A 54,955-nucleotide genomic window follows, 5' to 3' on the forward strand; every position below is an offset into this window, starting at 1 on the left:
TGCTGCTCGACACGCTCAAGGCGACGAAGCTGCCGGCCGGCGACTTCCATGCGTGGGTGGGATGCGAATCGGCGATTGCGAAGGCGTTGCGTGCGCATCTGGTGGGCGAGCGCGGCGCCAACCCGAAGTGGGTTCGCGCGTCAGGCTATTGGCGGCGCGGCGCAGTGGCGACGCACGACACGCACGACGAGTAACCCGAATTGCTCCTTCCCCCTCTGGGGGAAGGTTGGGATGGGGGCAGGCGGCCTACGAAAAAGCCGCTATCACTTGATACGCCGCTTGCCCCCACCCCTGCCCTCCCCCAAAGGGGGAGGGAGAAAGAAACTCAGATCCAGCCGGCCCGCCTGAACCGGTAGTAAAGGTAGCTGCAGGTGCCGCCCATCAACGCCAGCGCCGCCGCATAGCCATAGCGCAATTTCAGCTCGGGCATGTGCTCGAAGTTCATGCCCCAGATGCCGGCGAACGCGGTACACACCGCAAAGATGCTGGCCCAGGCGGCAAGCCGCTTGGTCACTTCGCTCTCTTCGATGGTCACCATCGAAAGGTTCACCGAAATGGCGGTGCCAATGGTGTCGCGCATGGCGTCGATGGAACCGTTGATGCGCACCAGGTGGTCGGCCACGTCGCGGAAATACTCCTGCGACGTGACGCAGATCTGCGGCACCCGGCCACCGTGCAGCTTGCCGGCCGCCTCTGTCAGCGGCGCCACCGCGCGCTTGATGATGAGGCTGCGCCGCTTCAGGTCGTACAGCTGCTTGATCTTGTCGCGCGCTGCGCCGCCTTGCGTGAAGATCTGCTGCTCGATGGATTCGAGCTCCACCTCGAGCGCATCGATCACCGGAAAGTAGCGGTCGACCACCGCGTCCATCAATGCGTAGAGCACAAAGCCCGCGCCGTTGCGCAGCAGCTCCGGCTCGCGCTCGCACCGCTCGCGCACGCCTAGAAAGCCCTGCTTGCTGCGGTTGCGCACCGAGAGCACGTAATTCTTGCCCACGAACACGTCGACCTCGCCCACGTTCACCGAATGTTCGCCCTCCGGCGCAGGTTCGACCATGTGCATCACCACGAAGAGCGAGTCGCCGTACTCTTCCACCTTGGGCCGCTGATGGCCATGGTGGGCGTCTTCCACTGCCAGCGGATGCAGGTTGAACTCCTCCTGCATCTGGGCCAGCTCTTGCGGCGAGGCGTCGCTCAGCGCAACCCAGACAAAGCAGCCCGGCCGGGTGATGTACTCGCTGATGTCCTCCACAGGAATATCGGCGAGCTTGGCGCCGTTTTCATAGGCAACGCAGTTGATCAGCATCGGTACTCGTCCATCGTCAAACTGAATGTGGAATCAGGTCCTCACCGCATCCTGGTTCGCAGCCGCGGCCAGGAGGCCGGTGGCTGCCAGCGAAGCCTCGATGGCCTCCGTCTCGCTCCTGAGCAGGGCGAGCCCCTTTTCGGCGAACGCTGTGTGGCTTGCAACGTCGGCCCACAGGCTCGCAGCGGCTTCGGCGCATGTCAATGATGTGAAGCGGATGCGGCCCTTCGCCAGCTCCACGAAGCGTTTCTCGCGCAATGGGTCGGCCCGGTCCCACGCGCCGCCGATGAGCACGCGCCGGCCACGCTTGACGCGCGGTTCGAGCTCGGCAAAGAAAGGCAGCTTGGCGGTTACCCAGCCCAGCATCCCGGAGTTCAACGCGGTGTCGAACGCGGTGGGGGCGGTGTGCGACTTCGCAAAGTCGCGCAAGGTGCCGAGTTCGTAGAGCACCGGCTCTTTCGATCCCTTTGCGCTGCTTTCGGCAGGCTTGATGATGGGCGGACCGTTGCCAGCTCGGCCATCGGGCCGTCTCGACTTGCGCAGGTCGGCAAGCTGGGCCGGCGACATGCAGAGATACAGCGCGGCGAGTTCTGCGGGCAGGGTGGCGGTGTCGGGCAGCGCGTCTGCGTCAGGGCCTTTGAATTCATCCGGGTGGACCATGGGCGCCTTGTTCTTCACGCGGGGTTCGCGCTGGCAGATTTTAGAACGGCGGGGTGGACGCTGATTCGCATCGGCAAGCCGGCCAGGTCGGCCATCGGCTGAGCCATCCGGCGTCCCCGATAATCGTCCGAGTGAAAACGACGACTGCGCAACCCTCCCCCTCGACCAGCGACTTCTCCGGGCATACGCCCATGATGGCGCAGTATCTGGGCCTCAAGGCGAACCATCCGGACACCCTGCTGTTCTACCGGATGGGCGACTTCTACGAGCTGTTCTGGGCCGACGCCGAAAAGGCCGCGCGCCTGCTCGACATCACGCTCACCCAGCGCGGCCAGTCGGCCGGACAGCCGGTGGTGATGTGCGGCGTGCCCTTTCACGCGGTCGACACCTACCTTGCGCGGCTCATCAAGCTCGGCGAATCGGTCGCCATCTGCGAGCAGGTGGGCGAGGTCGGCGCCAGCAAGGGGCCGGTGGAGCGCAAGGTGGTGCGGGTGGTCACGCCCGGCACGCTGACCGACTCGGAACTGCTCAACGACAAGAGCGAATCGCTGCTGCTCGCGGTGCACGCGGGCACGCGCAACTTCTGCGGGCTGGCCTGGCTCAACGTCACCGGCGCCGAGCTGCGGCTGGCCGAATGCCCGGCCGACGCGCTCGAATCCTGGATCGCGCGCATCGCGCCGAGCGAGCTGCTCTACAGCGCTGAAGTCACACCCGCCTTCGAGCAGCGCCTGAAGGCCGCGCGCGCGGCCACGCCCTTCACCCTCTCGATCCGACCGGCTTGGCAGTTCGACGGCGGGCTGGGGGAACGCAAGCTCAGCGAGCAGATGGGCAGCAACAGCCTTGCCGCCTGGAACGCCGAAACGCTTTCCAACGCGCATGCCGCGGCGGCCGCGCTGCTGGGCTACGCCGAGCACACGCAGGGTCGCGCCCTCTCGCACGTGCAGCGACTTTCGGTGGAGCGCGACGGCGACCTGATCGAGCTGCCGCCGACCACGCGGCGCAATCTGGAGCTGGTGCAGACGCTGCGCGGCGAAGACTCGCCCACGATGTTCTCGCTGCTGGACACCTGCATGACGGGCATGGGCAGCCGCCTCTTGAAGCGATGGCTGCTGTCGCCCCGGCGCGACCGCAGCGAGGCGCAGGCGCGGCTCGAAGCCATCGGCGCGCTGCAGTCCACGGTGCTGGGCGGCACGGCCGCGCCCTGGCGCTCGCTGCGCGAGCAGCTCAAGAACACGAGCGACGTGGAGCGCATTGCGGCGCGCATTGCATTGAGGCAAGTGCGTCCACGCGAACTGCTGGCACTGCGGCTCGCACTCGCGAAGGCGGAGCAACTGGCGCCGCTTCTGCCCCCGTCGGCCGCGCTGCTCGACCGGATTGCCGAACGCCTCGCGCCGCCTCCGGGCTGCGCCGACTTGCTGGTGAGCGCCATCAAGCCCGACCCGTCGGCGCTGGTGCGCGATGGCGGGGTGATCGCCACCGGCCACGATGCCGAGCTCGACGAGCTGCGCGCCATCAGCGAGAACTGCGACGACTTTCTGCTGAAGCTCGAAATCAGCGAACGCGAACGCACCGGCATCAGCAACCTGCGGGTGCAGTTCAACCGCGTGCATGGCTTCTACATCGAGGTGACGCAAAGCGCGCTCTCGAAGGTGCCCGACAACTACCGCCGCCGCCAGACGCTGAAGAATGCCGAGCGCTTCATCACGCCCGAGCTCAAGACTTTCGAAGACAAGGCACTGAGCGCGCAAGACCGCGCACTGGCGCGCGAGAAATGGCTTTACGAACAGCTGCTCGATGCGCTGCAACCTTCGGTGCCGGCGCTCACGCAACTGGCCGGTGCCATTGCCACGCTCGACACGCTGTGCGCGCTGGCCGAGCGCTCGCACACGCTGCACTGGCGCGCGCCGAGCTTTGTGTCGCACCCGTGCATCGAGATCCAGCAGGGCCGCCACCCGGTGGTGGAAGCGCGGCTGGCCGAAAAGTCGTCGGGCGGCTTCATTGCCAACGACACGCAGCTGGGCCCGCAGCAGCGCATGCAGATCATCACCGGCCCCAACATGGGCGGTAAGTCGACCTACATGCGGCAGGTTGCGATCATCGTGCTGCTGGCTTCCATCGGCTCGCACGTGCCGGCCGCGGCGTGCCGGCTCGGGCCGATCGATGCGATACACACACGCATTGGCGCGGCGGACGACCTGGCCAACGCGCAGTCGACCTTCATGCTCGAGATGACCGAGGCCGCGCAAATTTTGCACAGCGCCACCGCACAGTCGCTGGTGCTGATGGACGAAATCGGCCGCGGCACCAGCACCTTCGACGGGCTGGCGCTGGCCGCCGGCATCGCGGCCCAGCTGCACGACCGCAGCAAGGCCTTCACGCTCTTTGCCACCCACTACTTCGAGCTGACCGAGTTTCCGGCCACACACCACTGCGCAGTGAACATGCACGTGAGCGCCACCGAAGCGGGCCGCGACATCGTGTTTCTGCACGAGATGCAGCCAGGCCCGGCCAGCAAGAGCTACGGCATCCAGGTGGCGCGGCTCGCCGGCATGCCCGCCGCGGTGGTCAACCATGCGCGGCAGGCGCTGGAGGCACTTGAATCGCAGCATGCGCAAACTCGTGCACAGGTCGACCTGTTTGCACCGCCGCCCGCGGCCGAAACTCCCATGGCCAGCGCCGTAGAATCCGCGCTGGCTGCGCTCGACCCCGACACCATGAGCCCGCGCGAAGCCCTCGACGCGCTCTATGCCCTCCAAAAACTGAACACGCGTGAACGCAGTGCCGCCTGAGCGGGCCTGATTCATGCGAGACGAACTCATGACTTACTGCGTAGGCATCAAACTCAACGCCGGCCTGGTGTTTCTTTCCGACTCGCGCACCAACGCGGGCGTGGACCACATCAGCACCTTCCGCAAGATGATCGTCTACGAGCAGCCCGGCGACCGCGTCATGGTGCTGCTGTCGGCGGGCAACCTGAGCATCTCGCAGTCGGTGCGCGAAATCCTCCAGATCGAGGAACTGCGCGAAACCCGCGAAGACGGCACGCAGGGCGCCCCCATCACCATCTGGAATGCCAAGAGCATGTTCGACGCCGCGCGCGTGCTCGGCTCGGCCGTGCGCCACGTGTACGACCGCGACGCCGAGGCGCTCAAGCATGCGGGCCTCGACTTCAACGTGTCCTTCATCTTCGGCGGGCAGGTCAAGGGCGAAGGCATGCGCCTGTTCCTGGTCTACGCGGCTGGCAACTTCATCGAGGCCACCACCGAGACGCCCTATTTCCAGGTCGGTGAATCGAAATACGGCAAGCCCGTGCTCGACCGCGTGCTCACGCCCGAAACCCCACTCGACGAAGCCGCCAAGTGCGCGCTGGTGTCGATGGACTCGACCATGAAGTCGAACCTTTCGGTCGGCCTGCCGCTCGACCTGGTGGTGTACGAGGCCAACAAGTTCGAGACCGACCGCGTGATCTGCATCGACGCCGACAACCCCTACTACCGCATGATGCACAACAGCTGGGGCCAGAAGCTGCGCGAGGTGTTCGACAGCATCGAAGACCCAGTGTGGGACGACGCCGTCACCGAGCATCCGCTGAAGATGCCGGCAACCCGCCACAGCCCGCTGCGGAAAATTTCCACGCCCGACGAAAAGCTGATCTGAACCCCGTGCCTCCGGTCATTTTTTCGCACGGCAACAGTTTCCCTGCGAGCACCTACCGCGTCGTTCTCGACAGCCTGCGCAACCGCGGCTTCGAGGTCGATGCCATCGAGAAGTTCGGCCACGATCCGAAGTACCCAGTCACCGACAACTGGCCGTACCTGGTGCAGCAGCTGGCCGACTTTGCCCGGCAGCAGGCCGACCGCGCCGGCGGGCCGGTGTTCCTGGTGGGCCATTCGTTCGGCGGCTTCTTGAGCCTGATGTGCGCGGCCATGCATCCGGCGCTCGCCTGCGGCGTGGTGCTGCTCGACTCGCCCGTTCTCGGCGGCTGGCGTGCCAACACGCTGAACCTGGTCAAGCGCACCCCGCTGATGAAGACCGTGTCGCCCGGCGCCGTGAGCCGCCAGCGCAAGAACCGCTGGGCGCACCGCGAGGAAGTGTTCGAGCACTTTCGCCGCAAAAAGGCCTTTGCCAAGTGGGACGAGCAGGTGTTGCACGACTACATCGACCACGGCACTTTCGACAGCGAGGACACGCGTGAGCTGAGCTTCGACCGCAACGTGGAAACCGCGATCTACAACACCCTGCCCCACAACCTCAGCGGCCTGCTGCGCCGCAATCCGCTCCAGTGCAAGGTGGCCTTCATCGGCGGGCGCCAGTCGGCCGAGATGAAGCAGGTGGGCATGAAGATGACCCAGCAGGTCACCAAGGGGCGCATTGCCATGCTGGACGGCACGCACCTGTTCCCCATGGAAAAGCCGCTCGCAACCGCCGCGGCCATCGAGGCGTCGCTGCGCAACCTGGCTGGCTGAACGGTTTGCCGGCCGACCGCGGCCGAGCTTTAGGGGCAATGGATTCTCGCCTGGAATCCCCGTTAAGCCTTTTGGCACAGTGTCAAGACGGGGATAAACCAGATGATACAAATTGCTAACATCGGTAAGATTTACTGAAAATAAGTAAAAACGTCCCAGTTCCTTGGCCGTCGCTTCAGAATGCAGCACAAATGTCAACTTCCCTTTCGGAAGCCGTTGAAGCCATCTCGCTGAGCCCGCCCCTCGTGGTCGAAAACGATCGGGCGATGCAGGAACGTTTGCACTACGTTTTGTCGATGCTGGGCTGCGACGAGCCGCAGATCGCATGGACCGACGACGACGCGGCGGCCATGCATCTGCTCGAGAGCGAACGCTTCGGAGTCGCACTGGTGGACATTGGGCTGCCGGACGGCCGCGGCATCGAACTCATCGAATGGCTGCAAACCCACCACCCGCAAGTGCCCGCGGTGGCAATTTCTGCCTCGTCGCGCACCGAGATAGCCATTTTTTCGGCATTGCGCGCGGGGGCCGTAGCCTATCTGCTGAAGGAGCGTGACGATCTCGAACTCAGCATCGGGCTGCGCAGCATTGAACAGGGCGGCGCGCTGATCGATGCGGGCATTGCCCGGCGCATTCTCGCGTGGCATGCGGAGCACGCCAGCGATTTGCTCTCCATGCCAGAGGCGATGCTGACGCTGCGCGAGCGCAACATGCTGGAACTGGTGGTGCAGGGGCTCACGCATCGCGACATTGCCGAAACGCTCTCGACGCCTCGGCTCGCGGTGGAACGCCGGACCCGCAACATCTACAGAAAGCTGGCGCTCGGCTCGCGGGCCGGTTCGGCGCATCCCCTGAGCAACAGGGCCGTTCTGCTTTCTTGAAGCAGTTGGTTCGCGGCCGTGCTGCGTTGCACGCGCAATCTTTCTGACTACTCCGCCCAGACCACCGTGCCTGTCCACGCCGTGGCCAGCACCACGATGCCGAAGGCGATCCGGTACCAGGCAAACGGAATGAAGTCGTGCGTGCTGATGTACTTCAGCAGCCAGCGCACGCAGAGCCACGCGCTGACGAACGAGAACACCAGCCCCACGGAGAACATCGGGACGTCGGCCATCGAGAGCAGCGCGCGTTCCTTGTAGAGGCTATAGGCGCCAGCGCCGATCAGCGTCGGAATGGCAAGAAAGAACGAGAAGTCCGTGGCCGCCTGGCGCGACAGGCCGAGCAGCATGCCGCCGATGATGGTCGAGCCGCTGCGGCTGGTGCCCGGGATCATCGCGAAGCACTGCACCAGCCCAACCTTGAGGGCATCCCACATCGTCATGTCGTCGACGTGCTCGATGCGGATGGAACCCGGCGGACGCTTCTCGGCCCACAGAATGATGAAGCCCCCGATGATGAATGTGCTGGCCACCACCACGGGCGTGAACAGCTGCTCCTTGATCATCTTGCCGAATATCAGCCCGAGCAGCACGGCGGGAATAAAGCCGATGATCACGTTGAGCGCGAGACGCCTGGCCTTGGCCTGCCGCGGCAACGCCACCACGGTGGAATGGATCTTCTGCCAGTACACCAGGATCACCGCGAAGATCGCACCGGTCTGAATGGCGATGTCGAACACCTTGGCCTTGGCGTCGTCGAAGCCGAGCAACGAGCCCGCAAGAATCAGATGTCCGGTCGACGAGATGGGCAGAAACTCTGTCAGCCCCTCGACGATGCCCATGACGGCGGCCTTCACCAGCAAAACGATGTCCACGCTTACTCCTTTAAAGAGCGTCAATTATGGCGAGGCATCGAGTCAGGCCAGGTTCAGCTGTCCCCGGACAGTTGCGGGCCTTATCGAGGGACTTGACCGGCGCGCAGCCGCAGGGCTCGCACCGCACTGTCTACGGTGGTGAGCACGGGCAAGCCGCTCGCTTGCTCGCAGGCCGTGCGTGCGCGCGCCATGCTGAACTGCGCGAGCGCAATGCGCGTGCAGCCGCGATTGCGCAGAGCCACCGCCTGCGCGGCGATCAAGGCATCGTGGCGCTGCGTGTCGCCAGCGTTCAAGGCATCGAGCGCGCCTTCGGCCAACGCGGGTTCGAGCGCAACGCCGGACGGGAATTCAGGCGGCATCGACACCAGCGTGGCCGCGAAGGTCGCGATGAGACCGAGCTTGCCTTGCCCTTCGGATTGAGCTTGCACGGCCTCGGCGACCATGGCCTCGTTGGGCTTGAGCACCGGAATGCCCGCATGCCGCTGCGCCACCGCCTCGACGCACGGCCCGAAGGCCGAGCATGTGAAAAGAATGCCCTCTGCACCAGTGTCGACCGCGTACTGCGCAAGCCGCTGAAAGCGCGCGTGCATGGCGGCGTCGAGACCGCTCCCGCCGCGCGCCAGATCGGCCGACAGGCTGTCGTCCAGCAGGTTCATGCGCACAGCCTCGGGCCAGTCGCGCTCGAAGGCGGCGTTGATGGGCGCGACCGAATGCGAAAGCGCGTGGATCAGTGCGATGCGGGTCATGCGGGAACGGCGGTCAGATGCCCTTCGAAGACGGGCTGGCAAAGGCCTCTTTCGTCTCTGCGTTGAGCGGGTAGTTGATGTTGATGCCCTTGGGCGGAATCGGCGACATGAACCACTTGTTGTAGAGCTTCTCCATTTCGCCGGACTTCATCATGCCCGACACCACGCGGTCCACCAGCGCCTTGAAGGCCGGATCGTCCTTGCGGAACATGAGCGACTGGTTCTCGGTGCGCAGGCTCTCCCCGGTGATGACGAAGTCCTTCGGGTTGCGCGCATTCGCGATCTGCCCGGCCAGCAGGATGTCGTCCAGCACGAAGGCCTGCGCCCTGCCGCTTTCCACCAGCAGGAACGAGTCGCTGTGGTCCTTGCCGCCGAGGTTGTTCACCTCGAGATTGCGGCCTTTGTCGGCCTCGCGCAGCAGGCGGAACGAGGTGGTGCCGGTGGTGGTGACCACCGTCTTGCCCTGCAGGTCGGCAATGCTCTTGATGCCCGAGTCGGCCTTCACCAGCATGCGCACGTTGTAGCGAAAGATGTCGGGCGAAAACGCCACCTGCTTCTGGCGCTCGACCAGGTTGGTGGTGGAACCGCATTCGATGTCGACCGTCCCGTTCTGCACCAGCGGAATGCGGTTGGCCGAGGTCACGGCCTGGTACTTGATCTCGATGGCCGGCAGCTTGAGCTCGCTCTTCACCGCCTCGACGATACGGTTGCAGATCTCGATGCTATAGCCCACGGGCTTCAGGTTGCCATCGAGATATGAAAAGCCGAACGACGACTCACGGTAGCCGAAGGTGATGGTGCCGCTTGCCTTGATCTTGGCGAGCGTGTCGTTGTTGTCCTGCGCCTGTGCGGCCGCTTGCGGCAGCAGGATGGCAAAGGCGGCCGCGAGGGCGGCAGCACCGAAAGGAATCGGCAGACGAAGCTTGGGCATGGGAGCGCTCCTCGGAACGGCGGTTGAAGAAAACGGCGAAAGAAATTGGGCAGTGGTCAGCGCGCGGCGGCACTCGTCACCGCGTCGATCGAAGCAGCGAGGCGGGTGGCGATTTCCCGCAGGTCTTGCCGCGTCGCGATGAACGGTGGCGCGAGCAGCACGTGGTCCCCCTGCCGGCCATCGACCGTGCCGCCGAAGGGGTAGCACAGCAGGCCGCGCTCCATGGCGTCCTTCTTGATCGCGGCGTGGACATTCAAGGCAGGGTCGAACGGCCCCTTGCTCGCGCGCTCGGCCACCAGCTCGATGCCCCAGAAAAAGCCGCGGCCGCGGATGTCGCCCACGTGCGCATGGCCGCCGAGCGCATCGGCCAGCATGGCGCCGAAGGACGCGCCGTCTTCACGCACCTTGGCAACCAGGCCGTCGCGCCGGATCACCTGCTGCACCGCGAGCGCCGCCGCGCAGGCCATCGGATGGCCGAGGTAAGTATGGCCATGCTGGAAGAAGCCGCTGCCCTTTGACATGGCCTCGACGACCTTGCCCTGCGCCAGCACCGCGCCGATCGGCTGGTAGCCGCCGCCCAGGCCCTTGGCGATGGTCATCAGGTCGGGCACCACGCCCTCCAGTTCGCAGGCGTGCAGCGTGCCGGTGCGCCCCATGCCGCACATCACCTCGTCGAGGATCAGCAGCACGCCGTAGTTGTCGCACACCGCGCGCACGGCCTTGAAGTAGCCCGGCACGGGTGTGAGCACGCCGGCCGTGGCGCCGCCCACGGTTTCGGCCACGAAAGCGATGACGCGATCGGCGCCCTGCGCGAGGATGGCGGCTTCGAGTTCGGCCGCAAGGCGCAAACCGTATTGCTCGGCGCTTTCATCGGCCCGCTGCTCGCGATAGGGGTAGCACGGCGCCACATGCGTGGCCGGCACCAGGATGGGCGCGAACGGCTCGCGCCGCCATGCATTGCCGCCCACGGCCAGCGCACCGAGCGTGTTGCCGTGATAGCTCTGGCGGCGTGCGATGAAGTGCGTGCGCTGCGGCTGGCCGATCTCGACGAAATATTGCCGCGCCATCTTGAGCGCCGCCTCGACCGCCTCGGAGCCGCCGCTCACCAGGTACGCATGGCTCATGCCTTCGGGGGCGAAAGCGATCAGTTCGTCGGCCAGCTGCTCGGCTACTTCGCTCGTGAAGAAGCTGGTGTGCGCGTAAGCCAGCTTGTCGATCTGCGCATGCATGGCGGCCAGCACCTCGGGGTGCGCGTGGCCGAGTGACGAAACGGCTGCGCCGCCCGAGGCGTCGAGGTATTCGCGGCCCTCGGCGTCGCGGATGAACATGCCGCCGGAGCCTGTGGCAAGGGGGGGCGTGTGGCGAAGGTGGCGATGGAAGACGTGCGTCATGGCGGCTGGGCGGCGGTGGGTGGCGGATGCGTGTTTGGAACCAACGTTTCCGCCGGATTATTATTTGGAACATTTGTTCCGTCAACTGCTCCGTCGTTCCATGTCCGGTACATTCGTTCCAACGACCGCCAGAAGAGAGACACCGCCATGGGCGCCAGAGAACAGATCCGCCAGCGTTTCAACGAGTTGAGCCCGGCCCTGCAGCAGGTTGCGCGCTACGTGCTCGACCATCCCAACGAGGTGGTGACCGCATCGATGCGCAACGTGGGCACGCGCGCGCAGAGCACGCCGGCCACGCTGGTGCGTTTTGCGCAGCACCTGGGCTATGCGGGCTGGCCGCAACTCAAGGAAGCCTTTGCCGGCGACATGGGCCTGGGCAGCGAAACCTATGGCGGGCGGGCCAAGCAACTCATCGGCCGCGTGCAGGACCGAAGCCTGACGGCCGAGATGTTCGAGGTTCAGCGCCGCAACCTCGAGGCCACGCACCAGCAGAGCGAGCAGGCGCTGCAAAAAGCCTGTGCGCTGATCGAGAAGGCGCCGGCCGTGCATGCGGCGGGTTTCAGGGCCTGCTTTCCAATCGCGTTTTCGTTCGTCTACGTGTATCGGCTCTTCCGCGCCAGCGTGCACCTGGTCGATGGCCAGGGCGGCTCGCTCGAAATGCAGCAGCGCGCCTTTGCCAAGGGCGACGCGCTGGTGGTGGCCAGCTTCATGCCCTACTCGCGCGAGGCGCTGCAAGTGGCAGAGGCGGCCAAGGCGGCCGGCTGCCGCATCGTGGCCATTACCGACAGCGTGGCGTCGCCGCTGTCGCTGCTGGCGGACGAAACGCTGCTTTTCACGATCAACAGCCCTTCTTTCTTTCCGTCGGTGGCGGCGGGGGTTGCCGTGACCGAGGCGCTGGTCGAACTGCTCGCAAGCCGCGCGGGCAAGCCGGTGATCCGGCGCATCGACCAAGCCGAGGCGCAGCTGTTCGAGTCAGGGGCCTACCTGGTGCCGCCGGTGACGCGCGGAAATTAGGCCTCCGAGCCGAATCTGCGTGCTGCGGTGCCGCAATAGCGGAACCCCATCTAGCCCGAATGGTCGAACGACTGTCGCGGTTGTGTGCCGCGACAGGAGGTATGACCATGAAGCAGGTGAAACATTGGCAAGACCCGGTCAGCGTCGCGCTCGGTGCGTGGCTGATCATCTCGCCTTGGGTACTGGGCTTCCAGGACGTCACTTACGCAATGTGGAGCGCAGTGGCGACAGGCATCGTGCTAGGCGCCGTGGCGCTGGGGGCGACCCTGGTCCCGCGTGCCTGGGAAGAGTGGACCGAAGGCGCCATCGCCATCTGGTTGGCCGTGTCGCCCTGGGTGCTCGGCTTTGCCACCGTCGAGAAAGCAATGGTGAATGCGGTGCTCGTGGCGGCGGCGATCCTGGTGCTCGCGCTGTGGGTGCTGGTGACCGACAAGGACTACCTCGGCGGGTCGATGGACAGTCACGCGCACTGAGCGCATGGCCATCATCGCACCGTGAAGGAGAACGGCTCCGCGCGCAATCCGCGCCGGGGCTGAGGAGATGGGCAGCCGCCCATCTCGCGCACAGCCAGTCCGCTCCGCTCAGCGGAGAGGGGTGGGCTGTTGCCAGCCGCCGCCCAGAGCCTGGATGAGTGCCACCGCGGCGGTCTGGCGATTCACCTGCAACTGCACCAGCGTGCGCCGCGCGCTGAGAGCGGCTGCCTGCGCTGTGACCACCTCGGTGTAGCTGACCTGAGCCGCGCGGTAGCGATTGAGCAGCTGCTGCTCCGTCTTGTCGGCGGCGGCCGAAGCTTCGCGCCGCAGGCCTTCCTGCTGCGCGAGCGCGGCGCCGGCCGTCAGCTGGTCTTCCACTGCCTGGAAGGCCGTGAGCACCGCTTGGCGGTAGCGCGCCACGCTGGCCTCGTGGGCCGCCTTGGCCGAGTCGACGCTCGCGCCGATGGCGCCGGCATCGAACACCACCTGCGCCACGGAAAGGCCGAGCGCCCATAGTGTGTTGGAGGCATTGAACAGGTCTTTCACGCGGCTCGCATTGCTGCCCACGGAAGCGCTGAGCCCGAAGTTCGGGAAGTACGCCGACCGCGCAATGCCGATCTGCGCATTGGCCGCCGCCACCGCGCGTTCGGCGGCGGCAATGTCGGGCCGGCGCTGCAGCAGCGTCGATGGCACGCCGGTGGGAATGCCCGGCACCGTGGGTGTCCACTGCGCGGCTGGCAGGCTGAATTCGGCCGGCGCCACGCCCACCAGCATGGCGATGGCGTGCTCCAGCGTGGCGCGGGTGCGCTGCAGCCCGACGCGGTCGGCCTGCGCGCTCACGAGCTGGGTCTGCGCCTGCAGCACGTCGGTCTGGGCCACGATGCCGGCCTTGTAGCGGTTGCTGGTGATTTCGAAGGCGCGCTGGTAGCCCTCGATGGTCTGGTCGAGCAGCACGATTTCCGCATCGGCTTCGCGCAGCGAAAAGTAATTGATAGCCAGGTCGCCGATGGCCGACAGGCGCGCCGAGGCCAGGTCGGCCTCGCTGGCCTGCGCATTGGCCTCGGCACTGGTCACGGCCTGCCGCAGCCGGCCCCACACATCCGGTGCCCAGTCGACCCCCAGCGTGGCCGAAAAGGCATTGGACGCATTGCTGGAGCCTCCGATGTTGCCGCTTCGCCGGCCGCTGCCGTCGAGCGATACCGTGGGAAACAGCGCGGCGCGCTCCCCACGCACCAAAGCCTTTGCCTGCGCGTAGTTGGCCACGGCGGCGGCAATGTTCTGGTTGGACACCTGCACGCGGGCCGCCAGTTCGTCGAGCGTGGCATCGCCGAAAAGCTTCCACCATTCGCCGCGGTCGAGCGCATCGGCCGGGGCGGCGGGGAGCCAGCCTTCAGCGGTCTTCTGCTCCTTCCACCCGGCGGGCGCGGCCGAGCTTGGCACCTGGTATGCAGGGCCTACGGCGCAGCCGGCCACCATGGCCGCGAAGGCGAGCGCGGACAGCGAAGGGATGCGGGTGCGATGTGTCATGGCAAGGGATTCATTTTCTCGGAGGCCGGGAACACCGCGGAACCGGCTTTGCCGGGCCGCCGGTGTTGCCCCCTTGAGGGGGGAGTCGAGCTACACGAAGTGAGCGAGGGACGGGGGTGGGGTTCATACAGGCGAGCTTGCCGCGCGGCTCAGGTGCCGCTCATTGCCGGAGCGCCGGCGCAGCTTGTCGAGCAGCACGTAAACCACCGGCGTGGTCAGCAGCGTGAGCAGCTGGCTCGCCACCAGTCCGCCGATGATCGCTACGCCCAGCGGCTGGCGCAGTTCTGCGCCCTGGCCGAATCCGATGGCCAGCGGCAGCGCGCCCAGCGCCGCGGCCAGCGTGGTCATGAGAATTGGGCGGAAGCGCAGCAGGCACGCCTCGCGCACCGCTTCCACGGCCGAGATGCCGCGCGCGCGCTCCGCCTCGAGCGCGAAGTCGATGATCAGAATCGCATTCTTCTTCACGATGCCGATCAGGAGGAAAAGCCCGATCAGCGCAATGATCGAAAAATCCATGCGGAACAGCAGCAGCGCCAGCACCGCGCCCACGCCCGCAGAAGGCAGCGTGGTCAGCACGGTGATCGGGTGGATCAGGCTCTCATAGAGGATGCCGAGCACGATGTAGATGACCACGATGGCCGCCACGATGAGCGCCAGCTGCTGCCCCTGCGATTGCTGGGCCGCCAGCGCCGTGCCCTGGAAGCTGCCGCGCACGTTCACGGGCATGGCAATGTCGGCCTCGGCCTGCGCGACGATGCGCCGCGCATCCTGGAGCGTGACGCCCTCGTCCAGGTTGAAGGAGACGGTGCTCGCGAGCTCGGTGTCCTGGTGGTCGATGGAGCTCGGCACGGCGCGCTCGCTCACCTTGGCGATGGCCGAGAGCGGCACCATGAGCGTGGTGTTCGCAGCCAGCGCCTGGCCCGTTGACGCGGTACGCAGCGCCGGGTTGGCCGACGTGGTGGTCGAGGTGCCGGTGGTCGCGTCGGTGGTGTTGGCCAGCGAACTCACGATGGTGGCGCCGCTTGCTGTCGTGCTGGTGGTGAGTGTCGAGGGCACGTACAGGTCCTTCAGCACCAAGGGCGCGCGTTGGTAGCGCGGCGCCCATTCCATGATCACGGAATACTGGTTGAGCTCGTCGTAGATGGTGGCGACCGAGCGCTGGCCGTAGGCGTTGTAAAGCGCGTTGTCGACTGCACTGGAGGTCACGCCGAGCCGCGCGGCGCTTTCGCGGTCGACATCGACATAAGTCTCAACGCCGTTGTCCGCCTGATCGCTGTCCACGTCGGTCAGCGCCGTCTCCTGGCGCAACCGGTCGGCCAGCTTGGCGGTCCAGGTGCGCAGGTCGGCCAGGTTGTCGCCCTTCAGCGTGTACTGGTAGGTCGAATTGCTCGACCGCCCGCCCATGCGCAGGTCTTGCACCGGGCTCAGGAACACGCGCAGGCCGGTCAGCTGGTTGAGCTGCGGCCGCAGCCGGTTGACGACCGCCGAGGTCTTCTCGGTGCGCTGCGACAGCGGCTTGAGATTGACGAACATGAAGCCGCCACCCGAGCGGCTGCCGCCCGCGAAGCCCACCACGGTATCGACCGCCGGGTCCTTGTGGATGATGTCGACCGCCTGGCGCAGTTTTTCGCTCAGCGCGGCCGACGAAATGCTCTGATCCGCGCGCAGGCCCGCATTGAGCTGGCCGTTGTCCTGCTCGGGGAAGTAGCCCTTGGGAATGGCGGAGAACAGGTACACGTTGAGCCCGATGACCGCCAGCAGCACCACCATGACCACGGCCTTGCTCGCGAGCGCCCAGTCGAGGCTGTGGGCATAGGTGCGAAGGCTCCACTGGTAGACGCTTTCGGCCATGCGCGCCAGGCGTCCGGGCGGCTTGGCATCGGGCTGCTCGGCGCGCAGCAGCATGGCGCACAGCATGGGCGTGGTGGTGAGCGAGATCACCAGAGAAATCAGCACCGCCACCGACAGCGTGACCGCGAATTCGCGGAACAGCCGGCCGATCTGTCCGTCCATGAACAGCAGCGGTATGAACACCGCCACCAGCGACAGGCTGATCGACAGCACGGTGAAGCCCACCTCGCGTGCGCCGCGCAGGGCCGCCTCGACGCGTCCCATGCCGGCCTCGATGTGGCGGCTGGTGTTCTCGAGCACCACGATGGCGTCGTCCACCACGAATCCGGTGGCAACCGTGAGCGCCATCAGGCTCAGGTTGTTGAGGCTGTAGCCCAGCAGGTACATCACGCCGAAGGTGCCGAGCAGCGACACCACCGTGGCCACTGCCGGAATGATGGTGGCACGCGCACGGCGCAGGAACACGCCCACCACGAGCACCACCAGCGCGATGGAAATCATCAGCGTGGCCTCGATCTCGCGCAGCGAGGCGCGGATGGAGTTGGTGCGGTCGGAGGCCACCTGCACCTCGATGTCCTGCGGTAGCTGCGCGCGCAGTTCGGGTAGCAGTTCGCGCAGGCCGTCCACCGTCTGGATGATGTTGGCGCCCGGCTCCTGCGTGACCAGCACGATCACCGCGGGCTGTCCGTTGAAAAGGCCCAGCGTGCGCGTGTTCTCCACGCTGTCGATCACTCGCGCGACGTCGCCCAGCCGCACGGCCGCGCCATTGCGCCAGGCGATCACCATGTCGCGATATTCCACGGCGTGGCGGCCCGGCGACGGCGTGTAGATTTGCAGCCGGCGGTCGTCGTTCTCGATCGCGCCCTTGGGCCGGTTGGCATTGTTGGCCTGGATGGCGGCGCGCACGTCTTCGCTGCTGATGCCATAGCGGTTGAGCGAAAAAGGCTCGAGCTCCACTCGCACGGCTGGCAGCGAGCCGCCGCCGATCTCGACCTCGCCCACGCCCTCCACCTGCGAGACCTTCTGGCTCACGATGTTGGACACAGCCTCGTAGATCTGGCCCGGCGTGCGCGTCTTGGAGGTGAGCGCAAGGATCGCGATGGGCGCGGCCGTCGGGTTGCGCTTGCGGTAGGTCGGGTTGCTGCGCAAGGTGGCTGGCAGGTCGGCCCGCGCCGCGTTGATTGCGGCCTGCACTTCGCGCGCGGCGCTGTCGATGTTGCGCTTGAGATCGAACTGCAGGCTGATGCGGGTCGAGCCGTTCGAGCTGGTCGAGGTGAGTTCGTTGACCCCCGCAATCACGCCGAGCCGCCGTTCCAGCGGCGTGGCCACGCTCGATGCCATGGTGCTCGGGCTCGCACCCGCGAGGCTGGCCGTCACCGAGATGGTGGGAAAGTCGACCTGCGGCAACGGCGACACAGGCAGCACGAAGAACCCGGCAATCCCGGCCAGCGCGATGCCGATGGTCAAGAGGACCGTGGCAATCGGACGTTCGACGAAAGGCCTGGAGAGGTTCATGCGGGTGCGGCCTCCCGCTTGGGCCGGAAGCGGCGGCCCAGCCGGTCGAATGCCAGGTAGACCACCGGCGTGGTGAACAACGTGAGCACCTGGCTCACCACCAGCCCGCCGAAGATCGCCAGGCCCAGCGGCCGGCGCAGCTCTGCGCCCTCGCCCCAGCCGAACATCAGCGGCAGCGCCGCGAAAAGCGCCGCCAGCGTGGTCATCAAAATGGGCCGGAAGCGCAGCAATGCCGCCTGATGGATGGCCTCCTGCGGCGACTTGCCCTCGCGCCGCTCGGCGTCGATGGCAAAGTCGATCATCATGATCGCGTTCTTCTTCACGATGCCGATCAAGAGGATGATGCCGATGATGCCGATCACGCCCAGGTCGTTGCCGGTGACCATCAGCGCGAGCAGCGCGCCCACGCCGGCCGAGGGCAGTGTCGAAAGAATCGTCAGCGGATGGATGTAGCTCTCATACAGAACGCCAAGCACGATGTACACGCACACCACCGCCGCCAGAATGAGCCACAGCTGGTTGGACAGCGACTTTTCGTAAGCGCCCGCCGCACCCAGGAAAGTCATGGTCATGCTCGACGGCATGCCGATTTCCTTGGCTGCCGCGCGAATGGCCGCCACGGATTTTCCAAGCGCGACGTCCTCCGCCGTGTCGAAGCCCACGGTGGCGGCCGGATACTGCGCCACGTGCGTCACCTGAAGCGGGGCCGGCTGCTCGCGCACCGTGGCAATCGACGACAGCGTGGTGGCGCCGCCGCTGCCGGTGCGCAGCTGCAGGTTACCCAGCAATTGCGGCGAGGCCAGCGCTTCGCGCTGCGCCTCCAGAATCACGCGGTACTGGTTGGTTTCGGTGAAGATGGTCGAGACGATGCGCTGGCCGAAGGCGCTGTAGAGCGTGTCGTCCACCGAGCTGGCCGTGACGGAGAGGCGCGAGGCCGTGTTGCGGTCGATGTCCACGTAAGCGGCCAGGCCCTGCGCACCCGCTGTGGTGGTGGGATTGCGCACCAGCGGTTCGGAGCGAAGGCGTTCCACCAGCTTTTGCGCCCAGGTATCGACGGTCTTGGTGTCCACCCCTTCGAGCGAGACGCGGAATTCGGTCGGGCCGGTTTCGGCGTCGATGGTCAGGTCTTGCGTCGGCTGCAGATAAAGCGTGACACCGGCCACGGCGCGCACGCGCTCGCGCAGGCGCTGCATGATGGCTTCCTGGTTGCCGCGGTCGGCGCGCATGTTGATGAGCATGCTGCCGGTGTTGAGCGCCGTGTTGTTGGCGGCGTCAACGCCCACCACCGAGCTCACGCTGGCCACCTCGGGGTCGGCCAGGATGGCCTTGGCGGCTTGCTGCTGCAGCTCGGCCATTCGCGTGTACGACACATCCTGCGCCGCCTCGATGCGTGCCTGCAGCTGCCCGGTGTCCTGCGTCGGGAAAAGACCCTTCGGAATCACCACGTAGAGCAGCACCGTGAGCGCCAGCGTGGCCAGCGCCACGATGAGCGTCAGCGGCTGGTGGCGCAGCACCCATTGCAGCCACACGTCGTAGCGAGAAATCACGCGATCGAAGAAGCGCTGCACGCTGGCACCGAAGCGTCCGCCCTCTTCGGCCTGCGGCTTGAGCCAGCGCGCCGACATCATCGGCACCAGCGTGAGCGACACCACGGCGGAGATCAGGATGGTGATGGCCAGCGTGACGGCGAATTCGCGGAACAGCCGACCCACCACGTCGCCCATGAACAGCAGCGGAATAAGCACCGCGATGAGCGACACCGTGAGCGAAATGATGGTGAAGCCGATTTGCGTGGCTCCCTTGAGCGCGGCCTTGAACGGCGGATCGCCCTCTTCGAGGTAGCGCGCGATGTTCTCGATCATCACGATCGCGTCGTCCACCACGAAGCCGGTGGCAATGGTCAGCGCCATCAGGCTCAGGTTGTTGAGGCTGTAGCCCAGCAGGTACATCAGCCCGCAGGTGCCAATGAGCGAGATCGGCACCGCCAGGCTCGCGATGATGGTGGCGCGCACGCTGTGCAAAAAGAAGAAGATCACCAGCACCACCATCACCACGGCCAGCCCGAGCTCGAGCTGCACGTGCGAGACCGAGGCGCGAATGCCGGTGGTGCGGTCGCTCAGCACCTCCACCTTGATCGAGCCGGGCAGCGAGGCCTCGAGTTCGGGCAATTGCTTCTTGATGGCGTCGACCGTGCCGATGACGTTGGCGCCGGGTTGGCGCTGCACGTTCAGGATGATGGCCGGGTAAAGCGTAGTCTGCTGCTCGCCGGCGCGCAGTGCGGCCCAGGCGCCGAGCTGCGTGTTCTCGGCGCCGTCGACCACGCGCGCCACGTCGGTCATCCGCACTGGTGCGCCGTTTTTCCACGCGACGATGAGGTTCTTGTAGTCGTCCGCCGTCACGAGCTGGTCGTTGGCATTGATGGTGTAGGACCGCCTCGGCCCGTCGAAGCTGCCCTTGGCGCTGTTGGCGTTGGCCGCGGTGATGGCGCTGCGCAGCGTGTCCAGGCCAATGCCCACCGATGCGAGCGCGTTGGTGTCGGCCTGAATGCGCACCGCTGGGCGCTGCCCGCCCGAAAGCGACACCAGCCCCACGCCGCTGACCTGGCTGATCTTCTGCGCGAGCCGCGTGTTCACGAGGTTCTGCACCTCGGTGAGCGGCATGGTCTCGGAGCTCACGGCCAAAGTCAGGATGGGCGCGTCGGCCGGGTTCACCTTGGCGTACACGGGCGGCGCCGGCAAGTCGGCCGGCAGCAGCGAGCTGCCCGCGTTGATGGCGGCCTGCACCTGCTGCTCGGCCACGTCCAGCGTCTGGTCGAGGGCGAACTGCAGTGTGACGATGGACACGCCCGCCGAGCTCACCGAGCTCATTCGGTTGAGGCCCGCCATCTGGCCGAACTGGCGCTCGAGCGGGGCCGTGACGGTGCGGCCCATCACCTCAGGGCTGCCACCGGGGTAGAGCGTCTGCACCTGGATGGTCGGGTAGTCGACCTGCGGCAGCGCGGCCAGCGGCAGCAGCCGCAGTCCGACGAGGCCGGCCAGCACGATGGCCACCATCAGCAGCGCCGTGGCCACCGGCCGTTCAATGAAAGGGCGGGAGGGGCTCATCGCAGACGCGCTCGCTGGTTCCGTGTGGTGTCGTGGTTGCTCGTCATTGCGGCGGGCGCTGGCGCCGCCGCTCTCCGCCGCCCTCGCCGCGTTCTCCACGCTCGCCGCGTGCGCCGCGCGGACCCGATGCACCGCCGCGCGGCCCTGCCGCGGCCCGGTCGCCCTGCAGCTGCACGACGGCGCCGTCCTTGATACGGTCGCCGCCTTCGGTCACGACGTTCTCGCCGACGCGCAGGCCCGAGGTGATGGCGACCACCTCGACGTTGGCTTCGCCGCGCTTCACCGGACGCGTCGAGACCTTGCGGTCTTCGCTGATCACATACACATAGTCGCCGTTGGGGCCAGTGCGCACGGCCGTCACCGGCACCACCACCGCGCGCACCTTGCGCAGCAGCATCTGCACATTGACGAACTGGCTCGGGAAGAGCGTGGTCTGTGCATTGCCGAATCGGGCCTTGGCTTTCACCGTGCCCGTGGTGGTGTCGACCAGGTTGTCGAGCGTCGAGAAGGTGCCCGCGTCCAGTGTCACGGCACGGGTGCGGTCGAATGCGGTGACCGCCAGCGGCTCGCCCTTGGCAAGCTGCGCCTGGATGTCGGGCACCCGGTCTTGCGGCACCGAGAATTGCACGTCGATCGGGGTCATCTGCGTGATGACCGCGATCCCCGTGGTCGCGTTGGCCGTGACCGTGTTGCCGGCGTCCACCGCGCGCAGGCCGATGCGGCCCGCCACCGGCGAAGTGATGCGGGTGTAGTCCAGGTTCAGCTTGGCCGCGGCCTCGGCGGCCAGGTCGGTGGTGACCGTGCCTTCGAGCTGCCGGACCAGCGCGGCCTGGGTGTCGACGTCCTGCCGCGCGATGGAATCCTGAGTCAGCAGCGTGCGGTAGCGCGCGAGCGTGACGCGCGCGGCTTCGAGCTGCGCTTCGTCGCGCTGCCGGGTACCGCGGGCCTGCATCAGCGCCTGCTCATAGGGGCGCGGGTCGATGCGCGCAAGCAGTTGGTTCTTGGCAACGGTTTGCCCTTCGGTGAAGAGCACCTCGGTCAGCACCCCACCGACCTGCGCCTTGAGCGTGATGGTTGCGAGCGGCGTGACCGTGCCGAGCGCATCGATGGTGACCGGCAGCTCGACCTCGCGCGCCGCGGCATGGCCGACCGTGACGGTCGCGCCCCCGAAACCCGGCCCGCCGGTGGAACTTGCCTTGCGGTTGATGAGGTACCAGGCGCCGCCTCCCAGCGCCAGCAGCACGAGCAGCGCAACCAGGCTGCCGAGCCAGCGCCTGCGGCGCGACGGCGGCCGGGGCGGAGGGGACGAGGAATGTTGTACCGGTTGAACAGCAGGCGAATCGCCGGAAGAAGGCTCGGAGTTCGGAGATTCCATGTGTGATGTGGCGGTGCCCAAGTACGGCTGCTAGTGGAGCGCCGCATCGTAGCGCGCCTGTCTTATGAAGCGTAAAGCGCCGGTAAAGCTAAGGCGAAGGGCACGTTTCGCGCCAAGCCGCTGCACTTGGCGCCGCCGGCCTGCGTTTCGTCGCAGGCCCGTGGCAGCAGCGTGGGGTCGCCGGCACAGTCCGGTCCATCGAATCACGTTTTCGTTGGAGAAACACCATGCTGCTGCAAATCATTCTTCACACCCCGAAGTGGGTCTTCGCCGTTTTCGTGCTGCTTCTGTGGCTCGGCTGCAAGCAGCTGATGTCCGGCAGTGTCAGCCTGGCCAAGGTGACGGTGATGCCGATTGCCATGACCGGCCTTTCGTTGGCCGGCGTGATCTCGGCCTTTGGCGATTCGCCCGGCGCCCTGCTCGGCTGGGCCGTGGCGGCTGCTGCGCTGATCCTGCTGGTGCTGCAGCAGGCCCTGCCCGCCAGCACGCGCTACGACCGGACCGCACGTGAGTTCCATGTGGCGGGCAGCGCGGTGCCGCTGGTGCTGATGATGGGCATCTTCTTCACCAAGTATGTGGTGGGCGCGGCCTTGGCCATGCACCCTGAACTGCGCCAGCAGGCCAGCTTCGCCGTCGCAATCCCCATGCTGTACGGCGCCTTCAGCGGCATTTTCGCGGCGCGGGCCGTACGGCTGTGGAAGCTGGCCATCCGCACCGATGCCGTGGCCGTGGGAGCCCGCGCGGCCTAAGATCGCCAGCCGATTCATCGACTGCCCCTCATCGTTCGTTATCGGAGAACTGTCATGAACCCCACACAAGCAACCTCTTCCACCCACGACGTCGAGAAGCTCGCCCGCCGACGCGCAGGCGCCAAGATGGGCTGGTACATCCATGCCTTCGTCTACGTGCTGGTCAACCTAGGGCTGGTGGCCCTCTCGGCATCGCGCGGCCATACCTGGGCGGTCTACCCGCTCATGGGCTGGGGCCTGGGCCTGCTGATTCACGGCGCCGTGATCTGGTTCGTTGCGCCTGGCGGCAATTTCTATCACCGGCTGGTGGAGCGCGAGCGGCGCGCGCTGCGCTCCGGGGAGCGCGGGTGAGCGGCGCGCAACGCCTAGGGTGCACCCGATGAGCGTTGACGCGCTCCCTCGCTTCCGTGCGGAGAACGTGCGGGGCATGCTTCGGCATGGCCTGATCACCGTCGTCTTCTGCTGCTTCATTGCCGCGGCGCTGGCCATCACGCAGCACGGGAGCTGGGGCGTGCAGATGGTGTATTCACTCTCGATCGGGCTGATCAGCTGGCTCTTCATCGACGTGGGCCGGCTGCTGATCAGTGGCCACAAGGAAATTCTCTGGCCGTCCGGCCCCTGGGGCTACCTGCTGGTGGCAGGCGGTGTGACGGTCGGTTTTCTGGGAGGCAACGCCATCGGCGATGCATGGACGAACCAGCCCCTGCTCGACTTCCGCAGCTTCACGGAGCGCAAGCTTGCCACCACGATCATCATCACGCTGACGGCCACGGTCTGCATGTGCTTCTTCTTCTACAGCCTCGGCCGGACCAAGCACATGCGCCGCCAGATCGAACTGGCGCAGCGCAATGCCACCGAGGCGAGGCTCAAGCTGCTCGAGACCCAGCTCGAGCCGCACATGCTGTTCAACACGCTGGCCAACCTGCGCGCGCTGATCGCAACCGATCCGCCCCGCGCCATTGCCATGCTCGACCGCCTGAACAACTACCTGCGCATGACGCTCAGCGGCTCGCGCGCGCTGGCGCATCCGCTTTCGGCCGAGTTCGACCGGCTGGCCGACTACCTCGAGCTGATGTCCGTTCGCATGGGCGAGCGCCTGCGCTACACGCTCGACCTGCCTGAAGATCTGCGCGACACGCCCGTGCCGCCGCTGCTGCTTCAGCCGCTGGTGGAAAACAGCATCCACCACGGGCTCGAACCCAAGATCGAAGGTGGCCGCATCGCCGTGCGTGCGCACCAGGACGCCGGCCGGCTGGTCATCGAAGTGAGCGACACCGGCGTCGGCCTCGAGGCGGACCGGCCTGCTGCGGAAGGCAATGGCTTCGGGCTCGCGCAGGTCCGCGAGCGGCTGGCCACCATGTATGGAGACCAGGGCCAAATGAGCGTTGCCCCCGGGCCCGCGGGCGGGACCCGCACCATCATCAGCTTTCCCTTGCCGCCACGCACATGAACCCCACCGCCCTCATTGCCGAAGACGAGCCCCTGCTCGCCCAGGCGCTCAAGGCCGAACTGGCCGCTGCATGGCCCGAACTGCAGGTGCTTGCCATCACCGGCGACGGCCGCGGTGCCGTGCGCGAGGCGCTGCGCCTGCTGCCGCAGGTGCTGTTCTTCGACATCCGTATGCCGGGTCTGGACGGCCTGGGCGCGGCCGCCGAGTTGGCCGACAGCTGGCCCACCGAGGAGGCGCCCATGCCACAACTCGTCTTCGTGACCGCCTATGACGAATACGCCGCCCGTGCCTTCGAGACTCAGGCCATCGACTACGTGCTCAAGCCCGTTCAGCCCGAACGCCTGCGCAAGACCGTGCTGCGGCTGCAGCAGGCGTTGACCGCGCAGCAGCCATCGAAACCGGCCCCGCACGGAGCCGACGAAGTGTTGGAGCAAACCCTTGCGCAATGGCGCCAGGTGCTTTCGGCTGCGTCCGGCGGCGCACAGGCACCAGCCACCGCCCCGCTCCGGATGATTGCAGCCAGCGAAGCCGGCGGCAGCACCGTGCGCATGGTGCCGATCGACGAGGTGCTGTATTTCGAGGCGGCGGACAAATACATCCGCGTGCTCACCGCCACGCACGAATACCTGATTCGCACGCCGCTCAAGCAGCTGCTGACCCAGCTCGACCCCGAGGTCTTCTGGCAGGTGCACCGCGCGGTGGTGGTGCGCAGTTCGGCCATCGAGGCAGTGCATCGCGACGAGGCCGGCAAGCTGCACCTGGACCTGAAGGGGCGGCCCGAAAAAATTCCCGTCAGCCGGCTTTACGGCCACCTCTTTCGCGCTATGTGAAATCGACAGTCGAATGCGCATGAAAAAGCCGACTCCTTCAAAGGGAGCCGGCTTTTTTTGACTTTGCGAATCGCGCCTTGAAGGCGCTATGGCTTAACGCCAGTGGCGATGGCCGTGGCCGTGCCCATGACCGCGGTAGTAGCCACGCGGTGCGTAATACGCCGGGGGAGCGTAGTACACCGGGGCCGGACGGTAGTAGACCGGCGGCGGCGGACGGTAGTAAACCGGGGGCGGCGGCGCGTAGTACACCGGCGCGGGGGCCGAATAAACCGGGGCCGGATAGTAGGCCGGAGCGCCCACACCGATTGCCACCCCTGGCAGGCCCACGCCCACCGACCAGCTCACGTCGCCGCGAGCGCTGGCCGAAGTGGCCGCAAACAATGCACCGGCTGCCACGACACCCGCGGCGGCCCATTTGAAGAAGGTTGAACGTGTGAGGCTCATGATCTAGGACTCCTTGTTGGGGCGTTTCCCGCCCATGTAGGTATTGAACGCGCCAAATGCAAAGCGGTTGCCCGCCGCAATGTGAAGAACGTTGCAAAACGTAACCGCCAGGGGGTGCACTCTAGAATGCCGCAATGACCTCCCCGACCGACAAAGACAGCGCGAAAACGGCCGCTGCACCGAGTAATTTCCTGCGCCACGTGATCGAGAACGACCTTGCGCAGGGGGCCTATTCTGGCCGCAAATGGGGTGGCTCCCCCGGCGACGCCGCCCATCACGCCCAGGGCATGCCCGACCCCGCCAAGGTGCGCATGCGCTTTCCGCCCGAGCCCAACGGCTACCTGCACATCGGCCATGCCAAGAGCATCTGGCTCAATTTCGAGCTGGCCCGGGAGTACGGCGGCGTGTGCCACCTCCGTTTCGACGACACCAACCCCGAGAAGGAAGAGCAGGAATACGTCGATTCCATCCGCGATGCCGTCCAGTGGCTCGGCTACGAAACCTACCTGGCCGACCGGCCCAGCGCGCCAGGCACCCTGCAGCCGCACGAATACTTCGCGAGCGACTACTTCGACTTCATGTACCGCGCCGCCGAGTACCTGATCGGCGCCGGCCTTGCCTACGTGGACGAACAGACGGCCGAAGAAGTTCGCGCCAACCGCGGCGACTTCAACACGCCCGGCACCGACAGCCCCTTTCGCAGCCGCACGCCCGACGAAAACCTTGAGCGCTTCCGCGCAATGCGCGATGGCCAGGTGGCAGACGGCGCCGCCATCCTGCGCGCCAAGATCGACATGGCCAGCACCAACATCAACATGCGCGACCCCGCGCTGTACCGCGTGCGCCGGGCTACTCACCACAACACCGGCGACAAGTGGTGCATCTACCCGATGTACACCTTTGCGCATCCCATCGAAGACGCGCTGGAGCAGATCACCCATTCCATCTGCACGCTGGAGTTCGAAGACCAGCGCCCCTTCTACGACTGGCTGCTCGACCGTTTGGCCGAAGGCGGCCTCATCGCCAGCCCGCATCCGCGCCAGTATGAATTCGCGCGGCTGAACGTGACGCACGTTCTCACCAGCAAACGCAAACTGCGCCAGCTGGTCGAAGAAAAGCACGTCGACGGCTGGGACGACCCCCGCATGCCCACGCTGGCCGGCCTGCGCCGCCGCGGCTATACGCCCGAGGCGCTGCGCCTGTTCTGCGAACGCAGCGGCACCACCAAGTCCGGCGGCTGGATCGACTACGCCAGCCTGGAGGCCGCGCTGCGCGACACGCTCGACCCCACGGCGCCCCGCGCCATGGCCGTGCTCGACCCCGTCAAGCTGGTGATTACCAACTGGGGCGAGCTGATGGGCGGCCCCAACAAGGATGAAAGCGTCCTCGACGACTGCTCCGCCCCCGTGCACCCGCACCACCCCGAGATGGGCAAGCGCGAGTTCAAGCTCGGCCGCGAGGTGTGGATCGAACGCACCGACTACGAAGAAGTGCAGCCCAAGGGCTTCTTCCGCCTGTTCCCGGGCAACAAGGTGCGGCTGAAATACGGCCACGTCATCGAATGCACCGGCGGTACCAAGGACGCGAACGGCAAGCTCATCGAAGTGCAGGCCACGCTGGTGCCCGACACCAAGAGCGGCACACCCGGCGCGGACGCCATCAAGGTGAAGGGCAACATCACCTGGGTGGCCGCGGCTGATGCGGTGCAGGCCGAGGTGCGCCTGTATGAGCGGCTGTTTGCGGCGGCGAATCCGGGTAGCGGAGAGTTGATGGACGAACTGAACAAGCAGAGCCTGGAAGTTTGCACTGCGTACGCCGAGCCCTCACTGGCCAAGGCCCAGGATGGCGCGGCATTTCAGTTCGAGCGGCATGGGTACTTCGTGCTCGACGCGAAGGCTGGTGCAGACGGCAAGCGGGTGTTCAATCGCGCCGCGGGCATGCGGGACAGCTGGGGCAAGTAATCCCTTCCCGCCTGATCCGCTTCAACAAGCCCTACGGCGTGCTCAGCCAGTTCACGCCCGAGGGCCGCTGGCGCGGGCTGAAAGACTTCATCGACATCCCCGGTGTCTATGTCGCCGGCCGCCTCGATGCCGACAGCGAGGGCCTGCTGCTGCTCACCAACGATGGCCAGCTCCAGGCGCGCATCGCTGATCCGCGCTTCAAGATGGAGAAAACCTACTGGGTGCAGGTGGAAGGCGTGCCCACTGAAGAGGCGCTTGCCGCCTTGCGCCAAGGCGTGCAGCTCAACGACGGCCTCACGCGCCCGGCTCGTGCGCGTCTGCTCGATCCACCGCCCGATGTGTGGGCACGGCAACCGCCCATTCGCGAACGCAAGAGCATTCCGACCGCATGGCTGGAACTGGCGATCAGCGAAGGCCGCAACCGCCAGGTGCGGCGCATGACCGCCGCCGTGGGGCTTCCCACCCTGCGCCTGATTCGCGCTGCCATCGGGCCGCACACGCTGGACGGATTGGCGCCGGGGACCTGGCTGGAGTAGCGCAGCAGCGCCACGACACACCTTCATTCGTTCGACCCTTTATGCGCAGCAACCGATACCATTTTCCCGACCTCCTCTCGACCGCTCTGCTGAATCGCCGCCGCGCATTGCTGGGCACGCTGAGCCTGCTGGCGCTGCCCGCTGCAACGCACGTCAGTGCCGCGCCCCCTGCGAAGCCGAAGCAACAGCGGCCCGACGTCTGGCCACAAGCGTCCCAGGTGCCGGGCGGCGTAGCACGCCTGTCGCTCGGTCCGAGCGCCAAACGACCGGCCGCCTTTTCAGGCAATGTGCCATTGCTCGTGCTGGGCGACGCCATCGAATGGACAGCGCTCGTGGGCATTCCGCTCGCCGCCACGCCAGGCGACGCAAGCATCGTTGTGCGCTCCGAGAGCGGCGCCGACAAACAGGTGGCCTACACCGTAGCCCCCAAGCAGTACCGCGAGCAACGCCTCACGGTGCCACCGCGCACGGTCGACCTGTCGCCCGAAGACGAAGCACGCTACGAACGCGAACGCGCGCACCTGGCCACCGTCATGGCCACGTTCACCGACCTGCGGCCCGATGCCTCGCTGCAGATGCGCGTCCCCGTGCCGGGCCGCCGCTCCAGTTCGTTCGGTCTGCGCCGCGTGTTCAACGGCCAGTCGCGCAATCCGCACAGCGGCATGGACATTGCCGCGGGCACGGGCACGCCGGTGCTGGCGCCGCTGCCGGGGCGGGTGATCGACACGGGCGACTATTTCTTTAACGGCGGCACCGTGTGGCTCGACCACGGCGGCGGTCTGCTCACGATGTATTGCCACCTGAGCCGGATGGATGTGAAGGTAGGCGATGTGCTGAAGACCGGTGAGCAGCTCGCGGCCGTGGGCGCCACCGGGCGCGTGACCGGGCCGCATCTGCACTGGTCTGTGATGCTCAATCGCGCGATGGTGGATCCGGCGCTATTCATTGCGGGTTGAGAAGACTCGACATCGGCGACGCATCCACACCTGAAATCGTCGCCGCCTCAATTGCCTCGAACAGGCTCTTTCTGCCGGCCGACCTCAGAGCGGCTTCGTCAAATACACCGCCTCGCGCCCCACGATCACCCGCTGTGCGGGCATGAAGATCGTGCAATCGTCGCAAGGCGCGCGGATCTCGTCCGGGCCGTTGGTGGCGATGAGTTCGCCCTTGGCAAAGGTCTCGAAGCCGATCAGCGGGCGCACGAACGCAAAGTCTTCCGACTTGATGACGTGCGTCTGCAGCAACTCGAAGCGGCGTTGCGGACCGGGCGCGGGCACGGCCGGGTCCTTGTCGATGAGGCCGAAGTGCGCCAGAAAATCGAGCGAGATGGCGGTGGCCAGCTCGGAGGCCGAGCGCAGAAAGTGCTGGCCGCATTCGGCCACCAGCGCCACGCCCTTGCCTTCGGGCAGGCCATGGCGGCCGTGCTGGATCAATGGCGTGCCGGAGCCCAGGCCGTCGGGCATGACCAGGTGCACCGAGGGGCGGCCGATGGCCAGCGCCGCTTCTGCATTGCGGTCGTAGGCAGGGTACACCCAGAACGGAATCACGGGCTGGCTGGTGGAGTGAATGTCGAGGATATGGTCGGCCGCGCTCACCACCGGCCGTAGCACGCGGGCGCGGCGCAGTTCGGGGCTGTCCTCGGTGCCGTCGAGCCATTCGGCCGACCAGATGCGGTTGAGGTTGTGCACCAGCTGCCGGCTGTCAAAGGGCAGCGCCTTGTCGAAGGACTCGTACGCTTCCACGTTGGCAAAGCTCACGGTGAGCGTGCCGATCTTGGGGCGCACGTTGGTGTCGAGCAGGTGCGTGGCGGCGGTCATGCCGCAGATTTCGTTGCCGTGCGTGAGTGCGTTGATCAGCACGTGCGGGCCAGGCTTGCCGGACTCGAAGCGGTGCACGTAGTCGATGCCGATGTTGCCCTTGCGGTAGGCGGAGAGGTCGCGTGGGAGGACTTCGAGGACGGGGGGGGATTGCGTCATGAGGCGGGCGAGCGTGCGTTTGAAGATGTGCTGAACCGAACCGGAGGGTCTGAGTCTGCTACATGGTGGGCATTCGTGCAGAACGAGGCGCCCGCCGGCACACCGTCCGCTATCGACTGACTGAACCGTGAGGTCAGAATGGCCCGAACGCGAAACCTGCCTGAGTCACTTGCGTCAGCGTTGTGTTGTGAAACGTGACGGTGCTTGTCGGGGAAAGCGACATCACGACGTCCGTGCCCTGCTGCTGGAACATGGCATACACGTCGCTCATACTGGCAAACGAAAAACTGCCGCGAAACCCCAGGGTATCGGTGCTCTCGAAGCCGTAGACGTGATCCACCGTGGGGGCGTCCGATTGCTGCGCGTCGAAGCTGTAGAAGTCGAAGGTGTCGGCGCCGGCACCTCCTATCAGCACATCGCTGCCGGGCCCGCCGACAATCGTGCTGTGGCCCGACGACTGTTCTAGCCAGACTCTCATGCCGGGCAAAGAGTTCGTGCGGAGTTCGGAAGACTCGGAGAAGCCCCTCAGCACGTCGGCCCGACTTGCGCCGGCACCGAGGGCACCGACCCAGCCGGCTAGCCCAGCGGGCTCCGGCGCGCGATCTAGCACGTTGGCATAGAGCTGTGTCACGAACTGGGTGTTGTCCAGGTTTTTATACATGGACTGGAACTCGCTCGAGTTCGTGAAGGCCTGGGCGATTTCGCCAAGGCTGCTCTTGCCGCTGTCCAGCAACGCGACCCAGGCGGCATAGCCGCCCACGTCGGGCGCACGATCGAACGCAGCCTGATAGAGCCGGTAGACCTCGCCCCGATGTGCGTTGCCGTACTTCGAGTTCAGGAACATCTCCTGGTCGAGCGCGGTGCTTGCCTGGAACTCGGCGGACGCCGAAAAACCCAGCAGGACGCCTGCGCGCGAAGCGCCCGCATCCAGCGAGGCAACCCAACTCGACAAGCCTCCGGCGTCGGGCTCTCGGTGCAACACGTTCCGGTAGAGCAGCGCCACGAACGTCCTGTTGTCCAGTGCACCGTACGTCGTCTGGAATTCGGAAGAAGACAGGAAGCCGTCAGCCACTGATTCCGCGGAGAACCCGCGATCCATAGCCCGGCGCCAATGCTCCATCCCCGACACGTCTGGCTCGCGGTTCAGCGCCGCACGGTAGAGCCTGTAGATAGCCCCCGTGGAAACACTGTCATTGCTGCCGAAGCCGGAGGCATCCAGTCGGTCGTCGCCAGGACCGCCAAGCAGTGTGGCATTGCTGAAGGACGAAATCAGTACATCGTTACCGGCGCTACCGTTCAGCCAGGCCCCTCCGATGAGAACATCGTCGAAAAGGGAGCCGTCCACTGCGATAAAACCCGAGACGCTATCGATGTCGCCCCAGCCATCGACCGCCCTGCCGGCGAGGAGGTCCACGCTCACGCCCCCAGCGTCCTCGCCGTACTCGAGATACATGCCATCGGACGCAAATCCGACGTGGTGCAGAACGTCGGCGCCTGGTCCGCCAACCACGTAGCCGGAAGAAGATTGGGTGATGATGGTGTCGTCGCCGATGCCACCCAGCAGGTAGTCGTTGCCTACTCCCCCATAGAGAGTGTCATTGCCTTCCTCGCCGAAGAAGTACTTCGACCCGCGGTCTTGAGGAAGGGAGAAATCGAGTGGGGCGTAGGGATCAGTGCCTCCGCCTCCGCGAATAATGTCGTCACCGACTCCGCCCAAAACGTAGTCGTTGCCCCATCCGCCATTGATCGTGTCGTTGCCACCGTTGCCGAAGATGAGGTCATCGCCCCTGAGGCCATCGATCGTGTCATCCCCCTCGGTGCCCTGCAGAAGATCCTTGCCGTCCGTGCCGGTCAGAACTGGCATGGTTTTCCCCCCTCAAAAGCTCGCCAACAGAATGCCAGCCTGCGACACCTGACCCATCGTGGTGTTGTGGATGGTGACCGTGTTGCTTGGCGACAGCGTCAGCACCACATCGCTACCGTGTTGCTGCATTGCGGCGAACACGTCATTGGCAGTTTGGAAACCGTATCCGCCCAGCCGCAGGGTGTCGATATTCTCAAAGCCGTAGATGTGATCGGAAAGCGGCACGCCCGCACCCGTAAAAATCGGGTCGAAGTAGTTGAAGTTGAATGTGTCCGCCCCAGAACCGCCAACTAGAACGTCATTGCCCGGTCCGCCTTCGATATAGTCATGTCCATAGGACTGCTGCGCCTTGAAGGTTCGAAACCCGCTTATCGATTTTGCGCGGAGTTCGCCCGACTCGGCGAAGCCCTCCAGCACTTGCGCGCGACTCGATCCGGCGTTGAGAACACCCACCCATCCAGCAAGCCCTTCTGCATCGGGAGCCCGCCCAAGAACATTGGCGTAGAGCTGTGTCACGAATTGGGTGTTATCCAGATTGCCGTACTTCGTTCGGAACTCGCTGGAGTTCACGAAGGATTGAGCCACTTCGACAATGGTGCTGCGATGGTCGTCCAACACTTTGGTCCAGCCGTTAAAGCCATTCGCATCCGGTGCGCGGCCAAGGGCTGCTTGATACAGCCGAAACACCGTTCCCTCGTGCTCGTTGGTATACGAGGTCAAGAAAATTCCCTGCTCGAACGCCGTAGTGGTCTTGAATTCAGAGGATTGCGAAAAACCAAGCAACACGCTTGCGCGCGAATTTCCGGCATCAAGCGAATTCACCCAGTTCGAAAGACCGTTCGCATCGGGTGCGCGGTGCAGCACGTTCTGATAGAGCAGCGTGACGAAAGCCGTGTTGTCCAAACCGCCATAGGTCTTCTGGAATTCGCTGGAGGACAAAAAGTCTGCGGCCACCGATTCTGGGGTCCGGCCGAAATCGACTGCGCGGCTCCAGTCCTCCAGCCCTTTCAGATCGGGTTCGCGGTTTAACGCGGCTCGATAGAGCCTGTACACGGTCCCGGTCGAACCGGTGCTGCTACCTCGCGATGCGTCGCCACCATCGACGAAATCGTTTCCGAAACCACCGTAGAGCGTGTCGTTGCCGCCGCCCCCCATAATCAAATCGTTGCCCCCTGCGCCCGAAATGTACGACGCCCCACTTTGGTTGCCCAGCAGAATATCGTTGTAAGCCGAACCGGAAATGTTGCGAAATCCGGAAATCGAATCGACATTACCCCACCCATCGATTGCGGTCCCGGAGATGAGATCGACACGCACGCCACTCGGATCGTTGGAGTAGTCAACGAACATCATGTTGATGGCAAAGCTACCTGTCGAACGCAGCACATCCGCGCCCGGCCCGCCAGTGACGCTGCCATAGCTGGATAGAGCGGTGATCGTGTCGTTGCCAGCTCCGCCTATCAAAGCTTCCTGGCCAGCAGTGCCAGTGATGATGTCGTCGCCATCACCGCCATCTATGACAGCGGAGTTGGCGGCCCCGATAGCACTGCTGCGAAGAACGTCATTGCCGGCACCGCCCGAGATGTAGTCGTATCCGCCGCCTCCATCTATGACGTCGTTGCCATCTTCGCCATAAAGATTGTCGTCTCCGGCATCACCGTAGAGGGCGTCGTCTCCTGCTCTCCCGTAGATGATGTCAGCGCCGCCGAGACCGTGGATCGTGTCGGCCTCGCCGGTCCCTGTCAGGATATCGGGGTTCTCTGTGCCCGTCAGAATTGCCATGTTCTCTCCCTGTTCAATTGACTTGTTTGTATGACCCGCCACGAACCTCGCCAAAGGAGCGACGGATCAGCCATTGTGGCCCAGCTCAAGGCCATGCAACCCGACACACCGTTGGCTTTTACCAATTCACCTCACGCTCCGGCGTAGCCGAAATATGGTGGATTGACAGGTCCGCCCCGTCATATTCCTCTTCCTGCGTGAGCCGCAGCCCCATCGTGGCCTTGAGCGCGCCGTACACCGCCGCCCCCGCCAGGGCAGCCCAGGCCACACCCATCAAGGTGCCGATGAGTTGCGCCCACACGCTCACCCCGCCGATGCCGCCCAGCGCCTGCGAGCCGAAGATGCCGGCCGCGATGCCGCCCCAGGTGCCGCACAGGCCGTGCAGCGGCCACACCCCAAGCACGTCGTCGATCTTCCATTTGTTCTGCGTGAGCGTGAACATGACGACGAAGATGGCGCCGGCGATCCCGCCGACCACCAGGGCGCCCAACGGATGCATCAGGTCGGAGCCGGCGCACACAGCCACCAGCCCGGCGAGGGGACCGTTGTAGACGAAGCCCGGGTCGTTCTTGCCGAGCGCCAGCGCGACCAAGGTGCCGCCCACCATCGCCATGAGCGAATTGACGGCGACGAGGCCCGATATCTTGTCGATGCTCTGCGCGCTCATCACGTTGAAGCCGAACCAGCCCACGCACAGCACCCAGGCACCCAACGCCAGAAAGGGGATGTTCGACGGCGGATGCGCGCTCAGCGAACCGTCGCCGCGGTAGCGGTTGCGACGCGCGCCAAGCAGCAGCACCGCGGGCAGCGCGAGCCAGCCTCCCACCGCATGCACCACCACCGAACCCGCGAAGTCATGGAACTCGCTGCCGGTGGCCGAGGCGATCCACGCCTGGATGCCGAAAGCCTTGTTCCAGGCAATGCCCTCGTACAGCGGATAGATGATTCCGACGATGACCGCCGTGGCGATCAGCTGCGGCCAGAACTTGGCGCGCTCCGCGATACCGCCCGAGATGATGGCCGGAATGGCCGCTGCAAAGGTCAAGAGGAAGAAGAACTTCACCAGCTCATAGCCGCTCTTGGCCGCAAGCTCGGTGGCGCCCACGAAGAAGTGGGTGCCGTACGCCACGCCATACCCGACCACAAAGTACACGATGGTCGAGACGGAGAAGTCAACCAGGATCTTGACCAGCGCATTGACCTGGTTCTTCTTGCGAACGGTGCCAAGCTCGAGAAAGGCGAAACCGGCGTGCATGGCCAAGACCATGATGGCGCCGAGAAGGATGAACAGCGCGTCTGCGCCCTGTTTGAGTGCGTCCATTGAAGCTTCTTCAAGTTTTTGGTTTGAATTGGTGCGTGCACCCGAATTGCTCGGGTCAGCGCGCCAAGGAAGCAAAAATGGTGCCCAAAAGCTCTTTGATGGTGCACGGAGGTCCGAAAGCGGGCTCTCCCTGCTCAAACCGCACCGAATCGGGGGCTACTTCGCCGGCGGCGCTTCTTCCACCGGAACCAGGATGGCGCTCCCCGTCGCCACGAGCTTGAGACTGTCGCCCTCGCCCTGGCCATAGAGCTCGGCGGTCGCAAACACCTGCTTGCGCCCGGCCTTCACTACCTTGCCGCGTGCAATGAAGGCGCGGCCCAGCGCGGGCGAGAGGCAGTTGACCGAGAAATGCGAGGCTAGCACCCGTCCCGCCACCGTGGCAGCCGCGAAGCCGCAGGCGGTGTCGAGCATGGCGCCGATAAGCCCCGCGTGAAGGAAACCGGCGTACTGGCCCATGTCTTCTTCGCGCCACGCCATGCGCAGTTCGGCTTCGCCGTCAGCGGCGCGGGTCACTTCGAAGCCGGCCCAGCGATTGAAGGCGGCAGTCTTGTTGATGGCCTGGAGGGTGTCGAGCATGGCGGTCTTTCACGAAGAAGGATGAAGCGTCGAAAAAGCCACTCTACGAAGCGGCCCCGCTGCAGGCCGTCGCGCCCGCGACGCGCAACGCCCGGCCAGTTGCCGAGGCGACAGCGCACTTTTTTTGCGGAGGCTTAACCCCGGTCGCCGAGGCCCGCCGTATGAGTGGAGGAACGATCCACTACCGAGGCTCCGATGAAAACAAGCTCTTCCTCTTTCTTCTTTTCTGCCGACCTGCGCGCCACCTTCGTCGCCGCGGCCTGGCTGATTTTTGCCGCCGGCGCTCAAGCGCAGACCTCCTCCGCCGCGGATCCATCGCGCATCACCCAGGTGAAGGTCTATCCAGGCAGTGCGACGGTGGAGCGCGTCGCGCGCGTAGCGGCTGGCAGCCGATCCGTCACTTTCGCCTGCCTTCCCGCGGGGCTGGATGTGCAGAGCCTTCAGGTTTCGGCCGGGGCATCGGTGCGCGTGGGCGAGACCTCGGTGCTCAGCGAACCGCGCGAGCTCTCGGCTCGCTGCGCCACCAGCGCGCTCGACGGCCGCATCCGCGAGCTCGAAGACCAGAAGGCCGCGCTCCAGGCCGAGAACGACGCGCTCGGCATGGTGACGGGTTATCTCAAGGGCCTTTCGGGCGGGGGTGGCGAATCGGCCCATGGCGCGCGCGCGCCGTTGGACGTACGCAACCTTGCCGCAATGACTGACGCGATGCGCCGCACCGGGCAAGAGTCGCTGCTGAAGCAGCACCAGATCCAGCGCAGGCAAACCGACCTCGACCGCCAGCTCAACCCGCTGCTGGCCGAGCGCACGCGCACGCAAGGGAATGGCGCGCAGGTGGTGGCCGTGACCGTCACCCTGGCCGCCAGCGCCGATGCCGACGTGAAGCTCAGCTACCAGGTCAACGGCCCCGGCTGGACCCCCACGTATCGCGCGCTGCTCGACACCGCCACGCGCAAGGTGCGCATTGAACGCCAGGCCCTGGTGGCGCAGGCCACGGGCGAAGACTGGCGCGGCGTGAAGCTGGTGCTTTCCACCGGCCAGCCGCGCCGCGAAACCACCGGCCGCACGCCCGGCGCATGGCGCATCGGCATCGAGCCGCCACAGCGTGCGCCGGCGAGCCCGGCCCCGGCCGCCATGATGGCGGCGCCGGCTCCCTTGGCATCGGCCGACAAGCGTGTGATGGCCGAGGCTTCGGAGCCGCTCTTCGACGTGAACGTGTTCGACAACAGCTTTGCCACCGAATTCGCGGTGCCGCAGAGCATCGACGTGCCTTCCAACGGTCAGCGCGTGACGCTGGCGCTGGGCCAGCACGAAGACACGGCAAAACTTGCCGCGCGCACCAGCCCCCGCGTGGACGCTAGCGCTTTCCTGATCGCCGAACTCGCCCAGCCGGCGGGCGTGTGGCCGGCCGGTGCGTTGCAGCTTTACCGCGACGGCAACTTCGTGGGCAGCGGCCGCTGGAACGCGGCCAGCGATGCAAAGCTCACGCTCTCCTTCGGCCGCGACGAGTTGGTGCGCGTACAAGCCGAGCCCGAGCAGGACAGCCAGGGCACGGGCGGGTTCGTCGGCTCCCGCGCCGAGCGCAAGGTACAGCGTGCCTACGTGGTCGAGAACCGCCACCGCACGCCCATCGCGGTGCAAGTGCTGGAGGCCGCGCCGGTGTCGGTCGACGAGCAGGTGCGCGTGGCCACGCAGTTCTCGCCGCAGCCTGGCGAACTGGCCTGGAACAAGCGGCCCGGCCTCGCGATGTGGAGCTTCGACCTGGACGCGGGCAAGACCGCGCGCGTGGCGGCCGACTACACCATCAGCTACCCGAAGGACGCTCGGCTGCAGATGCGCTGAGCGCGCGCAATTCAGCGCGGCTCGGGCATCTGGCCTTCGGCGGGCTCGGCGCCCGGCTTGCGCTTCTTTCCGCGAGCCGCCTTCTTGGCCGCGCGTTCCGCATCGATGCGCTGGCCCTCGGCCAGCCATTGCGTGAACTCTTCAGGCGTCTCGAGCGTGACGCGCCCGAGGTTGCCGGCGCGAAACTCGTGCATCACGATCTCGGCCGCCTTCTGCAGGTTGACGCGGCCCTTGCCCAGCAGCGCGCCGCGCTTGCGGCCAATGGCGTCGAGCACCTCTTCGTCCTTCATGGCGGCGATGGCGGCGGCGTCGTGCTCTGCCAGCTTGAAGCGCGCGGTGATTCCCTCCGCGTAGTTTGCCTTCAGGTAGTTGAGCAGCTCCAGCGCCACTTCTTCCTCGTCGAAGGCATTGCGCCCCACGGCGCCGCTGGCCGCAAGGTTGTAGCCGCTCTTGGGCACCACGATGCGTGGCCACAGCATGCCGGGCGTGTCCCACAGGTAAAAGTCATCGGCCAGCGTGATGCGCTGCTCCAGCTTGGTGATGCCGGCCTCGTCGCCGGTCTTGGCCTTGCGGCTGCCGGTCAGGGTGTTGATGAGGGTCGACTTGCCGACGTTCGGAATGCCGCAGATCAGAACGCGCATCGGTTTGGCCATGCCGCCGCGGTTGGGCGAGAGCTCGTGGCAAGCGCGCACGATGGCCTGCGCTGGCGTGGTCTGGCTTGCGTCGAGCGGTATGGCGCGCGTGGCCGGCAGCGCGTTGTAGTGCGCGAGCCAGAGTGCCGTGCGTGCGGGGTCGGCCAGGTCCTGCTTGTTGAGCACCTTCAGCGAGGGCCGCCCCGCGGTGAGCTCGGCCAGCATCGGGTTGGCGCTGGAGCCCGGCAGACGCGCGTCGAGCAGCTCGATGACCACGTCGATGTCCTTCACCCGTTCGGTGATGGCCTTCTGGGTCGTGTACATGTGCCCGGGGAACCACTGGATCGCCATCGATGGATGCTCTTTCTTTCGCTTTGTCTGGGAGGGGTTGGCACGAAGGCCGGGTGCGCATTGTCGGCCGTGAATGTGAACTGGATCACGTCGCTATGTTTTCCATAGCTCTGCATGCCCATTCTGCCTGCACCTGGGAGGCTTCCGGCCCCTAGAATCCGCGCGCTGCACCCGCAGCCATCGCCAAAAACTACTGAGGGAAATCCATGTTCAAGCGCCTTGCCGCTGCCGCACTGCTGGCAGCCACCGTCCTTCCTGCGACCGTCGTTCACGCGCAGCGCCCCTCGCCGCCCCAGGGCCCGATGATCAGCGGCTACCTGTGTTGCAACATGCGCACCTACGGCAGCTCAATCAGCGACATCAACTACGACGAGCAAGGCACGAGCATCGTGGCGGTGGGCACGCCGGCGCGCATCACGGCCTACGACTTCCGCTGGTTCGAGGCCGATCTTGCGGGCAAGCCCCAGCGCATCAAGAACGACTACAGCCGCAACATCACGCTCGCCGACTTCGCGAAGCGCTATGTGGTGGCCGAAGACCCGAAGCAGAAGATGGCGGCGTTCCCGCCCGTCGTCCGCGACGCCATCGTCGCCGGAAAGGTGGCTCCCGGCATGACGCGCGAACAGGTGCTGATGGCCATCGGCTACCCAGTGGCCGGCGAGAACCCCAGCCTGGACGCGCTCACGTGGCGCTACTGGCGCGACAGCTGGTCGGAGTACCAGGTCATCTTCGACGAGAAGGGTCTTGTCAAGACCGTCGCGGGCAACCCCGTGGCACTCAGCCGCGTGCTGGTGCCAACACCTTAGTTTGCCAAGAGGCGCGCGGGCGGCGTGACGCGCGCAATCCCCTAGAGGTTTTTGCAACGCGGGGGGCGGTTCCGCCGATATCGCCCCTATCATTTGACCGAGTGCGGCGCGTGGACGCGTCGGTCGAATCGAAACTTTTTGATGGAGTTACCGCGATGAAACCCGTCTCCGAACTGCTCAAGCGCCACGATTCCGCGGCTTGGCGCACCTCGCCGGACACCAGCGTGTTCGATGCGCTGGCCACACTGGCCCACTTCGAGGTGGGCGCGCTGATGGTGATGGACGGCGACCGGCTGGTGGGCTTTCTTTCCGAGCGCGACTACACCCGCAAGGTGGCGCTGCAGGGCAAGAACTCCAAGGAGATGAAGGTCTCCGAGATCATGACGCCCGACGTGATGACCGTAACTCCGCAGACCCACACGCGGGCTTGCATGTCGCTCATGAGCCAACGCAAGTTTCGCCACTTGCCCGTGGTCGACGGCGACAAGGTGGTGGGCATGATCTCCATCCAGGACCTGATGGACGACATCATCAGCGAGCACGAGCAGACGATCGACCAGCTCACCAGTTACATCCGGAGCTGAAAAAAGTGCCCCGTCCCGGACCATGCCGGTCCGGGGGTGGGGAACACGCCTACGCGCACGGTCACCGTTTCGGGCGCACAGTAGGGGCTCGTTCATCCATCAGCAGGGACATGGCATGCAGATTCAGGTCAACACGAGCAACGGCATCAACAACAAGGACGCCCTGGAGCGCTGGGCCGACACCGAGATCAAGCAGCAACTGGGCCGTTTCGTCGAGGACGTGACACGCGTCGAGGTGCATCTGAGCGACGAGAACCACGACAAGGCCGGCGGCGGCGACAAGTGCTGCGTGATGGAAGCCCGCCTTGCCCACCACCAACCGCTTGCGGTTACGCAACACGCCGCCAGCCTCGACGAGGCCTTCCGTGGCGCGGCGGACAAACTCAAGCGCCTGCTGGACAACACGCTGGGCCGTCTCAGCAACCACCGCGACCGCGAATCGATCCGCAGGGACGCTGGCTTTATCGCCGAGTAGCCAGAAAATCCAGCAGCAGGCGGCTCACTTCGGCGGGCTGCTCCTGCTGGACCCAGTGCCCCGCCCCCTCGACCCAGTGCACGCCGCGCAGCTGCGTGCAGGCCGTCGCTTGCATGGCTTCGAAGTCGCCCGGCTTCTGGAACACGCCCCAGTCGCTGCGGCCCGCGATAAAGCACACGGGCACGTCGATCGTGCGTCCCGACCAAGCCTGCATTTCCCGAAGGTAGCCCCCGCCGGTTCCGCAGCGATACCACTGCAATCCGCCCTGGAAGCCAGTGCGCGCGTATTCGGCGGTGTACACGGCCAGGTCTTCTTCGGGCAGCCATCGGCAGGCGGCGATCTGTTCGGCCGAGGGCATTTCTGCAGCCACGGTCTCGGCCATGGTCTGGTCGGCCCGCATCACGTAGTAGGTGGGCAGGCGAGCCAGTTCGTCCGCGCTCATTGCGGCCAGCGCGAAGGGCTGGTTCTGCGGCCAGTCGGCACTCTTGTGGTGGTAATAGCCGCGCAGGAAGGCATGCAGCCCTTGCGGTGCCTGCCGCATGTCGGCATCGGCCTCGGGCCCCGAGTAGTACCACTGGTAGTGTTTGCGCGGCGGATGCAGTGCGGCCAGGCCATCGAGCAGGTGCAGGGTGGCCTGCGCGAACATGGCTGTCGCCGCAGCGTTCGGCGGGCCGGGAAACGGCGCGCTCATCAATACAACCGAGCGGAACACGTCCGGACGAGTCAACGCGCACCAGGCCGCCACCGGCGAGCCGAAGTCGTGACCCACCACGGCCGCCGTCTGGTGGCCCAGCGCGGACACGAGCCCCGCCGCATCCCGTACCAGATTGAGCAGGCGAAATTCGTCCAGCCCGGCTTCGTAGCCCTGCTGCCAGCCCGTGGTGCGGCCATAGCCGCGCTGATCGGGTGCGACCACGTGAAAGCCCGCCTCGGCCAGCGGCAACATCACCTTGCGCCAGCTATAGGCCAGCTCCGGAAAGCCGTGCAGCAACAGCACGCAAGGGCGCCCCGGGGCGTCGAAGCCGGCTTCGAGCACCTGCATGGACAGGCCGTTGCCGTTGTCGACCTGGCGCGAGCGGATGCCCGCGGGCAGCGGGATGGGGGCGAGTTCGGCGATGGTCATGGTCATGGGGATTTCCGTGGTTTTGACGGTTTCGGCGCGAGCGCCCGGACGCGGGGTGTTTCGGCCGGAATCAGCGGCGGCCGGTGGCCGGTCTGCATCCATTCGTCATAGAAGTCGATCTTTCGGTCGACCAGCGACAAGGCACGCTTCCATTCGCCGAGGGTGTCGAGCACGCGCGCGCGATGCGCCGCGAGCATTGCGCGCCGCTCGGGCAGCGTGGCCTTGCCCTGCAGCGCGAGCGCGGTGTATTCGCGCATCTCGGCAATCGACATGCCGGTCAGGCGCAGCCGCTCCATCAGGCCGAGCCAGCCGACGTGCATCTCGCCATAGAGACGCCGGCCACCCTGGTCGCGCGAGACGCCGGGCACCAGGCCCTGCGCCTCGTACCAGCGAATGGCGTGCACCGTGCGTCCGGTGCGGCTCGCGAGTTCGCCGATGTGAAAAGGCGCGCCGCCGTCAACCGGCATCGGCGATGGCGGACGGCGCCTGGAGCGCCTCCTGAACCAGTGCGGTGTCAAAGTACTCGGTCAGTTCTTTCACCTTGCCTCCTTCGATTCGATAGATGTAGCAATAGCGGTTGTTGTAGCGCTTGCCGGCCTTGGTGGGTACGTCCCCGCTGAACAGCACCACCACCCGGTCGTCCTCGGCAATGATGCGCTCCGTCTTGCTCACGTAGGGGCCCGCGAACTGCGCGAACAGCGGCTTGAGCAGCTCTTCGCGAATGGCGGCCTTGCCCGCGTAGGTGCGCGACCACGGCGTGGTGCCTTCCAGCGTCCAGCGGGCGTCGTCGGCCAGGCTGTCGATGAAGACCTGGCCGTTCCCCTTGTCCAGCTCGGCATGGATGCGCTGCACCAGCGCCTTGTTGTCTGTCGTCGTCGCGTTCATGGCTGCTTGTCCTCGTGGAATGAAATAACCGGAAGCCCCGGTCGATTCATTGGAAATGCTCGAGTGCACTCCAGGTCAAGCGCCACGGACAGGATCAGTGCGTCAACCCTTTTTCGCGTTTGCCACCATGGCCTTGCCGACCTCGTTGCTGCCCTGGGCGGTACCGCTCTGCGGCACGATCTCGCCCTCGCGCGAGGTCACCTCGGCGAGCCGCGCCGCCAGCTGCTCCGGCGTGTCCGGACCGATGCCGAGCCAGGCGCCCTGCGTCAGGGTGATGTGCGCGGCCTCGAAGGTGCCGGCTCCCGCGCAGAGGATGGTGCGGTTCGGCGCGTCCGTGGAAGCCAGCACCAGCATGGCGGGCACCACGGCTTCCGGCTTGAGCGCATCGAGAACCTCCGGCGGCATCAGGCCTTCGGTCATGCGGGTGGCGGCCGTCGGGGCCAGGCAATTGACGCGGATGTCATTCTTGGCGCCTTCGATGCTCAGCGTTTGCATCAGCCCCACCAGTGCGAGCTTGGCGGCGCCGTAGTTGCTCTGGCCGAAGTTGCCATACAGGCCCGACGACGAGGTCGTCATGACGATACGGCCGTATTTCTGCTCGTTCATGAGGGCCCAGACGGCCTTGGTGCAGTTCACGGCGCCCATCAGGTGCACGTCGATCACCAGCTTGAAATCGGACAGCTCCATCTTGGCGAAGCTCTTGTCGCGCAGGATGCCGGCGTTGTTCACCAGGATGTCGACCCGGCCCCAGGCATCGACCGCCTGCTGCACCATGGCCTCCACCGCGTCGAAGTCGGTTACCGATGCGCCGTTGGCCATGGCCTCCCCGCCCGCGGCCTTGATCTCGTCGACCACGGCCTGTGCCGCGCTCACCGAGGCGCCGGAGCCGTCGCCGGTGCCGCCCAGGTCATTCACCACCACCTTGGCGCCGCGCGCCGCGAGGGCCAGCGCATGCTGGCGGCCCAGGCCGCCGCCCGCGCCGGTAACGATGGCCACTCGGCCCTTGAAATCGATGGTGCTGTTGCTCATGTGTCGCTTTCGCTGCCTTGCTGGGGAATGGGAATGTGCGGGCCATGGCGGCCGCGAGGCGTTTTACCTCAGAAAGCGCGCGGGCCCGGCGGGCCGGCCGCCAGCTCAGTCGCGCGCGTGACGCAGGGTTTCGCAATAAGCGACCAGCTGGTCGAGTTCGGCCGACTTGTCGAAGAAGGCATCGGCGCCCAGCTGTTCGGAGCGTTGGCGCATGTCGGCCGTGGCGTAGTTGCTCAGCACTACCACCTTCTGCTTGGCCTTGCGGTTGCGGCAGGCCTTGATCACGCCAAGGCCGTTGCCGCGCTCCAGGAACAGGTCGACGATGGTCAGGTCCCAGTCGTCGCGATGCTGGCGCAGCCAGCGCACCGCCTCTTCCTCGCTGCTGGCGCATGCCACCACGTCCGCGTTGGCCACGTCGTGAAGAAACCCGACGAGGTTTTCACGGATCAGGGCACTGTCCTCGACGAGATAGGCCTTGAAAGTCATACCAAAACTTCCGGCCCACCCACGGACCGGGTCAAAAAACTTGAGCTTGCGGGGTGCATGGCCTCCATCGTCGCCGGTGCCGCGGCGCCCGCAGTGGGTCATGCCGGCCAATGCCTGTAGGCCATCGGCCCCCGCCGCTGTCGTCAGGCGGGCTGCGTGCCGGTGAGACGCGTAGGACAGCCGAGCGTCAGGCCGCGACGGCCATCCGACCGCGGCCGAGCCCCAGTCGCGCCGGCGACACGTACTGCTCGCGGTAGATCTCGAAGGGCATGGTGTCGGCGGCCTCGATGCGCTTCTGCTCCTGGATCGACTCCTCGGTCATGCGCTCGAACTCGGCTTGCTGCTCGGCCGAGAACGGCAGCGCCAGCAGCGTGGCGCGGGTCTGCTCGGACTGCGCGCGCACGAAGCCGATGAACGAGTTGCCGTGCCTCTCGTCGACAGCAGCCAGAACGCGCGCCGAAGGCAGGCTGTCCGGGTTCTGCAGGGCGGAAAGCGCCGCACGCACTGCGTCGGCATGCTGCGTGCCACCGTTCGCGGCATCGAGCGCGGCCGCAATGGGCAGGCATTGCTCGACCAGTTCCACGCCCCAGCCGGTCAACGGCACTTCGCGGCCTCCGCGCAGCAGCTGCAGGCCCGGCTCGCGCCCGCGTGCGGCCGTGAGGTGCTGGTTGTGGGCCAGTTCGGCAATTTCCTGCGGCGTGTCGGCTGGGCTGTCGCTCAGAAGGCACTGCAGCAGGAACACATCGAGGAAGCGCATCGTCTGGGCGTTGATGCCTACCGGTTCGAAGGGGTCCAGATCCATCAGACGCACCTCGACGTACTCGACACCGCGCTCGCGCAGCGCATGCAGCGGACGCTCGCCGGGGTTGATCACGCGCTTGGGCCGGATGGTGCCGTAGAACTCGTTCTCGATCTGCAGCAGGCTGGTGCCCAGCTGGTTGTAGTCGCCGCCGAGGTTCTGGATGCCGATGGCCTCGTAGGCAGGCCAAGGCCGCGTGAGTGCGTCCTGCAGCGAGGCGGCGTAGCCTTCGAGGCTGTTGTAGCTCACGGCCAGCGAGGCCTGCGCATCGCTCTGGTAGCCGAGGCGGCCCATGCGCAGCGAGGTGCCGTGCGGCATGAACATGCTGCCTTCGCCCAGCGGCTGCAGCTCGTGCGGGCGGCCCGCGACAAAGCTCGAACACAGCGCCGGCGATGCGCCGAACAGGTACAGCAGCAGGAAGGCGTGGCGGCGGAAATTGCGGATGAGCGCGAAATACTGTTCGCTCGACACGCCGGGCAGCGACCAGTTGTAGTGAATGCCCGAGATGGTCTGCATGCGCCGGCCGTAGCGGTGGCTCAGGCCCATGCGGTACACGCTCTTGGCGCGCCCGACGTTCGACGAGCCGTAGCGCCCGATCGGAATGGTTTCGTCGGTCGGCAGGCCGCAGGGCATGCTCGAAACCCAGAGCCGTTCGTCGCCGAGGGAATCGAGCACGTGGTAGGTGAACTGGTGCACCCGGGTCAGTTCCTCGAGTGCTGATTCGACGCCCGCATGCACGCCCGTGATGAGCTCGAGCTGCGACTCGCTGAAATCGGTGGTGATGTGCGGGTGGGTCAGCGCCGAGCCCAAGGCGATCGGGTGCGGCGTGAGCGCAAGCTTGCCATCCGGGAGAGCGCGCAGGCTTTCCTTCTCGATGCCGCGCCGCATTCCCTTCAACCGCGCGGTTGAGAGTGAACCCAACCTCTCCTGCAATCTGCTGCTCATATTGTTATGACCCGTCGTTCTCTGAGGGGCTGGAAGGTAGCACGGCGGCGCGGGCATTGCTGGTGCAGGGAATCCCGGCTTCCGCTATGCTGCGAGGCGCTACGGTATTGATAGCAAACTCCATCGGATTCGCCTGCAAATTTCATCCAAAGCTGAAAGGATCAGCCGCGTCCCGCCGCCAGGTCGATCTCTTCCGACTGGTAGACCGACATCTGCGGCATGCCATCGGCCATGCCGGCCAATGCCTTGGCAAACGCGCGCGAAGCCTCGACGCGAAAATGCGCCTTCAGCGCCGCCATGTCGCTCCAGCGCTCGACGAAGCTGAGCCGAAGCGGCTGCTGAATGTCGGCGCTGACCTCGTGCGAGATGCAGCCGGGTTCGGTGCGCGAACGCAGCACATGCTCGACGCTGATGGCCAGCATCGCTTGCAGGGTCTCGGGTTTCGCCATGGCGTGTCCGATGACGAGGATCATCTTGCTTTCTCCTTCTTTTTCGCGAATGCGGGAAGGCGCCGAACGCGTCAGGAAGCCAGCACGCGCAGAAGAAACCGGTTGAGGTCGGCGATCTCCTCCATGCAGACCGAATGCGCCATCGTGTACTCGTGCCACTCGACGGGATGGCCGAGCGCGACGAGCGCGTCGCGCGACTGGAGCGCCCGTTGGAGCGGCACCACCGGGTCTTGCCGGCCGTGAGCCAGGAAGACCGGCGTCTCGTGGTTGGCCGCATGCCGCTCGGCCGCGGTGGTGGCCGCAATGGGCAGGTAGCCCGACAGGCCGACGATGCCGGCCAGCCGCTCGGTATGGCGCAACCCAGTCATCAACGCCATGGCACAGCCTTGCGAAAAACCCGCCACCACGATGCGGCCGGCCGCGATGCCGCGGGCCTTCTCGCTGGCGATGAGCGTCTCGATGGTGGCCTGCGAACGGCGCAGTCCCGCCTCGTCCTCGCGCGCGGCCAGGTCGGCCACGGCAATGTCGTACCACGCCGGCATCTGGTAGCCGCCGTTGATGGTGACCGGGATAACCGGGGCGTTGGGGAACACGAAGCGAACCGGGCCCACGCTCGACAGGTCGAGTTCGTTGGCAATCGGCACGAAGTCGTTTCCGTCGGCACCCAGGCCGTGCATCACGATCACCGTGGCGGTGGGATGGGGAGCGGTTTCGATTTCGATCGGGGAGCGGGACATGGTCGGTAGAAGGTATTCAGAGACGCGAAAAACCAGACCTTAGCGCATTCGGGCCGGCCGGGGCGCGGTCTCGCGGAATGCAACACAATGGCGGTTCCGCGAAGAACCCATGAGCCTGCATCCGAAGCCCCCTCTCGCCGTTACGGCGCTCGACAGTGAAACCCTGCTGCGCAGCAGCGGCTTGCGCGTGACGCGCGCCGCACAAACGGTGTTGGAACTGCTCGCGCGCGCCTCGCAGCCGCTCACGCATGACGACGTGGTTGCCGCCTACACAGCCGCCGCCGGCGAGGCGCCTGACCGCGTGACCATCTACCGCGTGCTCGATCGCCTGGTCGAAGCGGGCCTGTGCGACCGCCGCGTGGGCGCGGACCGCGTCAATCGCTTCTCGCGCCATGTGGAAGCCGCGTCGGGCAACATCTTCGAATGCGACCAGTGCCACAAGGTGCTGGCGCTGCCCTCCGATCCCGAACTGCCCAAGGTGATGAGCCGGCTGGGGCGGGAGCTGCGCAAGCAAGGCATCGACACCCGCCATACCGCGCTCACGCTGCACGGCACCTGCGGGGAGTGCAGGGGCTGAAGCCCGGGGCTATACGTTCCAGGACGGAAAAGGATCGGGGAAGTTGGTCCACCACGGTGCGCCGTGGCGCATTTCGCTTTCAGTCAGCAGGCAGGCATCGAGCCGCGCACGCAAGCCGGCTTCGTCCATGCGGATGCCAATCAGCACGAGCTCCTGCCGTGCGTCCCCGGTGGCCGGGTCCCAGTTCTTGCGAATGGCCTCCAGTGCTTCCTCGTCGGAAGGCCAGTGCTCGCGTGGAACCGCGGCCCACCACAAACCCGCCACGCCAAAGCGGCAGGCACCACCGGCCTGCGACCATGAGCCTGCCCGCGTGGCGCGGCTCGCGAGCCAGAAGAATCCCTTGGAGCGCACCACGCCATCCCACTCGCTCTGCACCAAGTCCCAGAAGCGCTGGGGATGGAATGGCAGCCGTGCGCGGTAGACGAAGCTGCGGATGCCGTAGGTGTCGCTCTCGGGCGCATGCTCGCCGCGCAGTTCGGCCAGCCATCCGGGTGCGCGTTCGGCCTGCTCGAAATCGAACAGGCCTGTGTCGAGCACGCGGTCGAGCGCGACGCGACCGAACTCCGAAGTCTCGATGCGCGCACGCGGGTTGAGGCTGCGCAGAATCGCCATCAGCCGCTCGCGCTCCTCGGCCGTGACAAGGTCGGCCTTGTTGACCACCAGCACGTCGCAGAACTCGACCTGCTCGATCAGCAGGTCGACCACCGTGCGGGTGTCTTCGTCGCCGAGCGACTGGCCGCGCTGGCCCAGGCTGTCGGGCGAGCCGTAGTCGCGCAGGAAGTTGAAGGCATCGACCACGGTCACCATGGTGTCCAGGCGGGCCACGTCGGCAAGGCTTTTGCCGTCCTCGCCCGCGAAAGTGAAGGTCTCGGCCACCGGCAGCGGCTCCGAAATGCCGGTCGATTCGATCACGAGCTGGTCGAAGCGCCCTTCCTTCGCGAGCCTGCCAACTTCTATGAGGAGGTCTTCGCGCAGCGTGCAGCAGATGCAGCCATTGCTCATCTCGACCAGCTTCTCGTCGGTGCGCGAGAGTTCGGCGCCACCGTCCCGCACCAGGGCCGCGTCGATGTTGACCTCGCTCATGTCGTTGACGATGACCGCCACGCGGCGCCCCTCGCGGTTGTGCAGGATGTGGTTGAGCAGGGTGGTCTTGCCGGCGCCGAGAAAGCCGGACAGCACGGTGACGGGAAGGCGGTCGGTCATGGGTATGGCTATATATGCAACAGAATTGCATTATAGGAACCAATGCAACCATGTTGCGTTTGTTGGGGACCAGCCTTTCCACTGCCGTGCCGGCCGGCATAGACTCTTGCGCGCGATGCAACACCCTACCCTGCCCGTTCTTTACAGCTTTCGCCGCTGCCCCTACGCAATGCGCGCGCGCCTGGCAGTGGCCGCAAGCGGCGAGCGCTGCGAGCTGCGCGAAGTGGTGCTGAAGAACAAGCCGGCCGAGATGCTCGCGGCTTCGCCCAAGGGCACCGTGCCCGTGCTGGTGCTGGCCAATGCCACCGTGCTGGAACAGAGTCTCGACATCATGCTGTGGGCACTGCGCCGCAACGATCCGTTGCGCTGGCTGGAGCCCGACGCTGGAACGCTCGAAGACATGCTCGCGCTCGTGGCTGAGTGCGACGACCACTTCAAGCCGCAGCTCGACCGCTACAAATACCCGGCTCGATTCGAGGGCTCGTCCGCCGATGCGCGCGAGACGGGCGGCCGGTTCCTGTTGCAGTTGGAGGCGAGGCTCGCCGGCTCCGGGCAGCTTTTCGGCGCGCGGGCCTCGCTGGCGGATGCGGCCGTCATGCCGTTCGTGCGGCAGTTCGCAATGGTCGATCCCGCATGGTTCGAAAGTCAGCCTTGGCCATTGCTGCACGTCTGGCTCACGGGCTGGACCGCTTCACCGCTGTTCGAGCGTGCGATGCGGAAGTACGCGCCGTGGACGCCGGGCGAAATCGGCGTCGTCTATCCGCCGGCCTGATCAGCCGAAGTTCGGCGCGCGCCGCTCGCGCAGCGAGGCGACGCCTTCGCGCACGTCGGGACCTGCAAAGCCCATGAATTCGAGCGCCAGAGAGGCATCAAAGGTCGGCCCGGCTTGGCGCAGCCAGTTGTTGAGCGCGTACTTGGTGAAGCGGATCGCGCTCTGGCTGCCGGCCGCGAGCCGGTCGGCCACTTCGTAGGCGCGCGGCAGCAGGTCGGCCTCGTCCACCGCGAGCGAGACCAGACCGATGCGCTCGGCCTCTTCGCCGCTCACCGGTTCGCACAGCAGCAGGTGGTACTTGGCCTTGGCCATGCCGCACAAGAGCGGCCAGACAATGGCTGCATGGTCGCCCGCGGCTACGCCCAGGCGGGTGTGGCCGTCGACGATCTTCGCGCCCTTGCTGGCAACGGAGATGTCCGCCAGCAGCCCTGCCACCAGTCCCGCGCCCACGGCCGGACCATGCATGGCGCTCACGATGGGCTTGTCGCAATTGATGAGGTTGTAGACGAGGTCGCGCGCTTCTTTCCACACGCGCTGGCGCACTGCGTCGTCGGTGGTCATGTCCTGCACCATGCCCAGGTCGCCGCCGCCCGAAAAGCCCAGCCCTTCGCCCCTCAGCACAGCGCAGCGCACCGTGTCGTCGGCCGACACGTCGCGCCAGATCTCGGCCAGTTCGCGATGGCCGTCATGGCCCGCCGTGGGCAGCTTGCCGTTGGTCGCGCGCATCTGGATGTCGAGCACCGCATCGCCGATGCCGCGGCGGGTGATGGCAAGGGTCTGGTAGCGGGTGTAGTCCATGGCGTGTCTCCACCCCGCAGCACGTGCGAGGATTTCTTTTTTGCGTCGAAAGACGGGCCGCCTATTTTCGCGCTGCAACCTCGCGGCAGCGCTGCACATTCGCCTCGAAGCGCGATGCCAGCCCCGGCTCGCACCCGTCGCTCGAGGGATTCAGCCTGCACATGCCGACCACCACGTAGTCCATCACAGCCTCGGTACACATCGGGTACTTCGCCAGATCGGGATTGGCCTGCGCCTTGAAGCCCCAGCGCTCTGAAAACTGCACCGTGCGTGCCATCGCGCCGTGGAAGAAGCTGCGATCCCTGGCGGCAATGGCCGCCTCCATGCGAGGCAGTTCCTCGTTCAGGTAGCCGACGGAATCCAGCGGAAAGTCCGAGGGCGCCTGCTGGGCACTGGCGAAAGATGCGGCCAGCATGAGCAGCGGCACGGCGACGCAGGTGCGCAGCCGCAATGACTGAGCGACGAAAGGGTTGGTCGGGCGTTGTGGTTGCATGGCTCTGGATTTTGCAACGTCTGGAAGCATCTTTTCGTGGCGAGCGCCACGTCTACTTGGCTTTTTTCTGCCGGTCGAACTTGCGCCAATACTGAAATTCGTCTTCATGCACTTCGAGATCGACTTCCGAAATGCGCGACTGCAGGCGCTCCTGCACATCTGCCACGGCCTTGTTGTAGACGATCGGGCCGACCTCTTCAAGAAAGAAGCCGAGCAGCGCACCGGCCGCGATGTTGCCGATCTTCTCTTCCATGTTCTCATTGAAGTAGCGCTCGATCGACGCGATGGCCTGCTGGCGTGCTTCCTTGGGTATTTCGATTGTCATGCGGAGTGCTCTTCGATTGCTTGAAATGGGTCCGATCCATTGTGCCGCTACCATCCGCTGCGGCCGCGCGCGGCCCGCAGCACAAAGACCTACAACACGGAGACCGCTTCATGAAATTCCCTCCGGCCGCAATGGCCGCCCTGGCCCTGGCCGCTCTTGCCGGCTGCACCAACCTGACACCCACCGTACCGCAGCGCCAGCTGATGCTGGTGGCGAACGACGAAAAGCAGTCGTGGAGCGATGCCGGTGCCGTGATCCTCGGTCCGATGGGCCGCGACACGGTGCAGGTACTCGACATCGGCACCGACCCGCTCGCACCCAAGCTCGTCGGCACGCTGCAACTCGACAACACCATTGCCGGCCCGCCCGTCAACCTTGCGATCACGCCGGGCGAAACGCTGGCGCTAGTGGCCAACTCGCTCAACGTGGTGGAAGAAAATGGCGTGCGCAAGCAAGTGCCCGACAACCGCCTCTTCGTGATCGACCTGACCACCACGCCGCCCAAGCTGATCGATACGCTCACCGTGGGCAAGCAGCCGTCGGGCCTGTCGATCAACCGCGCGGGCGATCTTGCGCTGGTGGCCAATCGCGCCGACAACTCGGTCAGCGTGCTGCGCATCGCGGGCAAGAAGGTGACACTGATCGACACCATCGCCATGAACGATTCGGTGGCGCATGTGCGCTTCACGCCCGACGGCAAGCGCGCGCTGGCGGCCAAGTTTCCGACCCACAAGATCGCACTGCTCGAGGTGAACGGCGAGAAGGTCAGCTACAACAAGGTCGATCTCGCGGCCGGCCTCTGGCCCTACAACGTCGACGTGACGCCGGACGGCAAGCTTGCGCTCACGGCCGACAACGGCAACTCGGGCGCCTCGGACGGGCAGATCGACACGGTGAGCGTGATCGATCTGGAAGCCACGCCACCGCGCGTGGTCGACAAGGTGGTGGTGGGCGACGGCCCCGAAGGCTTGGCCGTGAGCCCGACTGGCCGGCATGCAGTGGCCGTGCTCCTGCGCGGCAGCAACGCGGCGAAGAACGCCTACTTCTACAACCGCAACGGCTCGGTGGTGCTGCTGAAGATCGACGGCAAGAAGGTGACGCGCGCCAACGAGGTGGTGGTGCGCGGCTTGCCCGAAGGGGCCGTGTGGAGCGCGGACGGCAAGTATCTGTACGTGGGCAACTTCATCGACCAGGACATCACGATCCTGCGCGTGGACGGCGACACGCTGGTGCCTACGGGCAAGTCGTTTCCGCTGCAGGGGCATCCGGCCGCGATGCGCGGGACAATGTCGCACTGACCGAATGAACGCTCAACGCAACCCGACCTGAACGCAACGCCATGGCGCAACCCAAACGACAACTCCGCACGCTGGAACGCGGCATCCTCTGCCTGGCGATCGGCGCGGCCGTTCTGTTGGGGCCGCGCTTCCTGCAAGGCACGCGCTGGTTCGATATGGTGGCCGGCGCCTACGTGGTCGGCTGGTTCGCGCTGGCGTTGGGGGTGGCGCTGGTGGCGGTCGGCCTCTTTAAACGCGGCGAATAGCGAGCGCAGGAGCAGCCCAAGGCCCGCAAGGGTTCAGGCCTTCTTTCCGCGGAGCTTGCCAACGAGTTCTACGCCCGCCAGCACGATGGCGCCCGCCACGACGCCGATGCCGGCGTTGACCCCCATCGACCCGAGCGCACCGAACACGCCGCCCGTGGCCTTGGCCCAGTCTTCGACCGCATGGCCGAACGCGGGCACGCCGTGCACCAGGATGCCGCCGCCGACCAGGAACATGGCCGCGGTGCCCGCAACCGATAGGCCCTTCATGAGCCACGGCGCCGCCACGAGAATGCCGCGTCCCACAGCCTGCGCGGCCTTGTTGGCTTGCCGGCTCAGGTAAAGGCCCGCGTCGTCGAGCTTCACGATGCCGGCCACCAAGCCGTAGACGCCCACGGTCATGATGAGCGCAATGCCCGCAAGCACCGTGAACTGCGTGGTGAATGACTGGCCTTGCACGGTGCCCAGCGTGATGGCGATGATTTCGGCCGAGAGGATGAAGTCGGTGCGCACCGCGCCCTTGATCTTGTCCTTCTCGACCGCGACCACGTCGACGGTTTCGTCGGCCACAGCGCGCTCATGGCGCGCGGTGTCGGCCTCGTGCTCCTTCTTGTGCAGGAACTTGTGCGCCAGTTTCTCGAAGCCTTCAAAGCAGAGAAAGGCACCGCCGATCATGAGCAGCGGGGTGACCAGCCAAGGCAGCCAGGTGCCGATGGCCAGAGCCGCCGGAACCAGGATCAACTTGTTGATGAACGAGCCCTTGCACACCGCCCAGACCACGGGGAGTTCGCGGTCGGCCTTGACGCCCGAGACCTGCTGCGCATTGAGCGCAAGGTCGTCGCCGAGTACGCCGGCCGTTTTTTTGGCGGCGACCTTGGTGAGGACCGAGACGTCGTCCAGTACGGTTGCAATGTCGTCGAGCAGCAGAAGCAGGCTGGTGGCCATGGCAAAAATCGTTGTGGGAAAAAAGAACCGGCGAGCTTAGCCGCAAGCGCGGCCCGCCCCGGCAATACCCGTACGGGACGGCCGCGGCGAACGCGTCAGCCGCGTCAAACGACGCTGCGCTTGAGGCGGATCTCTTCGACCCGCACGGTGCCAAGCGCTGTGGTCTTGGCGGTCTTCATCTCGCGCTTGAAGCCGGCGAGCTCGTGGAAGCGCATGGCGCGGTCGTTGCGAATGGGCACCCACACGGTCACCGTGGTGCAGCCCTCTTCCTCGAGGCCTTCGCGCGCGGCGTCCCAGAGGGCGACGCCGATGCCCTTGCCCCAGTGCTCGGGCTTGACGTAGATGGCCCAGATCTCGCCCGTGGTGGAAGGCGTCTTGGGGTCGCGCGAGCGGTCGAAACCGACGAAGCCGACGATTTCGCCGTCGAGCACGGCCACCTGCACCTGCGGCTCGCTGAACTCGATGGCTTCGCGCCACTTGGCTTCGCGCGAGGCCGGAGCCAGCAAGCGCAGCTCTTCTTCGGGCAGGATGCCTTCGTAGGCAGCCTTGGCGGCCAGGGCGTGGACTTCGGCGACGGCCTTGGCGTCGCGCATGGTGGCGGGGCGAACTTCGTAATCTGACATGGTTGCGGAAAATCAAATGGAACCGCGTATTGTCGCCGCACCGCTAAACTGCCCGCTACTTACGTCGCATACGCAGCATCAAAAGGAGTCGATATGGCCAAAGGTCAACAGCGCGCAAACAAGGAAGCCAAGAAACCGAAGAAGGACACTTCGCCGCCCAAGCCGGTAGGCACCGGTGGCATCGAGCCTGTCCGCACGATCACCACGGCGGTGATTCCGCGCGGCAAGCTCAAGAACAAGTGACCGAAGAGGCACCAGCGGGGCCTGTGCCGCCACCGGCGCCCGCCAAGCCTGCCCAGCCCCGCAACCCGCTGCACGGGCTCACGCTGGAGGCCATCGTCACGGCGCTGGCCGACTACTACGGCTGGGAGCAGCTCGGCGAGCTGGTTCCCATCCGCTGCTTCGCGATCGACCCGAGCGTGGGCTCCAGCCTCAAGTTCCTGCGCAAGACACCCTGGGCGCGCGAGAAGGTCGAGAGCCTCTATCTCTTCATGCTGCGCGAACAGCGCCGCGAACAGCAACAGCAGCAACCTCCAGAGCGATGAGGGTTCGACTCGAGCCGTCGGGCTTGGCTTTCGAAGCCGAGACTGGCACCACGCTTTTGAAATCGGCCGAGGCGGCCGGCATCGAGATGCCGAGCTCCTGCCGCAACGGCACCTGCCGCACCTGCATCTGCCAGCTGATGTCGGGCGCCATCCGCCACGTCATTGAATGGCCCGGCCTGAGCGCCGACGAAAAAGCCGAGGGCTGGATCCTCCCCTGCGTGGCGGAGGCCGAGGGCGACCTCACGATCGATGCGCCCAAGGCGTTTTCAGTCTTTTAAAAAAACTTCGCCCTACTTGATGGCCGCCGCGGGCGTCGCGGCCACCAGCCGGTCGCGCTGCGCCAGCGAGGGGAAAAGCTTGAACCAGCCCAGCGCCACCATCATGGTGCCCACGCCG

At 65.9% G+C, this 54,955-nt stretch carries 57 protein-coding genes (2 of these 57 only partly in view); 25 read left to right on the forward strand and 32 right to left on the reverse strand.

All coding sequences use genetic code 11. The annotated features are described in order from the left end of the window. Positions 1-194, forward strand: the end of a protein-coding gene (locus ASC78_RS07940) for a siderophore-interacting protein (RefSeq protein ID WP_055798950.1). It extends 649 nt beyond the left edge of the window; 194 of the gene's 843 nt are visible here — the last part of the coding sequence; its start codon lies beyond the left edge, outside the window; the stop codon is at positions 192-194. Positions 195-325: 131 nt separating this feature from the next. Here the strand turns inward: ASC78_RS07940 and corA are convergent, their stop codons facing one another. Both corA and ASC78_RS07950 read right to left on the reverse strand, forming a co-directional pair. Then, positions 326-1,303, reverse strand: a complete 978-nt coding sequence (gene corA / locus ASC78_RS07945; RefSeq protein ID WP_055798953.1) for a magnesium/cobalt transporter CorA — start codon at positions 1,301-1,303, stop codon at positions 326-328. Between the two features lie 33 nt (positions 1,304-1,336). Next, positions 1,337-1,963 (reverse strand): hypothetical protein, encoded by a 627-nt coding sequence (locus tag ASC78_RS07950; protein WP_055799113.1) that lies wholly within the window; start codon positions 1,961-1,963, stop codon positions 1,337-1,339. A 191-nt stretch (positions 1,964-2,154) separates the two neighbouring features. On the opposite strand from ASC78_RS07950, the gene mutS reads away from it, so the two are divergent. From mutS to ASC78_RS07970, 4 genes are all read left to right on the forward strand, one after another. Further along, positions 2,155-4,752, forward strand: coding sequence for a DNA mismatch repair protein MutS (gene mutS, locus ASC78_RS07955; protein WP_443082709.1), 2,598 nt, complete (start codon positions 2,155-2,157; stop codon positions 4,750-4,752). A 28-nt stretch (positions 4,753-4,780) separates the two neighbouring features. Beyond that, the gene (locus ASC78_RS07960; protein ID WP_055798959.1) at positions 4,781-5,620 is read left to right on the forward strand and encodes a proteasome-type protease; all 840 of its coding nucleotides are present in this window, start codon (positions 4,781-4,783) and stop codon (positions 5,618-5,620) included. A 5-nt stretch (positions 5,621-5,625) separates the two neighbouring features. Continuing rightward, positions 5,626-6,429 (forward strand): alpha/beta fold hydrolase, encoded by an 804-nt coding sequence (locus ASC78_RS07965; RefSeq protein WP_055798962.1) that lies wholly within the window; start codon positions 5,626-5,628, stop codon positions 6,427-6,429. 191 nt (positions 6,430-6,620) lie between these two features. Continuing rightward, positions 6,621-7,310 carry a response regulator transcription factor gene (locus tag ASC78_RS07970; protein ID WP_055798965.1) on the forward strand — a complete coding sequence of 230 codons (690 nt, stop codon included), beginning with the start codon at positions 6,621-6,623 and terminating at the stop codon, positions 7,308-7,310. A 47-nt stretch (positions 7,311-7,357) separates the two neighbouring features. On the opposite strand, the gene ASC78_RS07975 is transcribed toward ASC78_RS07970, so the two are convergent. From ASC78_RS07975 to ASC78_RS07990, 4 genes are all read right to left on the reverse strand, one after another. After that, positions 7,358-8,182, reverse strand: a complete 825-nt coding sequence (locus ASC78_RS07975) for an undecaprenyl-diphosphate phosphatase (RefSeq protein WP_055798968.1) — start codon at positions 8,180-8,182, stop codon at positions 7,358-7,360. An 80-nt stretch (positions 8,183-8,262) separates the two neighbouring features. After that, a complete protein-coding gene (locus ASC78_RS07980; RefSeq protein WP_055798971.1) occupies positions 8,263-8,928 on the reverse strand; it encodes an aspartate/glutamate racemase family protein in 666 nt (221 codons plus the stop codon). Positions 8,929-8,941: 13 nt separating this feature from the next. After that, positions 8,942-9,859: a transporter substrate-binding domain-containing protein gene (locus tag ASC78_RS07985; RefSeq protein ID WP_055798974.1), complete on the reverse strand. Its 918-nt coding sequence runs from the start codon at positions 9,857-9,859 to the stop codon at positions 8,942-8,944. 56 nt (positions 9,860-9,915) lie between these two features. After that, on the reverse strand, positions 9,916-11,250 hold the full coding sequence (locus tag ASC78_RS07990) for an aspartate aminotransferase family protein (protein ID WP_055798975.1): 1,335 nt from the start codon (positions 11,248-11,250) through the stop codon (positions 9,916-9,918). A gap of 147 nt (positions 11,251-11,397) precedes the next feature. Here ASC78_RS07990 and ASC78_RS07995 point away from each other — a divergent pair, with 147 nt between their 5' ends. Together ASC78_RS07995 and ASC78_RS08000 are read left to right on the forward strand one after the other, a co-directional pair. Continuing rightward, positions 11,398-12,264, forward strand: a complete 867-nt coding sequence (locus tag ASC78_RS07995) for a MurR/RpiR family transcriptional regulator (RefSeq protein ID WP_055798978.1) — start codon at positions 11,398-11,400, stop codon at positions 12,262-12,264. A 107-nt stretch (positions 12,265-12,371) separates the two neighbouring features. Further along, complete coding sequence (locus ASC78_RS08000; RefSeq protein WP_055799116.1) at positions 12,372-12,737, forward strand: SPW repeat protein; 366 nt, start codon at positions 12,372-12,374, stop codon at positions 12,735-12,737. Between the two features lie 108 nt (positions 12,738-12,845). On the opposite strand, the gene ASC78_RS08005 is transcribed toward ASC78_RS08000, so the two are convergent. The 4 genes from ASC78_RS08005 to ASC78_RS08020 all read right to left on the reverse strand — a co-directional run bounded on the left by ASC78_RS08005 (position 12,846) and on the right by ASC78_RS08020 (position 22,109). Next, positions 12,846-14,264: an efflux transporter outer membrane subunit gene (locus ASC78_RS08005; RefSeq protein WP_055798982.1), complete on the reverse strand. Its 1,419-nt coding sequence runs from the start codon at positions 14,262-14,264 to the stop codon at positions 12,846-12,848. Positions 14,265-14,387: 123 nt separating this feature from the next. Then, positions 14,388-17,630: an efflux RND transporter permease subunit gene (locus ASC78_RS08010; protein WP_055798985.1), complete on the reverse strand. Its 3,243-nt coding sequence runs from the start codon at positions 17,628-17,630 to the stop codon at positions 14,388-14,390. Next, positions 17,627-20,734, reverse strand: a complete 3,108-nt coding sequence (locus ASC78_RS08015) for an efflux RND transporter permease subunit (RefSeq protein ID WP_055799119.1) — start codon at positions 20,732-20,734, stop codon at positions 17,627-17,629. The genes ASC78_RS08010 and ASC78_RS08015 overlap by 4 nt, the downstream gene beginning before the upstream one ends. Before the next feature lie 43 nt (positions 20,735-20,777). Next, complete coding sequence (locus ASC78_RS08020) at positions 20,778-22,109, reverse strand: efflux RND transporter periplasmic adaptor subunit (protein ID WP_055798986.1); 1,332 nt, start codon at positions 22,107-22,109, stop codon at positions 20,778-20,780. Positions 22,110-22,336: 227 nt separating this feature from the next. On the opposite strand from ASC78_RS08020, the gene ASC78_RS08025 reads away from it, so the two are divergent. The 4 genes from ASC78_RS08025 to ASC78_RS08040 are packed head-to-tail and all read left to right on the forward strand — an operon-like array spanning position 22,337 to position 25,138. After that, positions 22,337-22,858, forward strand: a complete 522-nt coding sequence (locus tag ASC78_RS08025) for a DUF6622 family protein (protein ID WP_055798989.1) — start codon at positions 22,337-22,339, stop codon at positions 22,856-22,858. Between the two features lie 54 nt (positions 22,859-22,912). Next, complete coding sequence (locus tag ASC78_RS08030) at positions 22,913-23,209, forward strand: 2TM domain-containing protein (protein WP_055798991.1); 297 nt, start codon at positions 22,913-22,915, stop codon at positions 23,207-23,209. A 28-nt stretch (positions 23,210-23,237) separates the two neighbouring features. After that, entirely contained in the window at positions 23,238-24,308 is a 1,071-nt protein-coding gene (locus ASC78_RS08035; protein WP_055798994.1) for a sensor histidine kinase, read from the forward strand. After that, positions 24,305-25,138 carry a LytR/AlgR family response regulator transcription factor gene (locus ASC78_RS08040; protein WP_055798996.1) on the forward strand — a complete coding sequence of 278 codons (834 nt, stop codon included), beginning with the start codon at positions 24,305-24,307 and terminating at the stop codon, positions 25,136-25,138. Before ASC78_RS08035 ends, ASC78_RS08040 begins: the two co-directional genes overlap by 4 nt. 93 nt (positions 25,139-25,231) lie before the next feature. Here the strand turns inward: ASC78_RS08040 and ASC78_RS26965 are convergent, their stop codons facing one another. After that, positions 25,232-25,582 carry a hypothetical protein gene (locus ASC78_RS26965; RefSeq protein WP_082517473.1) on the reverse strand — a complete coding sequence of 117 codons (351 nt, stop codon included), beginning with the start codon at positions 25,580-25,582 and terminating at the stop codon, positions 25,232-25,234. A 134-nt stretch (positions 25,583-25,716) separates the two neighbouring features. Between ASC78_RS26965 and ASC78_RS08045 the strand changes: the two genes are divergently transcribed. Genes ASC78_RS08045 through ASC78_RS08055 form a run of 3 tightly spaced genes read left to right on the forward strand, consistent with a single transcriptional unit; the run spans position 25,717 to position 29,035 of the window. Then, positions 25,717-27,543: a glutamine--tRNA ligase/YqeY domain fusion protein gene (locus ASC78_RS08045; protein ID WP_055798999.1), complete on the forward strand. Its 1,827-nt coding sequence runs from the start codon at positions 25,717-25,719 to the stop codon at positions 27,541-27,543. Further along, positions 27,543-28,079 (forward strand): pseudouridine synthase, encoded by a 537-nt coding sequence (locus tag ASC78_RS08050; protein WP_055799122.1) that lies wholly within the window; start codon positions 27,543-27,545, stop codon positions 28,077-28,079. Before ASC78_RS08045 ends, ASC78_RS08050 begins: the two co-directional genes overlap by 1 nt. Before the next feature lie 41 nt (positions 28,080-28,120). Beyond that, entirely contained in the window at positions 28,121-29,035 is a 915-nt protein-coding gene (locus ASC78_RS08055) for a M23 family metallopeptidase (RefSeq protein ID WP_082517474.1), read from the forward strand. Between the two features lie 84 nt (positions 29,036-29,119). Here the strand turns inward: ASC78_RS08055 and ASC78_RS08060 are convergent, their stop codons facing one another. The 5 genes from ASC78_RS08060 to ASC78_RS08080 all read right to left on the reverse strand — a co-directional run bounded on the left by ASC78_RS08060 (position 29,120) and on the right by ASC78_RS08080 (position 35,598). Beyond that, positions 29,120-30,055 (reverse strand): succinylglutamate desuccinylase/aspartoacylase domain-containing protein, encoded by a 936-nt coding sequence (locus ASC78_RS08060; RefSeq protein WP_055799002.1) that lies wholly within the window; start codon positions 30,053-30,055, stop codon positions 29,120-29,122. A 133-nt stretch (positions 30,056-30,188) separates the two neighbouring features. Then, positions 30,189-31,919: a DUF4214 domain-containing protein gene (locus ASC78_RS08065; protein ID WP_055799005.1), complete on the reverse strand. Its 1,731-nt coding sequence runs from the start codon at positions 31,917-31,919 to the stop codon at positions 30,189-30,191. Between the two features lie 12 nt (positions 31,920-31,931). After that, on the reverse strand, positions 31,932-33,701 hold the full coding sequence (locus tag ASC78_RS08070; protein WP_055799008.1) for a DUF4214 domain-containing protein: 1,770 nt from the start codon (positions 33,699-33,701) through the stop codon (positions 31,932-31,934). Positions 33,702-33,819: 118 nt separating this feature from the next. Continuing rightward, entirely contained in the window at positions 33,820-35,022 is a 1,203-nt protein-coding gene (locus tag ASC78_RS08075) for an ammonium transporter (protein ID WP_055799009.1), read from the reverse strand. Between the two features lie 156 nt (positions 35,023-35,178). After that, a complete protein-coding gene (locus tag ASC78_RS08080; RefSeq protein WP_055799013.1) occupies positions 35,179-35,598 on the reverse strand; it encodes a PaaI family thioesterase in 420 nt (139 codons plus the stop codon). Between the two features lie 195 nt (positions 35,599-35,793). On the opposite strand from ASC78_RS08080, the gene ASC78_RS08085 reads away from it, so the two are divergent. Continuing rightward, entirely contained in the window at positions 35,794-37,437 is a 1,644-nt protein-coding gene (locus ASC78_RS08085) for a DUF4139 domain-containing protein (RefSeq protein ID WP_055799016.1), read from the forward strand. Positions 37,438-37,448: 11 nt separating this feature from the next. On the opposite strand, the gene ylqF is transcribed toward ASC78_RS08085, so the two are convergent. Further along, positions 37,449-38,420, reverse strand: coding sequence for a ribosome biogenesis GTPase YlqF (gene ylqF / locus ASC78_RS08090; RefSeq protein WP_055799020.1), 972 nt, complete (start codon positions 38,418-38,420; stop codon positions 37,449-37,451). A 206-nt stretch (positions 38,421-38,626) separates the two neighbouring features. Here ylqF and ASC78_RS08095 point away from each other — a divergent pair, with 206 nt between their 5' ends. From ASC78_RS08095 to ASC78_RS08105, 3 genes are all read left to right on the forward strand, one after another. After that, the gene (locus ASC78_RS08095; protein ID WP_055799021.1) at positions 38,627-39,226 is read left to right on the forward strand and encodes a cell envelope protein SmpA; all 600 of its coding nucleotides are present in this window, start codon (positions 38,627-38,629) and stop codon (positions 39,224-39,226) included. Between the two features lie 155 nt (positions 39,227-39,381). Continuing rightward, on the forward strand, positions 39,382-39,810 hold the full coding sequence (locus tag ASC78_RS08100; protein ID WP_055799024.1) for a CBS domain-containing protein: 429 nt from the start codon (positions 39,382-39,384) through the stop codon (positions 39,808-39,810). A gap of 115 nt (positions 39,811-39,925) precedes the next feature. Beyond that, positions 39,926-40,285, forward strand: coding sequence for an HPF/RaiA family ribosome-associated protein (locus ASC78_RS08105; protein WP_055799027.1), 360 nt, complete (start codon positions 39,926-39,928; stop codon positions 40,283-40,285). On the opposite strand, the gene ASC78_RS08110 is transcribed toward ASC78_RS08105, so the two are convergent. The 8 genes from ASC78_RS08110 to ASC78_RS08145 form a co-directional block, all read right to left on the reverse strand. Next, positions 40,272-41,408 carry an alpha/beta hydrolase gene (locus ASC78_RS08110; RefSeq protein ID WP_157634415.1) on the reverse strand — a complete coding sequence of 379 codons (1,137 nt, stop codon included), beginning with the start codon at positions 41,406-41,408 and terminating at the stop codon, positions 40,272-40,274. The two genes, ASC78_RS08105 and ASC78_RS08110, sit on opposite strands and share 14 nt — an antisense overlap. A gap of 2 nt (positions 41,409-41,410) precedes the next feature. Continuing rightward, positions 41,411-41,875 carry a MerR family transcriptional regulator gene (locus ASC78_RS08115; protein WP_055799032.1) on the reverse strand — a complete coding sequence of 155 codons (465 nt, stop codon included), beginning with the start codon at positions 41,873-41,875 and terminating at the stop codon, positions 41,411-41,413. Continuing rightward, positions 41,865-42,293, reverse strand: a complete 429-nt coding sequence (locus ASC78_RS08120) for a nuclear transport factor 2 family protein (protein ID WP_055799035.1) — start codon at positions 42,291-42,293, stop codon at positions 41,865-41,867. The genes ASC78_RS08115 and ASC78_RS08120 overlap by 11 nt, the downstream gene beginning before the upstream one ends. Before the next feature lie 102 nt (positions 42,294-42,395). Then, positions 42,396-43,322, reverse strand: coding sequence for an SDR family oxidoreductase (locus tag ASC78_RS08125; RefSeq protein ID WP_055799040.1), 927 nt, complete (start codon positions 43,320-43,322; stop codon positions 42,396-42,398). Between the two features lie 105 nt (positions 43,323-43,427). Continuing rightward, on the reverse strand, positions 43,428-43,808 hold the full coding sequence (locus ASC78_RS08130; RefSeq protein WP_055799043.1) for a response regulator transcription factor: 381 nt from the start codon (positions 43,806-43,808) through the stop codon (positions 43,428-43,430). Between the two features lie 187 nt (positions 43,809-43,995). Continuing rightward, positions 43,996-45,552: a glutamate--cysteine ligase gene (gshA, locus tag ASC78_RS08135; RefSeq protein WP_055799045.1), complete on the reverse strand. Its 1,557-nt coding sequence runs from the start codon at positions 45,550-45,552 to the stop codon at positions 43,996-43,998. Positions 45,553-45,713: 161 nt separating this feature from the next. Next, positions 45,714-46,025: a putative quinol monooxygenase gene (locus ASC78_RS08140; protein WP_055799048.1), complete on the reverse strand. Its 312-nt coding sequence runs from the start codon at positions 46,023-46,025 to the stop codon at positions 45,714-45,716. A 47-nt stretch (positions 46,026-46,072) separates the two neighbouring features. Then, positions 46,073-46,738 (reverse strand): alpha/beta hydrolase, encoded by a 666-nt coding sequence (locus ASC78_RS08145; RefSeq protein WP_055799051.1) that lies wholly within the window; start codon positions 46,736-46,738, stop codon positions 46,073-46,075. Between the two features lie 109 nt (positions 46,739-46,847). On the opposite strand from ASC78_RS08145, the gene ASC78_RS08150 reads away from it, so the two are divergent. Then, positions 46,848-47,315 carry a Fur family transcriptional regulator gene (locus tag ASC78_RS08150; protein WP_055799054.1) on the forward strand — a complete coding sequence of 156 codons (468 nt, stop codon included), beginning with the start codon at positions 46,848-46,850 and terminating at the stop codon, positions 47,313-47,315. A 9-nt stretch (positions 47,316-47,324) separates the two neighbouring features. On the opposite strand, the gene zigA is transcribed toward ASC78_RS08150, so the two are convergent. Then, positions 47,325-48,518: a zinc metallochaperone GTPase ZigA gene (zigA, locus tag ASC78_RS08155; protein WP_055799057.1), complete on the reverse strand. Its 1,194-nt coding sequence runs from the start codon at positions 48,516-48,518 to the stop codon at positions 47,325-47,327. Between the two features lie 115 nt (positions 48,519-48,633). On the opposite strand from zigA, the gene ASC78_RS08160 reads away from it, so the two are divergent. Beyond that, positions 48,634-49,290, forward strand: a complete 657-nt coding sequence (locus ASC78_RS08160; protein ID WP_055799127.1) for a glutathione S-transferase — start codon at positions 48,634-48,636, stop codon at positions 49,288-49,290. Here ASC78_RS08160 and ASC78_RS08165 read toward each other — a convergent pair whose 3' ends face one another. The 3 genes from ASC78_RS08165 to ASC78_RS08175 form a co-directional block, all read right to left on the reverse strand. Beyond that, positions 49,291-50,088 carry an enoyl-CoA hydratase/isomerase family protein gene (locus ASC78_RS08165; protein WP_055799060.1) on the reverse strand — a complete coding sequence of 266 codons (798 nt, stop codon included), beginning with the start codon at positions 50,086-50,088 and terminating at the stop codon, positions 49,291-49,293. It abuts the gene before it with no gap. 61 nt (positions 50,089-50,149) lie between these two features. Continuing rightward, entirely contained in the window at positions 50,150-50,581 is a 432-nt protein-coding gene (locus tag ASC78_RS08170) for a hypothetical protein (RefSeq protein WP_055799063.1), read from the reverse strand. A gap of 52 nt (positions 50,582-50,633) precedes the next feature. Then, a complete protein-coding gene (locus ASC78_RS08175) occupies positions 50,634-50,906 on the reverse strand; it encodes a DUF2164 domain-containing protein (RefSeq protein ID WP_055799067.1) in 273 nt (90 codons plus the stop codon). Positions 50,907-51,016: 110 nt separating this feature from the next. Here ASC78_RS08175 and ASC78_RS08180 point away from each other — a divergent pair, with 110 nt between their 5' ends. Both ASC78_RS08180 and ASC78_RS08185 read left to right on the forward strand, forming a co-directional pair. Then, a complete protein-coding gene (locus ASC78_RS08180; RefSeq protein ID WP_055799070.1) occupies positions 51,017-52,204 on the forward strand; it encodes a lactonase family protein in 1,188 nt (395 codons plus the stop codon). A 41-nt stretch (positions 52,205-52,245) separates the two neighbouring features. Beyond that, positions 52,246-52,449 carry a hypothetical protein gene (locus tag ASC78_RS08185; protein WP_055799073.1) on the forward strand — a complete coding sequence of 68 codons (204 nt, stop codon included), beginning with the start codon at positions 52,246-52,248 and terminating at the stop codon, positions 52,447-52,449. A gap of 33 nt (positions 52,450-52,482) precedes the next feature. Here the strand turns inward: ASC78_RS08185 and ASC78_RS08190 are convergent, their stop codons facing one another. Further along, positions 52,483-53,391, reverse strand: coding sequence for a DUF808 domain-containing protein (locus ASC78_RS08190; protein ID WP_055799075.1), 909 nt, complete (start codon positions 53,389-53,391; stop codon positions 52,483-52,485). 104 nt (positions 53,392-53,495) lie between these two features. Continuing rightward, complete coding sequence (locus ASC78_RS08195) at positions 53,496-54,014, reverse strand: GNAT family N-acetyltransferase (protein ID WP_055799078.1); 519 nt, start codon at positions 54,012-54,014, stop codon at positions 53,496-53,498. 93 nt (positions 54,015-54,107) lie between these two features. On the opposite strand from ASC78_RS08195, the gene ASC78_RS27690 reads away from it, so the two are divergent. Genes ASC78_RS27690 through ASC78_RS08205 form a run of 3 tightly spaced genes read left to right on the forward strand, consistent with a single transcriptional unit; the run spans position 54,108 to position 54,837 of the window. Next, positions 54,108-54,257, forward strand: a complete 150-nt coding sequence (locus tag ASC78_RS27690; protein ID WP_015866429.1) for a hypothetical protein — start codon at positions 54,108-54,110, stop codon at positions 54,255-54,257. After that, positions 54,254-54,559: a VF530 family DNA-binding protein gene (locus ASC78_RS08200; RefSeq protein WP_055799081.1), complete on the forward strand. Its 306-nt coding sequence runs from the start codon at positions 54,254-54,256 to the stop codon at positions 54,557-54,559. The genes ASC78_RS27690 and ASC78_RS08200 overlap by 4 nt, the downstream gene beginning before the upstream one ends. Next, positions 54,556-54,837, forward strand: a complete 282-nt coding sequence (locus tag ASC78_RS08205) for a 2Fe-2S iron-sulfur cluster-binding protein (protein WP_055799084.1) — start codon at positions 54,556-54,558, stop codon at positions 54,835-54,837. The genes ASC78_RS08200 and ASC78_RS08205 overlap by 4 nt, the downstream gene beginning before the upstream one ends. A gap of 12 nt (positions 54,838-54,849) precedes the next feature. On the opposite strand, the gene ASC78_RS08210 is transcribed toward ASC78_RS08205, so the two are convergent. Next, positions 54,850-54,955, reverse strand: partial view of an MFS transporter gene (locus ASC78_RS08210; protein ID WP_055799086.1) — the final stretch only. The gene runs 1,091 nt beyond the window's last position; only the last 106 of its 1,197 coding nucleotides appear in the window; its start codon lies off the right edge, out of view — the gene reads right to left on this strand; the stop codon is at positions 54,850-54,852.

The organism is Variovorax sp. Root318D1 (assembly GCF_001424835.1).
Lineage (GTDB): Bacteria > Pseudomonadota > Gammaproteobacteria > Burkholderiales > Burkholderiaceae_C > Variovorax.

Coding starts and splice junctions, on each gene's coding strand:
- corA (WP_055798953.1), bottom strand. CDS start 1,303: ATGCTGATCAACTGCGTTGCCTATGAAAACGGCGCCAAGCTCGCCGAT.
- ASC78_RS07950 (WP_055799113.1), bottom strand. CDS start 1,963: ATGGTCCACCCGGATGAATTCAAAGGCCCTGACGCAGACGCGCTGCCC.
- mutS (WP_443082709.1), top strand. CDS start 2,155: ATGATGGCGCAGTATCTGGGCCTCAAGGCGAACCATCCGGACACCCTG.
- ASC78_RS07960 (WP_055798959.1), top strand. CDS start 4,781: ATGACTTACTGCGTAGGCATCAAACTCAACGCCGGCCTGGTGTTTCTT.
- ASC78_RS07970 (WP_055798965.1), top strand. CDS start 6,621: ATGTCAACTTCCCTTTCGGAAGCCGTTGAAGCCATCTCGCTGAGCCCG.
- ASC78_RS07980 (WP_055798971.1), bottom strand. CDS start 8,928: ATGACCCGCATCGCACTGATCCACGCGCTTTCGCATTCGGTCGCGCCC.
- ASC78_RS07985 (WP_055798974.1), bottom strand. CDS start 9,859: ATGCCCAAGCTTCGTCTGCCGATTCCTTTCGGTGCTGCCGCCCTCGCG.
- ASC78_RS07990 (WP_055798975.1), bottom strand. CDS start 11,250: ATGACGCACGTCTTCCATCGCCACCTTCGCCACACGCCCCCCCTTGCC.
- ASC78_RS07995 (WP_055798978.1), top strand. CDS start 11,398: ATGGGCGCCAGAGAACAGATCCGCCAGCGTTTCAACGAGTTGAGCCCG.
- ASC78_RS08000 (WP_055799116.1), top strand. CDS start 12,372: ATGAAGCAGGTGAAACATTGGCAAGACCCGGTCAGCGTCGCGCTCGGT.
- ASC78_RS08005 (WP_055798982.1), bottom strand. CDS start 14,264: ATGACACATCGCACCCGCATCCCTTCGCTGTCCGCGCTCGCCTTCGCG.
- ASC78_RS08010 (WP_055798985.1), bottom strand. CDS start 17,630: ATGAACCTCTCCAGGCCTTTCGTCGAACGTCCGATTGCCACGGTCCTC.
- ASC78_RS08015 (WP_055799119.1), bottom strand. CDS start 20,734: ATGAGCCCCTCCCGCCCTTTCATTGAACGGCCGGTGGCCACGGCGCTG.
- ASC78_RS08020 (WP_055798986.1), bottom strand. CDS start 22,109: ATGGAATCTCCGAACTCCGAGCCTTCTTCCGGCGATTCGCCTGCTGTT.
- ASC78_RS08025 (WP_055798989.1), top strand. CDS start 22,337: ATGCTGCTGCAAATCATTCTTCACACCCCGAAGTGGGTCTTCGCCGTT.
- ASC78_RS08030 (WP_055798991.1), top strand. CDS start 22,913: ATGAACCCCACACAAGCAACCTCTTCCACCCACGACGTCGAGAAGCTC.
- ASC78_RS08035 (WP_055798994.1), top strand. CDS start 23,238: ATGAGCGTTGACGCGCTCCCTCGCTTCCGTGCGGAGAACGTGCGGGGC.
- ASC78_RS08040 (WP_055798996.1), top strand. CDS start 24,305: ATGAACCCCACCGCCCTCATTGCCGAAGACGAGCCCCTGCTCGCCCAG.
- ASC78_RS26965 (WP_082517473.1), bottom strand. CDS start 25,582: ATGAGCCTCACACGTTCAACCTTCTTCAAATGGGCCGCCGCGGGTGTC.
- ASC78_RS08045 (WP_055798999.1), top strand. CDS start 25,717: ATGACCTCCCCGACCGACAAAGACAGCGCGAAAACGGCCGCTGCACCG.
- ASC78_RS08055 (WP_082517474.1), top strand. CDS start 28,121: ATGCGCAGCAACCGATACCATTTTCCCGACCTCCTCTCGACCGCTCTG.
- ASC78_RS08060 (WP_055799002.1), bottom strand. CDS start 30,055: ATGACGCAATCCCCCCCCGTCCTCGAAGTCCTCCCACGCGACCTCTCC.
- ASC78_RS08065 (WP_055799005.1), bottom strand. CDS start 31,919: ATGCCAGTTCTGACCGGCACGGACGGCAAGGATCTTCTGCAGGGCACC.
- ASC78_RS08070 (WP_055799008.1), bottom strand. CDS start 33,701: ATGGCAATTCTGACGGGCACAGAGAACCCCGATATCCTGACAGGGACC.
- ASC78_RS08075 (WP_055799009.1), bottom strand. CDS start 35,022: ATGGACGCACTCAAACAGGGCGCAGACGCGCTGTTCATCCTTCTCGGC.
- ASC78_RS08080 (WP_055799013.1), bottom strand. CDS start 35,598: ATGCTCGACACCCTCCAGGCCATCAACAAGACTGCCGCCTTCAATCGC.
- ASC78_RS08085 (WP_055799016.1), top strand. CDS start 35,794: ATGAAAACAAGCTCTTCCTCTTTCTTCTTTTCTGCCGACCTGCGCGCC.
- ylqF (WP_055799020.1), bottom strand. CDS start 38,420: ATGGCGATCCAGTGGTTCCCCGGGCACATGTACACGACCCAGAAGGCC.
- ASC78_RS08095 (WP_055799021.1), top strand. CDS start 38,627: ATGTTCAAGCGCCTTGCCGCTGCCGCACTGCTGGCAGCCACCGTCCTT.
- ASC78_RS08100 (WP_055799024.1), top strand. CDS start 39,382: ATGAAACCCGTCTCCGAACTGCTCAAGCGCCACGATTCCGCGGCTTGG.
- ASC78_RS08105 (WP_055799027.1), top strand. CDS start 39,926: ATGCAGATTCAGGTCAACACGAGCAACGGCATCAACAACAAGGACGCC.
- ASC78_RS08110 (WP_157634415.1), bottom strand. CDS start 41,408: ATGACCATCGCCGAACTCGCCCCCATCCCGCTGCCCGCGGGCATCCGC.
- ASC78_RS08115 (WP_055799032.1), bottom strand. CDS start 41,875: ATGCCGGTTGACGGCGGCGCGCCTTTTCACATCGGCGAACTCGCGAGC.
- ASC78_RS08120 (WP_055799035.1), bottom strand. CDS start 42,293: ATGAACGCGACGACGACAGACAACAAGGCGCTGGTGCAGCGCATCCAT.
- ASC78_RS08125 (WP_055799040.1), bottom strand. CDS start 43,322: ATGAGCAACAGCACCATCGATTTCAAGGGCCGAGTGGCCATCGTTACC.
- ASC78_RS08130 (WP_055799043.1), bottom strand. CDS start 43,808: ATGACTTTCAAGGCCTATCTCGTCGAGGACAGTGCCCTGATCCGTGAA.
- gshA (WP_055799045.1), bottom strand. CDS start 45,552: ATGAGCAGCAGATTGCAGGAGAGGTTGGGTTCACTCTCAACCGCGCGG.
- ASC78_RS08140 (WP_055799048.1), bottom strand. CDS start 46,025: ATGATCCTCGTCATCGGACACGCCATGGCGAAACCCGAGACCCTGCAA.
- ASC78_RS08145 (WP_055799051.1), bottom strand. CDS start 46,738: ATGTCCCGCTCCCCGATCGAAATCGAAACCGCTCCCCATCCCACCGCC.
- ASC78_RS08150 (WP_055799054.1), top strand. CDS start 46,848: ATGAGCCTGCATCCGAAGCCCCCTCTCGCCGTTACGGCGCTCGACAGT.
- zigA (WP_055799057.1), bottom strand. CDS start 48,518: ATGACCGACCGCCTTCCCGTCACCGTGCTGTCCGGCTTTCTCGGCGCC.
- ASC78_RS08160 (WP_055799127.1), top strand. CDS start 48,634: ATGCAACACCCTACCCTGCCCGTTCTTTACAGCTTTCGCCGCTGCCCC.
- ASC78_RS08165 (WP_055799060.1), bottom strand. CDS start 50,088: ATGGACTACACCCGCTACCAGACCCTTGCCATCACCCGCCGCGGCATC.
- ASC78_RS08170 (WP_055799063.1), bottom strand. CDS start 50,581: ATGCAACCACAACGCCCGACCAACCCTTTCGTCGCTCAGTCATTGCGG.
- ASC78_RS08175 (WP_055799067.1), bottom strand. CDS start 50,906: ATGACAATCGAAATACCCAAGGAAGCACGCCAGCAGGCCATCGCGTCG.
- ASC78_RS08180 (WP_055799070.1), top strand. CDS start 51,017: ATGAAATTCCCTCCGGCCGCAATGGCCGCCCTGGCCCTGGCCGCTCTT.
- ASC78_RS08185 (WP_055799073.1), top strand. CDS start 52,246: ATGGCGCAACCCAAACGACAACTCCGCACGCTGGAACGCGGCATCCTC.
- ASC78_RS08190 (WP_055799075.1), bottom strand. CDS start 53,391: ATGGCCACCAGCCTGCTTCTGCTGCTCGACGACATTGCAACCGTACTG.
- ASC78_RS08195 (WP_055799078.1), bottom strand. CDS start 54,014: ATGTCAGATTACGAAGTTCGCCCCGCCACCATGCGCGACGCCAAGGCC.
- ASC78_RS27690 (WP_015866429.1), top strand. CDS start 54,108: ATGGCCAAAGGTCAACAGCGCGCAAACAAGGAAGCCAAGAAACCGAAG.
- ASC78_RS08205 (WP_055799084.1), top strand. CDS start 54,556: ATGAGGGTTCGACTCGAGCCGTCGGGCTTGGCTTTCGAAGCCGAGACT.